The organism is Brucella grignonensis (assembly GCF_002252505.1).
Lineage (GTDB): Bacteria > Pseudomonadota > Alphaproteobacteria > Rhizobiales > Rhizobiaceae > Brucella > Brucella grignonensis.
This window is the reverse complement of sequence record NZ_NNRL01000147.1, coordinates 1-56,984: the sequence shown is the minus strand read 5'-3', so window position 1 is coordinate 56,984 and position 56,984 is coordinate 1. Positions and strand designations below refer to the sequence as shown.

The following is a 56,984-nucleotide window of genomic DNA, read 5'->3' as shown; positions in this document are numbered from 1 at the left end:
CCACATGGGGCGGCACTTGTGCGCAACCATGGCACAGGACGCCAGCGCCTTGCCGCCATTCCCGGCGTGGTGCCGGACCCGCTGGCGCGTCCGTCCTATTGCACCTTCGCCGATCGCTGTGCCTTCGTGCAGGACGATTGCCGAAAGGCGATACCTGGGCTGGATTTCATCGCCGAGAATGACGGCATCGCGCACCGTGCCGCCTGTATTCACCCGCGAGATGGCGAGGTGGTGTTATGAGCAACATGATTTTGCAGGTGCGCGATGTGGTGCGCGAATATCAATTGCCGCGCGCATCATTCTTTTCACGAACGAGCGCGTTGCGCGTTCTGCACGGTGTGAATGTCGAGATTGAAGCAGGTCAAAGTCTTGGCATTGTTGGCGAAAGCGGTTCCGGGAAGTCCACGCTGGCCCGCGCCGTGATGGGGCTGGAACGCCCGCAATCGGGGCAGATTCTCATCAACGGTCAGGATATTTATGCGCTGGATCGCTCGGGCTTGCGTGAAGCGCGCAAAGGCTTTCAGGCGATCTTTCAGGACCCTTACGGTTCGCTCGATCCGCGCCATACGGTCAAGCGCATCATTTCCGAACCGATCGTGTCGCTGGAAAGCGGCACCAGTTCCAAAGACCGCGACGACCGCGTTGCGGAAGTGCTGGAAGCGGTTGGGCTGCCCAAGGCTTCGGCGGAAAAATATCCGCATGAGTTTTCCGGTGGGCAGCGCCAGCGCATTGCCATTGCGCGCGCCCTGATCACCAAACCGGCGCTGATTGTCGCCGACGAGCCGGTCTCCGCGCTCGACGTTTCCATTCAGGCGCAGGTGTTGAACTTGATGATGGATTTGCAGGAAAAGTTTGGCCTGTCTTATCTTTTCATCAGCCACGATTTAGGCGTCGTGCGCGCCATCACCGACCGCGTGGCTGTCATCTATCGCGGGAATATCGTTGAGCAGGGGCCAACGAATGAGGTCTTCGACAATCCGCGGCATGATTATACGCGCGCGCTGGTTGATGCCGTGCCAAAGCCTTTCTCCGGTCGCCGCAAGCGCGTGCGACGCCCAAGCTCCACACTGAAATTGCCTGAGTGATTTGAGGAAATATCCAATGTCGAATCTAGCCGATTTGTCAGCTGTTGAACTCGTGTCTGCCTATAAGGCGAAGTCGCTTTCGCCGGTCGAGGTCACGGAAGCCGTCATCACCCGTATCGAAGCCTATGAGCCGAAGCTCAATGCACTCTGGGCTTACGATCCGGATGCGGCGCGGGTTTCGGCAAAGGCTTCCGAAGCACGCTGGGGGAAGGGTGAACCTGCCGGTCCCATCGATGGTGTGCCGCTGACGATCAAGGAAAATATCGCGACTGAAGGCACAGCTGTTCCGCTTGGTTGCGCGGCGCTGCCGCTGAAGCCTGCCGTCGCTGACGCACCGCCAGCGGCGCGCACCCGCGAGGCTGGCGGCGTGCTGCTCGCCAAGACGACCATGCCCGATCTCGGCATGTTGTCTTCAGGCCTGTCGAGCTTCCACAAGCTCGCGCGCAATCCGTGGGATTTGAACACCAATCCGGGTGGATCGAGCGCCGGTGCGGGCAGCGCCGGTGCGGCCGGTTACGGGCCGTTGCATATCGGTACGGATATTGGTGGCTCCATTCGCCTGCCTGCGGGCTGGTGCGGTCTCGTCGGTCTGAAGCCGTCCTTCGGGCGTATCCCGATCGATCCGGCGTTTCTCGGTCGCGTTGCCGGGCCGATGACCCGCACAGTTGCCGATAGCGCGCTTTATATGTCGGTTCTGTCGAGACCGGATCGCCGCGACGGCATGAGCCTGCCCCCGCAGGATATCGACTGGATGAACCTCGATATCGACGTCAAGAGTTTGAAGATCGGCCTTTGGTTGGACGCCGGTTTTGGCGAAGAAGTTGGCGAAGAAACGAAAGCTGCCGTGGAAGCCGCTGCGAAACTTTTCGCCGATGCTGGTGCGATCATCGAGCCGGTTGCACCGTTCCTCAATCGCACCATGATCGACGGTCTGGATCGTTTCTGGCGTGCACGGTCATGGTCGGACATCAAAAAGATGACGCCGGAAAACCGTGCGAAAATCCTGCCTTATATCTATCAGTGGACCGAAACCGCCGAAGGCCTGTCAGGCGAAGAAGTTTATATGGGTTTCGCCCAGATTGATGCCATGCGCAATGCAGCACTTGCAGCTTCCAAGGGCTTCGACTTCATCATTTCGCCTACCTCGCCAATGGCGACCTATCCGGCGGAATGGGCATCGCCGGTCAACGATCCCCAGCGTCCGTTCGAGCATATCGCTTTCACCGTGGCAATGAATATGTCCGAGCAACCTGCGATTTCAATCAATTGCGGTTATACGTCGACAGGACTGCCCATCGGCCTGCAGATTTTCGGCCAGCGTTTTGATGATCTGGGTGTGTTGCGCCTCGCCAAGGCATATGAAGAGATGCGGCCAGCGCAGCGCTCCTGGCCAGTTCTCTAGATTCCGCCTCTGGCTACCTGCAAATGGCCTCGCTCTACGCTTCCGGTGCTCATGTACGTTAAGTACACTCCGCTCCAGTTCTCGAGTGCCACCATTTTCGGCTACCCATAGACGGAATCACTCGCGTTGCGAGAAAAAGGCGATTTCAAACCGCCTTTTTATTTCTTCGGGCGAAGCGGCGCACGTTCCTTGTAACGGTCCATGGCGGTGAGCTTCTGGATCAGCGGATCGGCGTCGCGCCATCCATAAATCTCGGTGCGCAGATATTCGAGCTCGGCTTCGAGTTCCTCTTCGCCGATTTCCGTCCACCATGATTTCGGACGTCCATCCGTGCCATCCGACCAGCGATAGCCGCGCGCCTTCAGGTGGTCTTTCATTTCGAACGGGCTGTTCTCTGCATAGATGCGCATACGCGCGCGCTGACTTGCTTTCAGCAATTCGGCAAAGGGCGTGGTGTCGCCAGACTGTTCTTTCAGTACCGCGAGCAGGGCCTGACAGTCATCTTCGGCCCGGTGGCCATTATGGAAATAGCCGCTTTGGCCGATCAGGTAGCCAAGCTTGGTGCCTTCAAAACCGCGTGCGGTCCAGTCGATCTCCTTGACCGAACAGGCCCAAGGCTTGTTGGCGAAAGCGATTGAGAAACGCTCGAGAAATGGGCGGTCAAAACCGGCATTATGCGCGATAATGATGTCGGCTTCGGCGATGAGCGCATCCAGCTTCTCGCGCGGGATCGTCTGGCCCTTCACCATGTCGTCGGTAATGCCGGTGATGCGGGTAATGTCAGCGGGTATTGGCTTGGATGGCTGCTGCAGCGCACCGAACGTGGCGCAGACATCACCAATGGAGCCGTCATCCGCATAGCGGAAAGCAACCGCACCGATCTCGATGATTTCTTCCTGCGCGGGATTGAGGCCGGTCGTTTCCGTGTCGACGACGACACCCAGTCGCGGAAAGGCGATCCGGTCGGCATCCGGTACTGTCGGTGGTGGATCAAGCCGCTGCAGGATGCGGTAACGTCCGCTGTCTTTTAGGCGCTGCACCATTTCCGCTTCATCGATGCCGGTCGTCTTGCCGGGCTTGGCGCGGGCAGGGCGCAGTTCTGCCCGTTTATCTCCGTCCACTGCTGGAGGAGCAAAAAGGTCGAACTGATGGCGCATATGTCTTCTCCGCTGGGGCTGTGCGTAGTGATAAAATGGCACTTCAGAACCTCGCCACCAAGCCCTCAATAAATTTAGTAACAGGTAATGTAGGCATTTTTGGCTTTCATCACCTTGTACTGGTGATTTTGTGAAATCAGTATCTGGGGATAAATATCGGTCTTTAAAATTCAAACGGTTCTATCGCCGCTGCGATCTTGTTGATTGTAGAGAATTATTAGTAAATCATTATTTTATAATAATGTAATTATATAAAAATCCCAGCTATTAATACTGTAAGTCCACTTGATTTAAATTATTTATTGTCGTTTTAAGGGTGCTCAATTTCGATTTTGATGAATTTTTAATTTAACGGTATCATCTGTTGTGAAATTTGTTCCGCCTCTCTTGATTATGTTGTTTGCGACGACGATGACGGGCGTATGGGTGCTCGACACAAAACGCAGACATATACTGTTATTCGGACTGGGTTTCGCAACCTTTGCGGCTGGTTTGTTGATTCAGGTTTTGCACCCTTTTCCGAGCCTGAACGGGGCGGTATTTGCTGCAACTGCCCTCTATCTTCTGGCCGGACTTTTTTTCTGTGAAGCTGTCATGACTCGTCTTGGCCAGCCGTTTTTCCCGTTTGCCGGGGCGTCGATCAGCGTGCTGACATTGGCGATAATTGCTTATCTCGCGCAAGCTGGCATTGCTTACAAATATATGGCGATTGCTTCAAACTTCGGGCTTGGAACAATGATTGCTGTTCTCTGTATAAAGTCCGGGAAACTAGCTGACGGCAATTGGATCGAACGGACATTGCACAGTGTTCTTGTGATATTTGCGATGCATTTTTATCTCCGAAGCGTACTGACCTTCAATATGCTTGACGGTGTCAAAAGCAGCGAACAACTGATCAATTCCCAATATTGGGTCCTTGTTACGATTTCTGTCTCTTTTATCGGGGTCTTGCTCGGTCTCATGATCCTGGTCGTTGCGACTGCTGACGTGATCAACGAATTGCAGGGGGAACGGGACTCAGATCCACTGACAGGTGTCCTTAATCGCCGTGGATTGGAACGGACAGCTAGACGGAAATTCACTGCCTCGGATACGAGCAGACGCGCTGTCATCATCGCAGATATCGATCATTTCAAAGCGATCAACGACGAATTTGGACACTCTATCGGTGATCAGGTGTTGGTAGAGTTCTCGTCTATCCTTCGTTCAATGGCCGAAGATGGCGCAATTGTTGGCCGCGTTGGCGGAGAGGAGTTCATCCTGATTGTGGAAGGCAGCGCGCAACAATGTGAAGTCTTTGCCAACCGTCTATGCAATCATGTGGCACGCTATAGTTTCTCAATGCTGCCGAATGGGCGCAAACTTACCAGTAGTTTTGGCGTGGCGCTCATGCGCGAGCATGAGAGCATTTGGGATGCTGCAGAACGCGCAGATATTGCCCTTCTCGGAGTGAAACGTCGCGGACGTAACCGCGTGGCGGTCGAGGGTTTCGAGTTTCAAAACACCACCCATGTCGATTATTTGCTCACGGCATAGAGAGCCGGTCTGAGAGTGGCAGCCATACTTTCTTTGCTACCGCCGAGCGATTGTAAAGAATTTAGTTACCATAATTCTCCATGCTTGGTGTGACTTTCAAGTTAGCACTTTCGCCATGATTGCTTCGCTTTTCCGCCGAACTTTCATGCAAAGCGACAGCGAGAAAACCAATTATTATTCAGGACGAGTAGTATGGCGTTCGTCACAGAAACGTATGATTTCGCTTTGCCGCGTGGGATTAAAATCCCCAACCCTTTTGTATTTAAAGGTATTTTGCGTGTTGCAGGTCTTTTGGGCGCGGGCCTTCTGGCGGGAAGCTGCCTTATGACTGCCTTGGGTACTGTGGAAGCCGTGCTGCCAGCCTTTGTGCCTTTAGCGCCTGTCATGCGCCGTCTTCCGACGGTGACACCACATCAATTGGCCGTTGTGGATCAAAAAATCGGCATGGGTCACGTTATCCGCCAACGCTTCATCGAAGCCTATACTGCCGACGCGCCATATTCCAATCTTGACTGGCGGCGCAACAAGGCACTTGCGGATGCACCTATCATTGCAGATGTTGGTCCTGAATCGGTTATAGAAGATCAGCCCATGGCAACGGCCGAGGTGGTTGAACCGCGCGACGAGCGCGTGGCACAGCCTGCACCCACCCAGGATGTCGTTTCACCCGCCATATTCGCCTCGGCCTCTGTTGCGGCGCAGACCGCAGCACAGGATTATAGCGCCCGTTTACAGGTTGGGCTGCCAACCAACGATGCGGTTCCCGTTCCGATGGCTGCACCGGATACCCAAATAGCTCGCGCGCCAATTGAAAACGATACAGACAGTTTCCTGCCTGATGACGTGCCGTTTCCTGGCCAGAAGCCCATCATCGATAAGCCAACAATTGCAAAGCCTGAAAAACAGGAAAAAACACAGCTGGCTTATGCGCCCCCAAGCGGCCAAACCGAAAATATTCAACGCGGGCTTTTTGGTCGGCTCTTTGGTCAGGCAGCCCGCAACAAGACGGCGATTTATGATATTTCCGCAGCAACAGTTTATCTGCCGAGCGGTGAAAAACTGGAAGCGCATTCGGGCATGGGCCACATGCGTGACAACCCGCGCTATGTTGATCAGAAGATGCGGGGTGCGACACCACCCAGCACCTATAAACTTCGTATGCGCGAAAGTCTTTTCCATGGCGTCGAAGCTGTGCGCTTACTCCCCGCCGATGGACGTAATCCGTATAATCGGGATGGGCTGCTGGCCCACACCTATATGCTACGCCGCGCCGGCGATTCAAATGGCTGCGTCGTCTTCAAGGACTATAAGCGGTTCTTAAACGCATTCAAACGCGGCGAATTTGATAAGATGGTCGTTGTGACCAGTATGTCGTCATCAGCAAAGCCTGCCCGCATTGCTTCCATCTTCTGACTATCATAAAAAAGAGCACCAGAGCTGAATCCTGTTCAATTCTGGTGCTCCAATCTGCATTAAATACCAATGCTTTCATAAAGCGGTGCGGTGATTTCAAGGATCAATTCAAGCGCACGGTCAGCTGCCTGCTTGTCTTCAGGCAATTCAAATTCTGCAAGTTCGATTGCCGCAATTTGAGAGGCCGGAATTGCGGCCAGTGCATCACGCAGTTGTGGTGCGAGCAATCCGTCTTCGATTGCGTAGGCCGCAGGAATTAGCCCAGGCTCCATAACATCCCAGTCAATGTGAACCCAGACCGGACTTGTGCCGATTGCCGCCAAAAGCGACTGTGCGTTGGCTATCTCGGGCCTGATTACCGTGACATTCTTGCGCTCAAGCGTTTCCATTTCTTCCGGATCAATGTCGCGCGCTCCAAAAATCACGACCTTTTCCGGCGCTACATTGCCGCCATGTCCGCTGTCCCAAAGTCCGCAAATGCCAGCAAGCGCCATTCCGCCCATGTAACCAGACTCTGTTGTGTCAGGCGTATTGAAATCACCATGTGCATCGACCCAAAGAACAGTCAGTCCATCTATCTGGCTTGCTGCTTGTGGGATCGTCGCAAGGCTCGCCGAACAGGTGTTGGTGGCAAGGAGAGGTCGGCGTCCAGCAGTCAATTCTTCTGAAACGGCCGCAGCGAGACCTTTGAGCGTTGCACGAGCTTGCGGCAGTGCTTCGCTCCAGTCATCGGAGACAGCAGATGCAGGTGTGCCAACAGTTTGGATCGAAAGATCGTAGCGCGCTGCCAGAGCTTTTGCGACGGCCAGAGCTCCCGGAATGGCGCCGGGAGTACGATCTGCGACACGGCCCTGAGAAGTGATGATGCGCGATTTCATGCGAGTCGTCCTTGATACTTGAAACAGGCAGAAGCTCTTTAACGAGTTCTCAAAATTATCGCTATCTGTTTGTTTTTGCGAAGCTTGGAGCAACTAAATATCAAACTGATCGAGTTTGCTTTGATCAGGATGGCTGGTTCAAGGTTTGTGTCGCCGACGAAAATGTATTCTCGTAATCTAGAACAATTTGATATAAGCCTGCGCGACATCGTTCCTCGTTCCCGTTACTGAAATTGCTGGAATCGATAGATATTCTTGCTCACGGTTAGAAATAGGAACCGATGATGTTCAACGGTTTTCGGCTTTTTATGCCCATATTGGCTGGTGCCAATTTGCGTGACCGGCTGATCGGCAGTCTGGGCGCATTGATCGGCATATGCCTGACGGGTCTGATAACCGCTCTCATTGTGGGCAGGGGGATCGAACTTCCTTTGATCGTGGCACCAATCGGCGCTTCTGCTGTGCTGATATTTGCAGTTCCCGCAAGTCCACTGGCGCAACCTTGGTCGGTCATTGGTGGAAATGTGATCTCAGCGCTTGTAGGCATCACAGTGGCCCGTTTTATAGGTAATCCGTTGATTGCCATCGGGGTTGGCGTTGCTCTCGCTATCGCAATCATGTCGCTTTCGCGTTGCCTGCATCCGCCCGGTGGAGCGGCCGCTTTGACAGCTGTTATTGGCGGTTCAAGCGTGACCGACCTGGGTTATCACTTTGCCTTCATACCTGTCGGGCTCAACTCTGTACTGCTGGTCGTCCTTGGTGTCGCCTTTCACAAACTGGCTGGGCGAAAATATCCGCATGTGCCGGTTGCAGCTCCGGCCAATACCCACAAGACCAACGATCTTCCCGCACCTTTGCGGGTAGGCTTTACGTCCGATGATATCGCCTCGGCGCTGAAGGAAGTTGATGAGACGTTTGATATTGATCCGGGCGATCTGGATCGACTGTTGAGGCAGGTGGAGTTGCAGGCGCTTATCCGCACCCATGGCACAGTGACGGCCAAAGATATCATGTCGCGCGATGTTATCAGCATTGCGGAGCACGACAGCGCAGACGAAGCGCGACGTTTGTTACTTGAGCACAATATTCGCACCTTACCCGTGATTGGCGAGCAAGGAAAACTGCTTGGTACTGTGGGGTTGCGCGAGTTGAGCCAATCTACGGCAAAGGTCAGTTCGCTGATGATTGAGGCTATAACAGCTCAGAAAGACGAACCGGTTGTGAAACTGGTGCCGCTGCTGACAGATGGCCGTTCCCATGCGGTTATTGTTACGGATCTGGACAACGTCGTTCAGGGGCTAATTTCGCAGACGGACTTGTTGAGTTCGTTGGCCCGTTCGCTACGGTTTCAGGAACCAGAGCCACCAAAGAAGCGCAAATCGCGGCTCAATCTGCTTCGGGGCGCAGGGATATAACCTCGTAAATGCCACGCCAACTCGTCCGATGGAACCGCTGTAAAAATGCGGTATCGCCGTTGCTTGCCTGCGTTTCGTCGGCGCTTATACGATAAAGCCACCGATCCGCCGGTCCAGCCCGCAGTTAATTGCTCCTAAGCTGCGCCAACACGATTCCAAAGGAGTAAAGAATGCGCGGCGCAGATATTTTGGTCCAAATGTTGATTGGCTATGGCGTGGAGACAATCTTCGGGGTGCCGGGCGATACCAACGTGCCTCTCTATGAAGCCCTGCAGCAGCGCGAAGGCGAAATCCGCCATATCATGGCGCGTGATGAACGCTCTGCCGGTTATATGGCGGATGCCTATGGCCGTTTTTCCAATAAGCCTGGTGTTTTCGAGTGTCCGTCAGGTGCGGGTGCTATGTATTCGCTGCCACCTGTCGCTGAATCCAATGGATCATCGATACCTGTCATTCTTCTGACCATTGATATTCCTTTGCCGGGAGAAGGGCGCGGTGTTCTCACCGAGCTTGATTGCGCCAAATTGTTCGAGCCTGTAACAAAGCTATCCGTTCAGGTAAAATCTGCCGAGAAACTGCCAGAAATCATCCGTCGCGCGTTTCGCGTCGCTTGTTCCGGTAAACCGGGTGCGGTGCATCTCCAGATCCCCGAGGATATGCTTCTCGCTGAGGTTGATCCCGCACGCATTTCACTGCACATCGAAGAAGAATGCAAAACCTTCCCGGCTTTTCCGACATTGCCGCCAAAACAGAAGCTGCATGAACTGCTTGAACTGATTGCAAAGGCGGAACGACCTTTGATTGTTGCTGGTGGCGGTGTCAATCGTGCCAGAGCGGGGGATCAGATTTCGAGCTTGGCCGAGAAATACAACATTCCCATGTGCACAACGATGACGGGGCAGGGCGCGATTGATGATGATCATCGTCTGGCCATCGGGGTGATCGGCGACAATGGTTATCATCCCCATGCCAATTGGGCATTGGAACATTCTGATTTTACCCTTTTTGTCGGATCACGCATCGGCTCTGTCGTGACGATTGGCTGGACCTTTCCCAAGATCACACTCAATCGGCGCCTTGCACAGATCGATATTTCGCCCGAGATCATGGCCAACAACTATGAGAATTTGCTCTCCATTCAGGGCGATGCATTGCTTGTTCTTGAAGAATTACTGCAGATCGAGCTGACGATTGAACCGAAAAAGCATGATAGCTGGATCGAGGAATTGAATGCTCGCAGGCGCATATTCTGGGAACATGCTGAGGAAGCTTTGAATGATGAGCGTGTGCCTTTGCGTCCTGAACGGGTTGTGCGTTCCTTCAATGATGCATTGAGTCAATCGGGACAGCCAGCCCTGATTTATTCTGATGCAGGTACACCGACGCCCTATATGACACGCTTTCTCAAGATCAACGATCAGGAAACACGGTTTGCCATTCCGCGTGCTTTTGGTGGTCTTGGATCAGCACTTCCAGCTACGGTGGGTGCATGGCGTGCCGATCCAGACAAGCGTCCCATCGGACTGTTCGGTGATGGTTCTTTCGGCATGACGGTGGGCGAGCTTGAAACGCTGGTGCGCTTGCAGGTGCCGGCGATCCTTATCCTGTTCAACAATGCGACATTTGGCTGGATCAAAGGTTTGCACAGATTGAAGGGGCACAATCAATGTTTTGGCGTCGATTTTCTTGCGCCAAAGGGGCAAGCCATTGCCGAAGCTTATGGCCTGAAAGCATGGACGGCAAAAACCGCCGATGAGGTTGATATAGCCTTGGCGGAAGCTTTCGCGTGGAAGGATGGCCCTTGCTTTGTCGATATTCATGTTGAATCGATCGCTGACCGTGTACCGCCGGTCTATTCATGGCTTTTAAAGCGCGGTGAAGACCCGCTTAATCTGAAACCGGTTGAACGCTCATACGTCTGAGCCGTTTTTGACTGCCATTATTTACGACGCCACCGGCAGAGAATGTCTGTGGCGTTTTGCTTCAGTGATAAACCAATCGCGGAACAAGCGGACATTTTTTGAACCCTGCCGCGCCTGCGCTGAGCAAAGAAAATAGCTCTCGCCAGATGTCTGCACGCGCTCAAGTGCCAGTTTGAGTTTTCCTGACCGCAATTCTTCCTGCACAAAAATTCTGGGCGCGATGGCGAGCCCCATACCTGCAACAGCACATTCGATAATAACGTCATGCGTTGGCAGACGCGGACCAAAGATACGCTTGTTGTAATGGATACCCGCGCCGCGCAGCCAATGCAGCCACAGGCTGGGCCTGTTTGAGTTCTGGATCAGTGGGAAATCGAGCAATTCGACATCTCCGGACAGTCCGTTTTCGGGCACGATGTCAGGCGATCCGATCACGACAAGCTCTTCAGGGAACAGTAGATGGCTACGCACATTGGCCCAGTTGCCGATGCCGCGCAGTACGGCAAGATCGAGATCGGATTTCCCCCAGTCAAGATCATGTGAGCAGGGAAACACCTCAAACCAAATCTGCGGATGAGATCTCGCAAAGGTGCTGATAATACCCGGCGCCCATTTCCGCATCAGTGTCGGCGGCAAGCCGACTTTGAGCAGGCTTTGCGTTTTATACCCGCGCACTGCATCCATCGACACTTCTTCAAGCTTTGCCAGAATGCGCGAAACTTCCTCATAATAGTTCTGCCCTTCTTCGGTCAGAACCAGTCGCGGTCCAGCGCGTTCAAACAGTTTAAGCCCGAGAAAAGATTCAAGATTTTGTATCTGGCGGCTCACTCCGCTTTGGGTCATCCCAAGATTTTCCGATGCGCGCGTGAAGCTCAGATAGCGTACCGAAGCATCGAAAGCGTGCAGAGCCGAAAGGGATGGAAGAAAGCGGCGCATTGGGTAACCTCAGAATTTCATCATGAGTTTAAGTCATGCATAATCCAATTTTCAATGCTTTTATTTGATGAGAAAGCGCCGCATTCTCATTAAAAATAAACATAAGGGAACACGATGGACTACGGTGATAGTATCGACCGAAATCTGGTCAGTATCCTGGAAGAAAATGCGCGTCTCCCGGCGAGTGAGTTGGCGCGGCGCGTGGGTCTTGCCCGATCAAGTGTTCAGGAGCGGATAGGCCGTCTGGAGCGTCGCGGCGTCATATTGGGATATCGGGCTATCGTCCGCAGGGGGAAGGATGACAACAGCATTTCGGCCTATTTGTTCATCACGGCCTCGCAACGTATTGTGCAGCGCCTGTTTGCAGCCTTGCGCGCTTATCCGGAAATCCTGACCGCTGATGCCATCAGTGGCCCAGCCAATATATTGTGTCGGGTTCATGTCGGATTTCTCGAAGATCTGGAAGCACTCATCGAGGAGCTGGCACAAATCGAAGGGATCGAGAACGTCAGTTACTCGGTGGTACTTTCCAATAAGTTTAATAGAGAAAGCAGCCTGGCGCATTCAAGTGCCCAATAATGCTCAATGGAATGCTCGATTCAAAAAGAGGGAAACAACAATGAATAGACGTAAGTTTATCCAGACAACGCTTTTGGGTGGCGCGGCGGTCGTGCTTGCCCCCGGCTTTTCGTGGGCTGTCGAGGAAGGTGCGACACTGAAATCCATCAAGGACCGGGGCGCTCTACGCATAGGTGTATTCAACGGCACCGCTCCCTACTATCAGAAAAATCTCGCCACTGGCGAATGGGATGGTTTCTGTGTTTCCATGGGTAAGGATCTTGCAGAGTATATTGGTGTGCCGCTGGAAATGGTCGAAACAACCTGGGGTAATTCCGTCATGGACCTTCAGGGTGGCAAAATCGACATCATGTTTGCCCTCAGCAACAATCCTGAGCGCGCGAAATCCGTCGATTTCACCGAAGCCATGATGGATAACGTCTTCACCGTCATCACCAACAAAGACCGCGAGGTCAAAAATTGGGAAGAATTGAACAAGCCGGAAATCCGCGTCACGGTTGATCTCGGATCAACACAGGATCTCTTCGCCCGCAAGACATTGCCTAATTGTACGCTCGTTGCGCTCAAAGGTGCGGATGAAACAGTTATCGCACTACAGTCTGGCCGGGCCGATGCGATTGTGCAGGTTGCGCTGATGTCTGTGGTAACGGCGCACAAGCTTGGCAGCAAATTTAAGGTTTTTGTTCCGGAGCCGCTGGATAGCCAGCCAACGACGATTGGTGTGCGCAAAGACGAAAAGGGCGAATTCCGCGACTACGTTGATGTTTGGCTTAAAAAGCGTCGCGAGGAGGGCAAGGTCAACGAATGGATCGTCAGCAGCCTTTCGCTTGTCGGCGTCCAGCCATCTGACCTGCCGCCGACTCTGAAGTTCTGACGCGTCCACCATCATGCAGCATCAGCAAAGGTCACTCGGTGTCATCATGCTTGACACCGGCTTTCCGCGTCCGCCTGGAGATGTCGGTAATCCGGCATCCTGGGAGACGCCAGTGCGTTTCAAAAAGGTAACAGGAGCATCGCCTGATAAGATCATTCGTCAGGGTGGCGCCGGGTTGATCGAAGACTTCGTCATTGCGGGTGAAGCCTTGATCGCTGAAGGCTGTAGCGCGTTGGTGACGTCTTGCGGTTTCATGGCCCGTCACCAAAGCGCGCTGAGTGCAAAGCTTTCGGTGCCGATTGCCACTTCCAGCCTGCTTCAGTTGTCGATGGTAAGCACACTGATCGGACCGCAACGCAAAGTGGGTGTGATCACCTATGATGAAGCGAGCCTCGATGATGCGATCTTTGCTGCTTGTGGTGCCGACGTCAGGACGCCACGGATTGGCATGCCAGACGGTGGGGCCTTTCGTGAACTGATTGAAGGCGGTGGAACTTATGACCACGCTGCGCTTGAAGCGGAAATCACACATGCGGCGCAAGAACTGAAGTCGCGCGAACCTGATCTCGGTGCCGTTGTTCTTGAGTGCACGAACATGCCGCCATTCGCTCAAGCCGTTGCAAAAACATGCGGCTTGCCTGTGTTCGATGTTCTGTCGCTTGGACATTGGCTGTTCAGCTCAACGTCTTCCCGCGCCTTTACCGGGATGTCAGAAAGAGTGAATTAATGGACTATCAATGGGACTTTTCCGGCCTCTGGCAGTATCGGGGTTTATTCCTTCAGGGCCTGGCCTACACCGTCGGTTTCACGATTATAACCGTACTCTCGGGCATATTCGTTGGAACGGTTTTTGCTCTCGGCAGGCTTTCAGGCAACAAGATCATAACCGTCCCCATCATGACGGTCGTTGAGATATTTCGCTGTACGCCGGTGCTGGTACAGCTGGTCTGGTGCTACTACGCACTCCCGATGCTGATCGGATTTGAAATTTCGCCAGCCATGGCGGCTTTCATTACGCTTACCTTCTATGGTGCGGCCTTTTATGCAGAAATCATCCGTGGTGGCATCGTTTCCATTGATGCGGGGCAGTGGGATGCAGGACGTGCAATCGGTATGCGCCGCGGCCAGCTTATGGGCAAGATCATATTGCCGCAAGCACTGCGCCGCATGGTGCCGCCATTGGTCAACCAGTCCGTGCTTCAGCTGAAAAACACATCGCTTTTATCGGTTCTTGCTGTGCCTGACCTTCTTTATCAGGGCCAGCTTGTCACCTCGGCAACCTATCGCCCGCTTGAAACCTACACCCTGATTGCAGTGCTTTATCTCGTCGTTCTCTTCCCTCTGACGCGGCTCGCCCATGGGCTGGAGGGCAGGCTGAAATGATGAACCGTATTGAGCGAACCGTCATTGTGGAGATAAGCCATGAGTGCTGAACCGATGATTGAAGTGCGTGGGCTGAAAAAGTCTTTCGGCGACATCGAGGTGCTGCGCAATATCAGCCTCACTGTCGAGCGCGGACAGGTGGTAGCGCTTATCGGGCCAAGCGGCTCCGGCAAATCAACGCTGTTGCGCAGTCTCAATCTGCTTTCGCTGCCCGATGGGGGGTACATCGCAATTGGTGAGCAGAAGATAGATTTCTCGTCCGGGAACGTGTCGCTTAAAGACAAATATCTCGCGGCATTCCGCGCCAATACCGGGATGGTGTTCCAGAACTTCAACCTGTTTCCGCATATGAGTGTCCTCGATAACGTGATGATCGGGCCGGTCACTGTTCTCAAGCAGGACAAAAGGGCAGCGCGTCAACTGGCTATGGAACTGCTGGAGAAGGTTGGGCTTGCAGCTCGTGCCGATGCCAGACCTGAGCAGCTTTCCGGCGGTCAGAAACAGCGTGTGGCGATTGCGAGAGCACTCGCAATGCGTCCTGACGTGATGTTGTTTGATGAAGCGACATCGGCACTCGATCCGGCGCTGGTCGGCGAAGTTCTGGCGGTCATTCGGCAATTGGCCGAGCAGGGCATGACGATGATCCTTGTGACCCATGAAATGGCTTTCGCGCGCGATGTCGCTGACAAAGTCATCTTTATGCAGGACGGTTACGTCGTTGAAACCGGCGATGCTCGTCAGGTGATCAATGAGCCGCGCGAAGCTGCAACCCGAGAGTTTCTGAGTCATTTCCATGGCGGTCTCGCATAAATGCGCGCGCAGAACGGATAAATGTCATGACAGGCAATGTTATTGTCGTCGGGGCTGGCATTATCGGCTCCACCACCGCTTTGCGGCTCGCAGAGGCTGGTCTGAAAGTAACGCTGTGCGACGGCGCAGAACCGGGCGGCGAGCAAAGTGCAAGCTACGGGAATGGTGGCTGGATCAGCCCAGCTTCGATCATTCCAATGAGTATGCCGGGACTATGGCGGCAGGTGCCGGGCTTTCTGCTTGATCGCAATGGGCCGCTGACCCTTGATTGGAAATCGGTTCCAAGACTGACGCCATGGTTGATGCGGTTTTTGCTTGCGGGTGCAACCAAATCGCGCGTGACGAAAACTGCGGCCAAGCTCAACTGGTTGCTTCATGATGGACCGAAACGCCACCTTGAGCTGGCCAGCAAGACCGGGCAGGAACATCTCATCGTGCAGAAAGGCCTGCTTTACGCTTATCCTGATCGTGCAGCCTTTGAAGCTGAAGCGCTTAGCTGGCAGCTGCGTCGTGATAACGGCATTCTGTTCGACGAATGGCAGGAGACGGAGCTGCGCGAACGTATTCCTGCTCTTGGGAGTAACTATCGTTTTGCCATTCATGTGACGGAAGGTGCGCATTGCCTTGATACCGGAGGTTATGTTGCGGGTATCGCAGCGCAAGCTGAAAAAGCCGGTGTTCGCTTCATCCGAAGAAATGTCGTGAGAGTTCTCACCGGTGTTTCACCGCGTGTTGTGCTCGATAATGATGAGAGTATTGCCGCCGACCATATTGTGCTGGCAGCAGGCATCCATTCCGGGCGTATCATGCAGGATCTCGGCATGCATGTGCCCATGCAAAGCGAGCGCGGCTATCATGTAACCTTGCCGATGAATGAGCTTCCTTTCGATATCCCGATCATGCCGAGCACCGGGCGAATGGGAAATACGCCGACCAATATGGGTTTGCGTCTATCCGGCCAGGTTGAATTGGCAACTGTGGAGAAAGCCCCGGATTGGCGACGTTCAGAAGTGCTGCTGAAACACGCGCTGGCGAGCTATCCCGACCTGGCAAAGCAGGATCTGCAGAATCTCAAACTCTGGATGGGGCACCGGCCATCGCCTGCAGATGGCGTTCCGGTGATAGGCAAACTCACGCACCATCAGGGGATCGTTGCCGCCTTCGGTCACGGTCATATCGGGATCGCTGCAGCCCCCAAAACCGCCGATATGGTGCTCGATGAAATCAACAACTTACCTTCCGAAAGCGCTCGCGTCTTCTCGCCAGCGCGCTTCGGCTGTTAGAGCGGTTCCAGTTAATATTGAACAGTTGGAACTGCTCTATCTTTTTGTTTTTACGCATTATCCTTACGCAAAACCGCTTCGCACTTTTGCTGGAAATGCTTTGATTATCCCGAACTCGAAGGACTGAAACTATGATGCTCAAAGGTGGCTACACCAATTATGGCCAGCAGATCGGCGTACTGATGCTGGATACGATTTTTCCTCGTCCGGCTGGCGATATTGGCAATGCCCTGTCCTATGATTTTCCTGTGCGTTACAAGACGGTGAAAGGTGCTCATGCCACACGCATTATGGGCAATAATCCTGATCCCAAGCTGATTGAGCCTTTTATCGAAGCCGCGCGCGAGCTGGAAGCGGAAGGCGTTCGCGCCATTACCACGAGTTGCGGCTTTCTTGGGCCGTTTCAAAAGGATATCGCGGCAGCGGTCAACATTCCGGTCTTTACTTCATCCTTGATGCAGGCACCGATCATTCATGCAATGCTGGCTCCTGGCAAAGTCATCGGCGTTTTTACCGAGCGCGCGCATCATATGAATGATGCACATTTCAAAGGCGTTGGCTGGTCATCTGAGGTCATTCCCGTGCAGGTGCAGGGGATGAAGCAGAATGCTGAATTTCCGCAGACCTATATTGAAGGCCGCGATTATCTTGACACGGAAGTGCTGAAGGAAGAGATGCTGGAAATGACGCGGGAGTTCATGGCAAGCTGTGAAAATCCGGGCGCTATTCTGTTTGAATGCACAAATATGTGCCCGTTTTCGTCCTATGTGGCTGCTGAATCCGGTTTACCGGTGTTCGACATCAACACGCTGATCAATACTTTCTATCTGGCAGCCAACCCACGCCGTTATCTCTGAAATCGACACGAGAATGGATCGCAGCGGCAGTTCATTTTAGCCGCTGCGAGAATCTATCTATCATTTTTTATCAAGACTGGTGGAGGAGCAGTCACCAAGCTGCCCATTTCAACATATTCCGCCCACACAGAATAAATTTGCCTCAACACTGCATATTTCAGTCGCCTGATCTTTGAGATTTTGTTGCGAAGCCGAGAAACTATGTTCGGCTGATCCGTGCTCGTGCGCGCTGCACAGAAGGCTCCGCCTCGAAATTCTGATGCTCAGCGAAAGTGGATGTGCCAATGCCCTATCAGTTAAGTCTTCTCGACAAGAGCCCTGTGGCGCAAACAGGGGGCGCGGAAACCGCTCTTGCCAATACCGTGTCTTATGCTCAGGCTGCCGAACAGGCGGGCTACAAGCGGTTCTGGGTCGCGGAACATCATCACGCGGATGAACTGGCCGGGCCTTCGCCTGAGGTGCTTGTTTCTTATCTTCTGGCATCGACAAAGCGGATCAGAATTGGTTCTGGCGGCGTGATGCTTCAGCATTACAGCCCTTACAAAGTTGCCGAAAACTTCAACCTTCTGGCGGCCCTTGGGCGCGGGCGCGTTGATCTCGGTGTCGGCAAGGCTCCGGGCGGGCTTCCATTATCAACCAAGGCCTTGCAGCAGGAAACAAGCAGCGAAAAGCGGCTCGATTTCAACAGCAAGCTTGAACAGCTCAGCGCATTTCTTGGCGGTGACAAGATCGCATCGGGTCCGTTTGAAGGACTGGCCGCAACCCCGAAACCACAGGTGTCTGCGGAAAAATTTGTGCTTGGCGCAAGCCCGGAGAGCGCGTTGCTCGCCGCACATTCCGGCTGGGATTTTGTCTATGCCGGTCATTTGAATGGCGATACTGCCAATCTGCAGAAGACCTTCGACGCCTATCGCAATGTGACTGGAAAAGTGCCCGTTCTGGCGCTTGGTGCGGTCGTTGCCGAGAGCCAAGACGCGGTTGATGCCGCGGTCTCGAAAATCAAAATCTTCAAGGTTCATCTCGCCTCCGGACAATCAGTTTCGGTTGGCACACAGGAGGCCGCGGCCGAGTTTGCGCGGCAGGCTGGAGAGACTGATTACCGGGTTGAAGAAAAGCATCCAAATGTGCTCGTAGGCTCGGCCAAGCAGGTGAAGCAGAAGCTCGATGAGCTGCACGAGCAATATGGGGTGACAGAGTTTGTGCTCGAGTTCCCCGCAGTTTCACATGAGCAAAGATTAGCTGCCATCGAAAGCCTCGCAGGCGAACGTCTGGCTATTGCCGCCTGATCCAAAGCCATTGGCTATAGGGAGTACCTCAAATGAGTTCCAAGCAGATTAGATTCGGTGTGATGCTGCAGGGTGCAGGCGGGCATATGAATGCCTGGAAACATCCATCCGGGCCGGCAGATGCCAGCGTGAACCTCCAGTTTTTCATTGATGCGGCACGCAAGTCTGAAGAGGCTGGTATCAGCTTCGCCTTCATCGCAGACGGGCTTTATATCAACGAGATTTCCATTCCGCATTTTCTCAATCGCTTTGAGCCTTTGACCGTGCTTTCGGCGCTCGCGGCGAACACGAAACGCATTGGTCTCGCAGGCACGGTTTCGACGTCCTATAGTGATCCGTTCACCGTTGCACGACAGTTCGCATCGCTTGATCTCATTTCCGGCGGGCGTGCGGGCTGGAACGTGGTGACATCACCACTCGAGGGCTCAGGCCGCAATTATGGCAAGCCACATCCCGAGCACGCTCTGCGTTATGAAATCGCCGATGAATATCTTGAAGTGACCAAAGGTCTTTGGGATTCATGGGATGAAGATGCCTTCGTTCGTGATCGTGAGAACGGGCAGTTTTACAAGCCTGAAGGTTTCCATCGGCTCGACCACAAAGGACGCTTCTTCTCGGTTGAAGGGCCGCTCAATATCCAGCGTTCACCTCAGGGCCAGCCTGTCATCTTTCAGGCCGGTGCTTCCGAAGCGGGTGTCGGACTTGCGGGCAAACACGCGGACGCCGTCTTCACCAATGCGGGCACCATCGAGGACAGCCAGACATTTTATGCGCAGATCAAAGCAAGTGCTGTTGCCCATGGGCGTTCGCAGGACGATATCGGCATTTATCCCGGCATCGGTCCCATCGTTGGACGAACCGATGCAGAAGCCGAAGAGAAATATCAGGCGATCCGCAATCTCGTAAGCATCAACGAAGCGCTGTCCTATCTCGGACGTTTCTTCGACCACCATGATTTCACCGCCTATGATCTCGATGCGCCTTTCCCTGATCTTGGTGACGTCGGCAAGAACAGCTTTCGTTCGACAACGGATCGCATCAAGCGCGACGCGGCCGCAAACAAGCTCAGTTTGCGTGAAGTGGCGCTGAATGTGGCGACACCGCGCACGTCCTTCATCGGCACGGCAGAAAAGATTGCCGACGAAATCATTCTCTGGAAAGAGCAGAAGGCTGCTGACGGTTTTATCCTTGGCTTCCCGGTGATTGCCGAAGGGCTGGATGATTTCATTGCCCATGTTCTGCCAATTCTGGAAGAGCGCGGATATCATGAAGGCAGCCTGAAACACGATACGCTGCGCGGTAATCTTGGGTTGGAGCATCCGCGGAGCCGTTATGCGAAGCCCGTTGAAAACAATGATGCCGGAAGTCACCGAAAGGGTGCGGCATGAATATTCAACGGTCGCCAGACGTAAACCGTAAACTGGAAATCGAGGCAGGTCTTGCCTCGTTTATCGACGAGTTTATCGCTTTGCGTCGCGACATTCATACCCATCCGGAACTGGCGTTCAAGGAAACCCGGACGTCTGCTCTGGTGGCAGATTATCTGAAGCAATGGGGCTATGACGTTACAACCGGCGTTGGCGGTTCTGGCGTGGTTGGCACATTGAAGCGTGGCAACTCCGGCAAGAGCATTGGCATCAGGGCGGACATGGATGCTCTGCCGATCATCGAAGAAACTGGTCTTGATTACGCAAGCAGCAATTCCGGTGTGATGCACGCCTGTGGCCATGACGGACATACGACCATTCTGCTGGCAGCGGCTCGTTATCTCGCCCAGTTCAGTCGCTTTTCTGGCACGGTGCATCTGATTTTCCAGCCCGCTGAGGAAATCGGGGCAGGTGCCCGACGCATGATCGAAGAGGGCCTCTTTGAGCGCTTTCCGTGCGATGCCGTCTATGGGCTGCATAACTGGCCGGGCGTGCCCGCAGGAAAGTTTGGCTTTGTCACCGGACCGGCAATGGCATCGGTAGACCGGGCAAGAATTCGCGTGAATGGACGTGGGGGGCATGGTGCTGAACCACACAAATCGGTCGATCCGGTTGTGGTTGCCTCATCCATTGTTCTGGCCCTGCAAACGGTGGTCGCGCGCAATCTCGATCCGCTTGACATGGGTGTGGTGACGGTGGCGTCCATTCATGGCGGCGATGCGCTGAATGTCATTCCGGCGCATGTCGACCTAGGCATTACCATCCGCTCGTTCTCGCAAACTGTGCGCGAGGAATTGCGGCGGCGGATTGAAGCTGTCGCGCGTTCTCAGGCAGAAAGCTTTGGTGCTGTTGCTGATGTCAATTATCAGTGGGGCTTTCCTGCCCTGATCAACGCAAAAGCCGAGACGGAATTTGCGCGACAGGTTGCACTCAACACTTTCGCCAAAGACACCGTTATTGAAGATTTCCGTCCGCGCACAGCAAGCGAGGACTTTGCCTTCATGCTCGAACAGAAGCCGGGGACGTATTTCTTCGTCGGCAATGGCGACAGTGCAGGCCTGCACAGCCCAAACTACAATTTCAACGATGAAATCCTGCTTCCAGCCGCGCTGTTCTGGGTTCGGCTGACAGAAGCCTCGCTGATCTGAGATTGCACGATTTCTTCAACATGGATGGCCCATCATGGCGGATGAATTTCTCTACACTTCAACGACCGATATTCGTGCGGTGCCGCTGATCGAGGCGCTGACAATCGAGTATGACACGCGCTACGGCACCTATTTCAATGAAGAGGGTGCAGCAGCCGAAATGAACAAATATCCGCCGGAAGCCTTTGCGCTTCCGCACGGCAATTTCCTGCTGCTGCTGCGTGATGGCCAGACAATCGGTGGCGGTGCATTCATGCGCTATGACGATGTGACGGCCGAGTTCAAGCGCATCTGGACACATAGCGATCTGCGGCGACAGGGGCTGGCGCGCAAAGTGCTCAAGGAACTTGAAGCACAGGCCCATCGTCAGGGCTATAAGCGAGTTTATCTCACTACCGGGTTCAGACAACCGGAGGCGAAGGAGCTGTATCTCAGAAACGGATATACGGCGCTCTTTGATGTGTCCGCCGATCCGGAAATTTATGGAACGCTTCCTTTTGAGAAGAACCTTCATAATATTCATGAGGTCGATTTTCAAACTGTCAACAATGAGTTGAAGCAGGTGGCTTTAGGTTAAGTTAATGCGTGGACGATGGCCGTGAATAATGGAAAAAACATCCATTCAACAGTGTTTAAATAGACTTATTTGTTTTGAAACTTGTCCTATATTCTCCGAATATCGAGTTCAGTAACTTCCATTGCAGGCATGTATGCATTGGATCGTAAGTTGAATTATATTTCGGAGCAAAATTGATCATGGCAATTGCTACAGATTTTGTAGGGACAGATAGGGAAGATACTTCCCGCGTAAGTCCGGGCGACTTCAAGCACTACAAGATCGTTCCGGCGCGTTATCCGGCGCGCGTGATTGGAACAATCTTTGCAGCAGGCCTGATTATCGCAGTTATCCAGTCCGTTTTAACGAATCCGAAATGGGGTTGGCCGGTCTTTGCTGAATGGTTTTTCTCCGAGCCCGTTCTTGTCGGTTTGATGCGAACGCTGTGGCTGACGGCGCTTGCAACAGTGCTTGGATTTGCGCTGGGAACCGCGCTGGCGCTTGCTCGCGTTTCACGCTCTCCGCTGCTATCGAGTCTTTCCTGGGCCTATATCTGGTTGCTGAGATCCATTCCGCTGATCGTCTTACTTCTCGTTCTGAACAATCTCGGCTATCTATATGAAACTGTTAGGCTTGGTGTGCCTTATACGGATATCACCTTTGCCGAATATCCAACCGTTCAGATCCTAAGTCCGTTCGCTGCTGCTCTTCTGGGATTGAGTCTCAATCAGGCTGCGTTCTCATCCGAAATTATCCGTGGCGGCATTCTGTCGGTCGATCAGGGGCAGCTCGAAGCTGCCGCCGCTCTCGGCTTGCCACGACGCAGACAAGCCTTCCGTATCGTGCTTCCGCAAGCCATGCGCACGATCCTTCCAACGGGCTTCAACGAGATCATCGGTCTCGCCAAAGGCACATCGATGGTCTACGTGCTTGCGCTGCCGGAACTCTTCTACACGGTGCAGGTCATCTACCGCCGCAACCTCGAAGTCATTCCCCTACTGATGGTCGCAACCGTCTGGTATCTGATCATCATGACGGTGCTGTCGATCGCGCAATATTACATCGAACGCCATTTCTCGCGCGGTGCATTGCGCAACCCGCCGCCAGCCATTCTGACGCGCCTTTTCGCTCGTTTCGTTCCAGCAAAAAGTCCCGTATCGAGCAAAGCGGAGAATGTTGCAGCGAGCGAACAGGATGCGCGGATTACCGAAACACTTGCTGTCAGCGGGTTCACAGGCACGCGACGCGGTGCGGTGGATATTCACGGGGTATCGAAGAGCTTCGGCAACAATCTCGTTCTCGACAATGTCAGCCTGCACATCAAGCCCGGTAGTGTGACTGCAATCCTCGGCCCATCGGGTTCGGGCAAGTCGACATTGCTGCGATCCATCAATCATCTGGAACGTGTGGATGACGGCTTTATCTCGATTGATGACGAACTGCTGGGCTATCGCCAGAGCGGCAACACCCTCTACGAGCTGAAAGAAAAAGACATTCTGAAAAAGCGCGTCGATGTCGGCATGGTGTTTCAGAACTTCAATCTCTTCCCGCATCTGACCGTGCTGGAAAACATCATCGAAGCACCGATGATTGTCCGTGGGTTGAGCCGCGATGCCGCGACCGTGATTGCAAAACGCCTGCTTGCCCGCGTTGGTCTCAGCGAAAAAGTCAATGCCTATCCGCGTCAGCTTTCCGGCGGTCAGCAACAGCGTGTCGCCATCGCCCGTACATTGGCACTCAATCCAAAAGTCATCCTGTTCGACGAGCCAACCTCAGCGCTCGACCCGGAACTGGTTGGTGAAGTGCTGGATGTCATCAAGGAGCTTGCGCGCTCTGGCACCACGCTTGTCATCGTAACCCATGAGATCGGCTTTGCCCGTGAAGTGGCGGACACGGTGGTCTTCATGGAAGAGGGCCGTATTCTCGAAACCGGCAGGCCAGAGCAGCTTTTCAATGCGGCAACGCATCCACGAACCCGGGAGTTTCTCGCAAAAGTCCTCTGACGCCAGAACGCCCGTTGTTTTTAAGCGCATCCCGAAAACCGGTTTCCACTTTTCGGGATGCGCTCAGGATCCAAACCACAGCTCCCGACAATCACGATTGCCTGATCAGGGCAATCGACGGGAATTGTTTGTCCAAAATTCAGATTATTCTCAGGAGTCATTCAATGAAAACAGGCAACTACAAGAACGCAATATTGGGCAGCTTTCTGGCAGCCGCAACGCTGTTCAGCGCACCAGCCTTTTCCGCAGAACTCGATTTGAGCCCGGAGCAGCCAAACCGTCTGCGCGCGGAAAAGAGCGAAGCCGTCGTCAATGCTGTCCCCAAGGATTTCAAGTTCGTGCAGGACGGCAAGTTCGTCGTCGGCATTAATCCTTGGGTGCCTCCGATCAGCACTTATGCAACGGATGCAAAGACTGTCGTTGCCTTCGATCCCGATCTCATTCAGCTGGTTTCCGATACATTGGGCCGTGAGCTTGTGCTGGTGCCAATCGCCTGGGCTGACTGGCCGCTTTCGCTTGAATCCGGCAAGTTCGATGCTGTGATTTCCAATGTGACCGTGACCGAAGAGCGCAAGGAAAAGTTTGATTTTTCAACATATCGCAAGGATGAGCTTGGATTTTACGTCAAGGCGGACAGTCCGATCACGTCGCTGAAAGAGCCAAAGGACATTGCGGGTCTCAAAATCATCACCGATCCAGGCACCAATCAGGAAAACATCCTTCTGCAGTGGGACAAGCAGAATGTTGCCGCCGGTCTGAAGCCCGTCGAGGTGCAGTATTATGACGACGATGCGGTCAAGAGCCTCGCGCTTGAATCCGGTCGTGCGGATGCGGTTTTCAGCGTCAATGCAGTGCAGGCCTATGCTGCATCGCAGCACGGCAAAACCAAGCTCGTCGGAACGGTAAGCGGCGGCTGGCCACAGACCGCTGAAGTGGCAATCACCACGCGCAAGGGCAGCGGTCTGGCTGATGCACTGACGCGGTCGCTCAATGAACTCATCAGGAACGGCAAATATCATCAGGTGCTTGAGCGTTGGAGCCTGAGTTCAGAAGCCGTTGACGAGGCCAAAACCAACCCTGCCGGATTGCCGAAAAGCGGATCGTAAGATCCGCTCGTAACGGGGCGAAATGTAAAGAAATCAGTTCATTACACAGAGTTTTACACTCAAGGAGATGGGAATATGACTTATATCAGAAAAGCGGGATACGTCACTGCAGGCCTGATTTCAGGGGCTTTGCTGATGACGAATGCTGCATGGAGTGAGGGCAAATTTGATCTCAGCCCCGAACAGCCAAACCGTTTGCGGGTTGAAAAACTCGATAAGCGTATCGATGAGGTCAAGGATTTCAAATTCGTCAAAGACGGTGTTCTGACCATCGGGATCAGCACCAGCGGGCATCTGCCGCTGCATGACTATGCGTCAGATTCCAAGACCGTCATCGGCTACGATGTTGATCTGGCGCAGATCATTGCCGACAGTCTCGGACGTGATCTGGAACTGGTTTCGGTTGCATGGGCCGATTGGCCTCTTGGGCTTGCTTCCGGTAAATTCGATGCGGTGATTTCCAATGTCACAGTGACGGAAGAGCGGAAGGAGAAGTTCGATTTCTCTACCTATCGCAAGGATGAGCTTGGCTTTTACGTCAAGGCTGACAGCGCGATCAAGGAGCTGAAACAGCCCAGGGATATTGAAGGCCTCAAGATCATCACCGATGCAGGCACCAATCAGGAAAAGGTGCTGCTGGAATGGGATCGCCAGAATGTTGCAGCCGGTCTGAAACCGATTGAGGTGCAATATTACGACGATGACGCGGTCAAAGATCTCGCCATTCAAAGTGGCCGTGCCGATGCGGTGTTCAGCGTGAACGCAACACAGGCCTATTCCGCTGGCATCAATGGCAAGACCAAGCTGGTTGGCACGGTCAGTGGCGGCTGGCCGATCACCGCCGAGATTGCGGTCACAACGCGTAAGGGCAGCGGACTTGCAGCGCCGCTGACCAATGTTCTCAACGATCTGATCGCAAGCGGTGCCTATAACAAGGTTCTCGATACGTGGAACCTCGGACCGGAGGCCATCAGTGAGGCCAAGACCAATCCACAGGGCCTGCCGAAGAGCGGTTCGTGAGGGGCAGGGCCGGCATAAGAGGGGACGTTTGTACCGGCCCGCCGTACTTTACATAAATGGAGAATGGTTCATGAGAGCAGGTGTTCTGTTAATAGCTACATGGGCATTGGTAAGTGCTTTATCTCTGCCAGCCTTTTCGGAAGATGATTTTGATTTGTCGCCCGAACAGACCGGCCGCATTCATGTGCAGAAAGATGCCGCAGCAATCGCTGCCATTCCTGCTGATTTCAAGTTCGTCACGCCGGGCAAACTGACTGTTGCTGTTGCACCGGGCGGTCCGCCGCTTGCAGCCTATGCGACGGATGCCAAGACCGTTGTGGGTGCGGATGCAGACTATGCGTCGGCCATTGCGGAAAGCCTTGGGGTCGAACTCGAAAGCGTTCCGGTTGCATGGATCGATTGGCCGCTAGGTCTCGCATCGGGCAAATATGATGCCGTGATATCCAATGTTGGAGTAACCGAAGAGCGTAAGGAAAAGTTCGACTTTTCGACCTATCGGCAGGGCCTGCATGGCTTCTTCGTGAAAGCCGACAGTGGCGTTATCTCCATCAAGGAACCAAAGGATGCTGCAGGTCTCCGCATCATCGTGGGTGCCGGGACCAATCAGGAGCGTATCCTCGTCAAGTGGAGCGAGGAAAACGAAAAGGCCGGGCTGAAGCCGCTTGAGCTGCAATATTACGATGATGAGGCTGCCAGCCTTCTGGCTCTGCAATCAGGCCGGGCTGATGTGATCGTGCAGCCCCACGCGCAGCTCGTGTTCATCGCCTCCCGCGATAAGAATATCAAACGTGTCGGCACGCTGAGTGCAGGCTGGCCGGATCGCTCGGACGTGGCAATTACAACGCGCAAAGGCAGCGGACTTGCCAATGCTTTGACCATCGCGACCAATGGTTTGATCAAGAATGGAGACTATACGCGCATTCTTGATCGCTGGCATCTCCAAGAGGAAGCACTGGAGCAATCGGAAACCAATCCGCCTGGATTGCCGAAGTTTAAATAATTTCTTGAGTGAAGCTTATAGCGAAGGACAGAACGTGCCAAAAACTATCGATTATTTCTTTTCCATCGGCTCGCCCTGGTCATATCTCGGGCTTGATACGCTTGAGGAACTGGCAGAGCGGCATGTGGTTGAAATCAAGCCTTATCTTGCTACCGTCATCGAGGAAAATGGCGGCATCTTTTCGCGCAACCGGCCGGAAGCCCGTCGCGCTTATGGCACGCAGGATCTCAAGCGTTGGGCAAAGTTTCGTGGCAAGCCGCTTTTCATTGATGATCGCCCAACTTTAAGCGATCCGACACCTGCTTCTTTTACGGTGATTGCCGCCTATCTTGAGGATCAGAATTGGTTGCAACTGACCCGTGCGCTCCAGCAAGCCTTCTGGGTGGACGCAAAGGATATTGGCCAGTCCGAAGTTCGACGAGCCGTTGCGGATGAAGCTGGCTTCAACGGTCAGTATCTGGTTGGGCGTGAGAATGATCACGACGTTCAGGCCAAGTGGAAGTCAGATCGTGAAAGCGCTGTCGACAAGGGCGTTTTTGGCTTTCCGACCTATATCTACGATACTGAAACCTATTGGGGGCAGGATAATCTCGGCTTTCTTGCGAGCCATCTGCGCGGAGAAACCTTTTAACTTCAAGTGGCTGCATTATAAACCTCAGATAATGCAGTCACTTACTATATCATTCTTCAACGAAGTGCGTATCCGCCGTCCGGATAAAGGTTAGATCCGGTCACAAACCTGTTTCCCATCAGGTAAAGTACGGTATCGGCAATCTCGGATTCAGTGCCTGGTCTGCCGACAAGCGAATTTTGGCGATAGTGTTCAAAGGCCATTTCGCGAATGTCCTGCGGACGATTTTGCCAAAGATGACCATCAATTGTACCGGGTGATATCGTATTTACCCGGATGGGAGCGAGGTCGATCGCCAGCCCACGTCCAAGCCCCTCAATCGCGCTGTTACATGCAGCATAAACTGCACTGCCCTTGATTGGTCTCGCACTGGCCGCACCGGCCATCAGAGTAATGGAGCCATCTTTTGCCAGATAGGGAACAGCGAGCTTCACAGCCCAGTATTGGCCCCAGAACTTTGAGCGGAACGGGCTTTCGATAGCCTTTATGTCATCGCAGTCGAGGCCAACCACTGTGTAGGTCGCGGCTGGAATGAAAAGGTGATCGAAAGCACCGATTGTTCCGAAGAATGTGGCGAGAGAACTGGTGTCGGAGGTATCGACTTCCAGTGCGGTTGATCTTTCCCCTAACGCTGCAGAAGCTTGTGCAAGCTTTGCGGCATCGCGTGCGCCTATCACAACCTTAGCGTCTGCTTCTATAGCCTTCTGTGCAACGGCAAACCCGATGCCGGTACTACCGCCGATTACGACAACGGTCTTATCTTGCAGTGCTTCTGACATTGCTCATCTTTCACAGCTCAGGACTTTTCGTGAAGGGCAACTTATCATGGAGTTGAAATCGCATTTCGGGCATTAATTATCTTCAATCATGACAAAAAAGATCGAATGATGATTTCCACCGAGCGGTTCAACGGTATCAGAGCTTTTGTGCAGGCAGAACAGTCGGGCAGTTTTGCTGCGGCCTCAGCATTGTTGGGGCTATCACAATCTGCGGTCAGCAAGTCAATTGCGCGCCTTGAAGAGCGTCTTGGGGTGCGGTTGTTTCATCGCACCACGCGCAGTTTGCGCCTTACTGATGAAGGACGCGTCTACCTCGAGAGCTGCCGCCGTGCGCTCGAAGAGTTGGGGGCTGCGGAAATTGCACTTTCCGCGAGAAGGGAAATTCCGGCCGGACGGCTGCGAATTAATCTGCCGGATTTATATGGACGCAGATGTGTAGCGCCGGTCTTGTTGCAACTGGCTGCTGAATATCATGAGCTCCATTTTGAAGTTTCCTTTGAAAACCGCATCGTGAATCTGATCGACGAAGGCTATGACCTTGCTGTCAGGATTGGCCAACTCCCTGATAGCGCAGACCTTATCTCCAAATATATTGGTCAGCAGGAGGTGATTATATGTGCGTCGCCTTCGTATATTGCGGTTCATGGTGCCCCCACAATGCTGGACGATCTTGAGCGACATCGCTGTGTCACACAGTTTCGTGGTGGTCAGCGTGAACCTTGGATTGTTTTAAATGAGCGGGGAGAAGAGGTCCGACGCAATATTCCGTCGAACCATAGTTTTGCCGCGGTGGACATGATTGTGGACGCGCGGCTCGCGGGTTGGGGCTGGCACAGGTGCCGCACTGGCTCGTTGAGAACCAGCTTAGCTCTGGAGCACTGATCCCCGTGCTGTCAAACGTCAGAATGCCCACATTGCCTATTCATATCATATGGCCGGGAGGACGTGCTTTAACATCCCGCGTTCGGGTGACGATTGATGCAATCGCAAAAGCATTGCGTTGAGCTGCGTCGCGCGGAATCCGCACGACGTAATAAAAAACACGATTGGAAACAAAACTACTGGCTTGAGAGGCTGTTTCCTTCGGGTGGCAAAAGCTCAAAAAGCTGGGCACCATCTTCATGTCCCGCTTCCTGATAGCCGATGATCTTGAACCATCGCACAACGTCAGGACGATCAAGCCAGCTTCTGGAATGTATCGGACGATCACCCGATAATGCTTGAATCTGCTTTATGTGTTTTCTGCAGAACCGAACGGATCGTGCATTGAAGAAATCTTCTTTTGCCGCAAACAGTGTATCCGTTGCTTCGTCCGCTTCCTGCCACGCAATGATCGCAACGACCTTGTCGTTTTCGATCAACGCATGCGCGCGTCCTTCACGCAGGTTCATGGTAAGATTGTCGTAGGCAGACCTCACGTCTTTACCGGCCGCAATATATTCTGTGGCCATTCGCTCTGAAAGGTCGTGAAAAACGCTTTCAAGATCACCAACACTCGCTGTTCGTGCTTTCATCTCTCTGACCTCCCTTCAATCCACTCTATATTTCCAGTGAAACGTCTCCGTCCTCCGGTACGCGTTGGATCGTCATCTTCAACGTCAAAAGGTCGATGCTCGTTCCACTTTGAAATATGCCATGTCGAGTTTGTCGATAAAACCCAATAAAGCAAACGAAAGATATTGGGATAAAGTTTAACATTGCTCTGTGACGGGTGCTTAGCACGATGATCCATGAATCACGGAAATATGAAGCGCAAATTCCTTGAGTGGCGCGGGCTGCGCAATCATATTTCTTAGCTCAGTGAGTAGACAGTCGTAAAATCACTGGTCTGACCAACGCTCATCGAGAAGCGCCCACCTCATTTCGCAATAGCCTCAGGAACAATCAATTGAACAAGTCTCTTCATCTTACGGCGTTTATGCGCCCTGTAAGCCTGCATACTGGTGCTTGGCGATATCCCGGTGCCTATGCGGACGCCAATTTCAATTTCAAGCATCTGAAGACCTTTGCCCAGAAACTTGAAGCGGCAAAATTCGACGCATTCTTCATGGCGGATCACCTCGCAGTCCTCAACATGCCGGTCGAGGCGCTGAAGCGCAGCCATACGGTTACTTCCTTTGAGCCCTTCACGCTGCTGTCGGCTTTGGCTGCTGTGACTGACAAGATCGGGTTGGCGGCAACCGCATCCACCACATTTGATGAGCCCTATCATATTGCCAGACGTTTTGCCTCACTTGACCATATCAGCCAGGGGCGTGCAGCGTGGAATATCGTCACGACATCCAACCCGGACTCAGCACTTAACTTCGGCAGGCAAGAGCATGTCGAGCATGGCGAACGATATAAGCGTGCGCGCGAGTTCTATGATGTAGTAACAGGTCTTTGGGACAGCTTTGCGGATGATGCATTCATCCGGGATCAGGAAAGCGGCATCTTCTTTGATCCATCCAAGATGCATGTTCTGGATCATCATGGCGATGATTTTAATGTGCGTGGGCCACTCAATATCGCGCGTCCCGTACAAGGATGGCCGGTGATTGTTCAGGCTGGCCAATCAGAACCGGGTCGCCAACTGGCAGCGGAAACTGCGGAAGTGGTATTTTGCGCGCCGCGAGACATCGTTGAATCAAAAAAGCTTTATGCTGATTTGAAATCTCGGTTGGCTGCCGCCGGTCGCGCGCCATCATCGTTGAAGATATTGCCTGCAGCCTTTATCGTCCTTGGCGATAGCCTTGAGGAAGCCAAGCAGAAACGTGCGAAGCTCGATAGTCTTGTTCACTATGATAGCGGTATCGCATCGCTGTCGATTGCTCTGGGCCATGATGTATCAGGCTTTGATCCAGACGACTATTTGCCTCAAATTCCCGAAACAAATGCAAGTAAGTCGGGTAGGGCGCAGGTTCTTAAACTGGCCGAAGAGGAAAAGCTGACTGTCCGTCAGCTTGCCCAGCGTTACGGCGGTTATTCAGGTCTTGCTTTCGTCGGAACCGTTGAAAGCGTTGCCGATGAAATGCAGAAGTGGCTGGAAGAGGATGCCAGCGACGGCTTCACGGTTGTATTTCCCTTCCTGCCGGCAGGTCTTGACGATGTGGCGGAAAGACTGGTGCCGGAACTGCAGCGCCGTGGTATCTTCCGCACTGATTACGAGGGCGGCACGCTGCGTGAACACCTGGGCCTTCCACGCCCTTCAAACCGCTTTTTTGATGGCAGTTAAGGTGTCTGAACTCTGAACCCAAGTTGCAGGATGTGTCGGTATCTTCAAGCCGGGATTGTCCCGCAATGTCGGACCATCATAATCGCTGCGGGCAAGCCCGCGGCGAGGCAATTCCGGCAGAATTAGCTCGGCAAAGTCTTCCAGGCCCGATGGAAACATCTGAGGCATTACGCCGTCCGAACCGATCCAGATATGATAGGTGTAAGCCAGCAAAAAGCCGATCAGCACTTCCGGTGACGAACTGGCGGGCACGGTGAGTTGTGGTACTCTTCAACCCAAAAGTAGTGAAAGCCCGCAACTTCTGCCTTCTGCGCAAGTTTTACCATGCGGTTCAGCGCCGTTTGGGCCGCTTCGCCGTCTTGAATTGGACTTTTATTGAGAAAACTGAGTGCGTTGGGCATCTGATCCTTGCCAGCAATTTTAATGACGAGATAATCTATGTTTTCTATAGAATATTAATTGAGCAACGATCTTCCAATATTTGCACGCTCATTAAACGTTCATGCCGTGCAAACGTGCGAGCAAAGAGGCACCGTTAAAGAGAGATACTGTTCGATGGCGGCTTCTTGCTTCCACTCATTGCAAATCGGACAGGATTTGTTTTTGCGGAGGCCTTCTATGGTTGATACTATTATCCAGTCTTCTCCTTTGGACCCGGCAGCGCAGCCCCTCATCGATGGGTTGGTACAAGAATATGGCGACCGGTACGGCAATCTTGATCGTCCCGGTGGTGCGCGAGCAGAAATCCTACGCTATCCGATAGAGGCATTTTCGGCGCCGCTGGGCAGTTTTCTGCTTCTTCAGCGTGATGGAGAAACAATCGCTGGTGGCGCTTACATGAGCCATGATGACGAAACCGTGGAGCTGAAGCGTATCTGGACCGCATCGCATTTGCGCAGGCAGGGACTGGCGCGCCGCATTGTGCTGGCACTGGAAGAAAGTGCAGGCGACTTAGGCTATACACGCGCTTATCTTTCTACGGGCTTCCGTCAACCAGAAGCAACAGCGCTTTATATTTCGCTCGGCTATCGGCCGCTGTTCGACACATCGGTTGATGTACAGCAATACCGTTCACTGCCCTTTGAAAAGCATATTGGTGCGAAACTGGGCCAGCAGATCTCCTCGCCGCTTTATCCTTCATCGCCTTCTTTTGAAGAGGCAACACAGCGTGTGCAGGAGCGCAAGGCGGTGCAGGAAGCAAAAATTCTGGCGCGGCTTCAAAGCTATCGCGACACTGCTGCGTGAGAAGGGAAACAAACCATGCCTCTTTCGCACATTGAACATTTCGCCTTCCTCATTCCCGGTAGTCATCGCGAGAATAATCCTGCACAGGGGTTGGAAGATACGCTTCAGCTCTTCGAGCATGGAGAGCGACTGAGTTACGACAGCGCATGGGTACGGCAGCGTCATCTTGAGCGCGGTATTTCATCCGCCTCTACCTTCCTCGCTGCCGCTTCGCAGCGGACGAAACACATCGGTCTCGGCACTGCCGTTATCCAGCTTGGCTATGAAAATCCATTCCGGCTGGCTGAGGATCTGGCAACCGTCGACTTGCTTTCGCATGGCAGGCTCAATGTCGGTGTTTCAGTAGGAGCGCCGCCCTTTGCGCATCTGATTGCTGATTTTGTTGATGCAGCTCCAATCGCCGATTACAGCCATACGCGCGCAGAAAAACTGGCACAGGCCCTGAGGTCAGAACCACTTTCGGGCGAGACCGAAGCAGGCAATGTTGCTGGCGCGCAAATTCCGCGTTTAAGGCCCTTTGCCGAAGGGCTGACCGACCGCTTGTGGTATGGTGGCGGATCACAGAATTCTGCGCGCTGGGCGGGTCAGGCGGGGTTTAACCTTCTGACGGGTAACATCGTCAGCGGTGAGAATACGGATGACTTTCTGACAACACAGAAAGCGCTGATTGAACGTTTCCGTCAGGAATGGGTGCATGAACGTGCGCCGCGTGTCGCACTTGGTCGGGTGATTTTGCCAACCGATAGCGCAAGTCCAGACGCTCGCCGTCGCTATGCGGAATTTGCCGCCGAGCGCGACAAGCGAACGGGTCTCGCCCATGGTCCACGCCGCACGCTGTTCCTGCCCGATATTGTGAGCACGACCGAAGAAATTCTGGAAACGCTCGCAGCCGATCCTGTTCTGCCGCTTGTCTCTGAATTTCGGCTGGAGCTGCCTTACGAGTTTTACGCGGAGGATTATGCGCAGATCCTCACGGATTTTGCACGACTTCTTCCGGCTGCAGGCACAAGGAAGCCAGAGCTCAGTGTTGTTCGGGCAGGTTAGTCAACCAATCCACTCATTTGCGATCGGAACCCAATTATGACGCAGTCCAAAGCTCTGCTCTTGGGTGGCGATGGGCTGGATGCCATATTGCTGGCAAACTGGTTGGCGCCATGTCTCACCAACATTGGTATCATTGCCGGTGCGCGGGTTAACTTTCTGGAGCCTTTTCATATTTCAACCGCGATTGCGACGCTTGATTATGTCAACGAAGGGCGTGGCGGTAACTGCTCGGCAGCAATTTGTCTGTACAGCACAGACAATTGCGGATGAAATAAACACCTATGTTCAGGCCGATGCAGCGGACGGCTTTGTCTTCGCACTGCATCTTACTCCCGGAGGGTTTGACGAGTTTGTCGAAAAAATGTCCCGCTTCTTCAGGACAAAGGCGTGTTTCGAGACGACTATACTGGGCAGACACTGAAAGATAATCTCGGACTATCTCAGTGATATTGTCCGCAACGTTTGCAGCGGCGCATGACTGCGCCGTTCCTTATCTACGACCCTTTTGGATGTAGATTTTAATTTTCTACAAATTCAGTCGAATATAGAAACTGCATTCTCGGCCTGTTTGCCGAGGGCTGTTACCGTGTAGCTGAAAGAAAATGTGGAGTGATAAACTGACATGGGATCAACAGTAACATATCTCCGCGAGAGTATTCCGCAATATGTTGAAGAACCCGCAGATATTGAGGTTTCTCCAGGTGAACTCAAAGCCGCAATGCGACAGCTTGCGGGCGGCGTTAGCGTTGTAACTGCGGGTTTTGATGAGGGACGTACCGGCGCGACCGTGACCTCTGCTACAGCACTTTCGGTGGATCCGCCAACGATTATCGTCAACATCAATCGCGGTTCCTCTGTCTGGCCGGTGATCAGCCGTCACAACCATTTCTGCGTCAATATTCTGTCTGCTGGTCAGCAGGCTATTGCGGACCGTTTTGCAGGAAAAGATGGCGTAAAGGGCGCTGCCCGATATGAGGGCGCTGCGTGGTATGCTCTGGAAAGCGGCGCGCTTGCACTTCGTGGCGCATTGGCTTCAGTAGATTGTGCTGTCGAAGATGTTATTGAGCGGCATACGCATGCGATCATAATTGGACGTGCATTAAAGATCGTCACCGGTGGTGGCGAACCGCTTCTTTATCATGGTGGTGGCTATCGATTGCTTGGACTATGACCTTGGTTAACGTCAATAATATCAAAAGGCCGAAGTATATATCTTCGGATTTTTCTGTTTTTTTAAGTATATAAAAATTTAAAAAGAAATAATTTTCAACCGCCTATATAATTTTGAATATAAATTTCTGACATTATTTTAATTATATAAATAAGTTAAATCATCTTTCTTTGTAAACAGGGTGATTGCATGACTTCCGAAAATAAGAAATCTTATCTATCTCGGCGTGCTTTTCTGGGGGCATCCGCAGTTGGTCTTGGTGCGGCAGCATTTGGTAGTTCCGATGGTTTGGTGTGCAAGGCGTTTGCACAGAGCACGTCATCTTCTCCGAGAGTGATCAAGCTGGCCTGGGGGCAGACGGCTGTGTGTCAGTCGCCAATTTCTGTCGCGCTCAAGCAAGGATTGTTCGAGAAATATGGTCTAACTGTCGAGCCGGTTAATTTCTCCGGTCCCACTGACCAGTTGCTTCAAGCAATCGCCACAGGCAAGGCAGATGGCGGCATCGGCATGGCGCTGCGCTGGTTGAAGCCGCTGGAGCAGGGATTCGACGTATCGCTGACCGTCGGAACGCATGGCGGCTGCATGCGTCTTCTGGCAGCACCCGATTCAGGCATCAATTCCATCGCTGATCTGAAAGGCAAGAAAGTTGCCGTCAGCGATCAGGCAAGCCCGATCCGCAACTTCTTCGCCATTCAGGCGGCAAAACAGGGTATCAATCCCGATACGGAAATCGAATGGCTGCAATATCCCGCCGACCTCTTTGCGGAAGCCTTGAAGAAGGGTGAGGTGCAGGCCGTGGCTGGTGACGATCCGCACGCTTTCCTCCAGCGCGAGCGTGACGGTCTGAAAGAAGTCGCGACCAATCTTGATGGACAATATGTCAATTCCGCCTGCTGTGTGCTGGGTCTGCGCGGTAGTCTGGTTCGTGATGAGCCGGAAGTTGCCGGAGCACTTTCGCGCGCAATCGTAGAAGCGCAGGCATGGACTGCGGCGCATCCGGATGAAAGCGCTGAAATCTTCGCGCCATTCGTTCCGGGTAATGTTTCTGCGACAGATGTGGCGCGCATCCTGCGCAGTCACACGCATGACCACCATTCAACGGGTGATGCCTTGCGCAAGGATGTCGCCTTGTTCGTGGATGAACTCAAGATCATCAATGTCATCCGGCCAAACACCAATACGGATGCATTTGCCGAAAAGATCGTCGCCAATGTCATCACCTGATGCTGTCTATATCTCGTCAAAGGACGATGCGCGGGAGGCTCTGCCCTCCGCGCTTCGCCGGTCGCTATGGCCTTTCGTGGCGGTGATCGCCTGGGCCGTCGTGAGTGCTATTTCCGTCTTCTTGCCCAATGTGGTGGTTGGGTTTGCCGAGCCGCTTTATGTTCGTGAAACCAATGGCTTGTTCATTGGCTGGACGATCCTTCTGGCAATCGGTGCGGCTTTGGTTGCAGTCTATCCGGCATTTGGCAAACGGCTGGTTTACTGGTCGCCATGGCTGACGGCTCTGGCGATATTCTTTGGTGTTTGGGAATTGCTGACGGCAAAATTCGCAGTGCTTCCTGTGCCATTTTTCCAGCCGCCATCGTCTCTGCTGGAAGTCTATCTGGATGACTGGCCGCGTCTGCTCGACAGCCTGTATAACTCGTTCAAGCTGCTGGCTTCGGGTTTTGTGCTTGGTGCAATTGCAGGTTTTCTGACCGGTGTTTCCATCGGCTGGGTACAGGCAATCGGCTATTGGGTTCATCCGGTGTTGCGGTTTCTGGGGCCAATTCCATCGACTGCACTGTTGCCAATGGCGTTCTATTTCTTTCCATCGGGCTTTTCAGCTGCGGTCTTTTTGATTGCGCTGGCAACATGGTTCCCGCTTACGGTTCTGACATGGTCGGGCGTGGCGAGTGTCGATGAAGCCTATTACGATGTTGCCCGCACTTTGGGCGCCAGTCAGTTGTTTCTGATCCTGCGCGTCGCAATTCCCGCCGCATTGCCGCATGTTTTTGTCGGTCTTTTCATGGGGTTGGGAGCATCTTTCTCGGTGCTGGTCGCCGCCGAAATGATGGGCGTCAAGTCCGGTCTCGGCTGGTATCTGCAATGGGCGCAAGGCTGGGCGGCCTATAATAATCTCTATGGCGCGCTCATCATCATGGCGATTGTGTTTTCCGGGCTGATTACGCTGCTCTTTACGGTGCGTGATCGCGTTTTGACTTGGCAGAAGGGGGACGTGAAATGGTGAATGCTGCCCTCAAACAAACGCCTGCCGCTTCCGCTGATGAAAGCCGTGGTTTCCATATTCAGGTTGAGAATGTAAGCCATCGCTTTGGTCTTGAAGGCAAGTCATTGCCGGTTCTCAACCATATCGAGCTTGATGTGAAACCCGGTGAGTTTGTCGCCATTCTGGGTCCTTCGGGTTGCGGCAAGAGCACGCTTTTGCGGCTTGCTGCCGGACTTGAGCCGCCAAGCGAAGGGAGGATTCTTGCCGATGGCGAGGAAATCCTCGGTCCTAATCCGTCGCGCGTGGTGGTCTTCCAAGACCCCACACTTTATCCGTGGCGCACGGTGCGGGACAATGTGGCTTTGGGGCTTCAGGCGCGCGGCGTGCTGAAAACCCACGGACACCGCATCGATGAAGCGATTGAGTTGGTGGGATTGTCGGCTTTTGCCAATGCCTATCCGCGCCAGCTTTCGGGTGGTATGGCGCAGCGCGCAGCCTTGGCGCGTGCGCTTGTCAATGATCCAAAGTTGCTCATTCTGGATGAGCCGTTGGGGAAGCTCGACTCCTTGACGCGGCTTGCCATGCAGGCTGAACTTCTGGATCTGTGGCAGCGCAATGGCTTTACCACACTGCTCGTCACGCATGATGTCGAGGAAGCGATTTTCCTTGCGCAGCGAGTCATCATCTTTGGTAACCGTCCGGCAAGCATCGAAGCCGAACTTAAAGTGGATCTCAGCTATCCACGCCATCGCGGCGATCCGCGACTGGCGGAACTGCGCAGGCAGGCGCTTGGGCATCTCGGGCTGGACGCTGACTGGTAAAATCAGGAAAGAAAAATGTTCAGGAAAACAGTTCTCACAACGGCCCTCTTGTTAGGGTCGATGACACAACTTTACGCGCATGCGCATCTCGCACAATCCGAGCCAGCGGAAGACGCCGTGCTCAATAAAGCACCGGCGGTTGTTTCCATCGAATATACCGAGCCGCTGGAGCTTGGTCTAAGCAAGCTTGTTGTGAAAGATGAAAACGGGACCGCTATCGAGACCGGCAAGCTGGAGCATATCGACGGAAACACAAAGACGCTTTCGGTCACACCGCCAGCCTTGAAGCCGGGGACTTACACGGTCGAGTGGGGCGCTGCGTCGGTCGATACGCATCGCACCGAAGGCTCATTCAAGTTCAAGATTGTAAAGTAAGGTTGCCGGGCGCAATGACTGGAATTGATATCGTCATTGCGCTTGTGCGATGCCTCAATTTTGCTGGCCTTGCACTGCTCGCTGGCGCTCTGTTTTTTCGCATTTTGCTTGTTCCAAGCGCAATAAGCGAAGGCAAACTTGCGGCTTTTGTGAGAATCTGGCGCCAGTTTTGTGGCTATTCCGTGGCAATCAGCGCTTTTGGACTGGTCCTGTGGGTGCCATTTCAATTCTCACTGCTGTCTGGTGCGAATAGCTTTTCTGATGCATTCGCGTTTCTCCCACGCGGGCTTTTTGGAACTGCCTTCGGCATTGCATCTTGCCTGCGCGCCTTGGCTATCGTGATTGCGGTTTTGCTTCTGCCTTATGCGGAAAAATCTCAAACCATCCGTATCCTGTTGTTCTTGATAGCTGTTCTTGCATTAGGTCTCCAGATACGCATGGGACACGCCGCAGCAGCTCATACTATCTGGCTACCCCTGGCAGTTTCTGCGCATGTGATTGCAGGCGCGCTATGGTTTGGTTCGCTGCCTCCGCTCTATCTTCTCTTACGTGTTTCGCGGGATGACGGCTTGCAAGCCGCGCGTCGATTTTCGCTATATGGCATTGTTTTTGTTATAATTCTTGTTGTTGGCGCCACAATTGCAGGATGGCTTTTGACAGGTGGTTTGCCGGGATTGGTTGGCACAACTTACGGCAGGATCATGATCGTGAAGATCGTACTCCTGGCTGCCATGCTGACAATTGCAGCATTCAACCGTTTCTGGCTGAGCCATGAAGGCCGCAGCGGGCAGGGGCTTCGCTATGCGCTGATTGTTGAGACAATAATCGGCTTGGCGGTGTTTCTCACAGCGTCTCTTCTCGCAACCCAGCCGCCCGGCGTGCATGAGGACATTATCTGGCCTTTTGCCTATCGTTTGCGCGATAATATTCTCAGTGATGCATTTCTCGTCGATGCTGCATGGCGCAGTTTCAGGCCGCTTCTGCTGGCGTTTCTGATCGGTGTCGGCTGTCTATCTCTGCCGAAATGGCGTTGGCCAGCGATCATTGTCGTTGCTGTTACAGGCTTTGCATTGTTTCAGCCACCACGCATCGGATTGTTTGTTCAGGATGCCAATGAAGCAAGTTTTCTGCGTTCACCCACATCCTACACATCTATCGCAATTTCGCGCGGCGCAGCGGCTTTCGGAGGCAATTGTGCCTCCTGTCATGGCAATGACGGGCGGGGGCGTGGGGAGAAGGCCACTGGCGATCCGGTATGGCCACCCGATCTGACCGCGTCCTTGTTTGCTGACCGTAGTGATGGCGAAATATTCTGGACGATCATGCATGGCAAAGAGCTTGAAGACGGTCGGCAATCCATGCCCGGTTTTGAAACGGCGCTGGATGCGAAAACCGCATGGTCACTCGTGGACTATATCCGCACGATAGCTTCCGCCCGGATGATCGGTCTGCCTGCGCCTGACGGCGAAGTTTATCCGGCTGCAAGTCCACGGATCACGGTCTATTGCAATGGTAAGCGGTATGAACTCGGCCGGCAATCCGACAATTTCTGGTTGCTTCATCTTCAGAACGAACATCTCGAAGTCTTTTCCGTTGGCAGCAATGGCTCAACCCAATGCGATGTTTCCGATCAGACTGCGGCTGTGGCTGTGCAGCTTCTGGCACCAACCGCCGATGGGGTAAGTTTTCTCGCGGATGAAAATGGCTGGATACGGTTTCGATGGTCAGAGCATGAAAAGCCGTCGGCTTCCATCATTGAGATCGCAATCAGGAAGGTTCGTGCGAATCCGATCAGTCTATCGAATAAGGGACATCATTCATGATGATCCGAATGGCACCGGTACGCGAATATAAATGCTAAGTGATCGCCCACAGTGGATTGAAAATCTATGAGCGGAATGAACTAAGTGAATAATTTTCTTAATAAAATTCAATGCCTGATGAAAATTAAGCGCTGAATATTGATGCTGTCAGTAAGGGGAGTAGATCGTGGGTAAAATATATAATGGCTTTTCGGATCTTGTCGGTAATACGCCTCTGGTTTCGTTCTCGCGCTTACAGAAGCTAAATGGTTCCTCTGTGCGCATTCTCGCAAAGATCGAGTATCTCAATCCTGCTGGAAGCATCAAAGACCGCACGGCATGGGGGATTATTCGTGATGCCGAACGCGGAGGTCAAATCAAGCCGGGCGATCTTCTGGTTGACCTGACAAGCGGAAACACCGGTATCGGTATTGCGGCTGTTGCCGCTGCAAAAGGCTATCGAACAAAGTTTTATCTGCGTGACACGATCAGCGAAGATAAAATCAATATTCTTCGCCAGTTCGGATCAGAGATTATACTGATTGACAATGATGAGCTTTTGGAGCCTGGAGCGCTGCAAAAGGTGCTGGATCGTATTCGCAACGAAAATCCTGACGCCTACTATACCGGTCAACGGTCCAATCCTGCCAATCCAGCAATCCATTTTGAGACGACTGGCCCGGAAATCTGGCGGGATACGGATGGCAACGTGGATATTCTGGTGAGCACAGTGGGTACGGGAGGCACCATTTCCGGCGTGGGTAAATATCTCAAGGAAAAGAAGCCTTCTCTTCGTGTCCTTCTGGTGGAGCCGACGGCGGATTCCGTGCCTTCAATCGATAATCCGCGAGCAGAGACTATTGAAGGCGTTCATAAAGTCACCGAAGTTGATGAGACAATTTTACCAGAGAATTACGACAAGGCTATTGTCGATGAAATCGTTGCCGTGACGACAGAGCAAGCGCGCCGTGCTGCATTATCAGTTGCGCGCGAAGAGGGCTTTCTGGTCGGCACGTCTTCCGGGGCGGCCATTGCTGCGGCCCTTCAAATCGCGAAGCGCCCGGAGAATGCGGGAAAGACCATCGTTGCCGTTCTGCCCGATAGCGGAGAGCGCTATTTGTCGCTGTTTCAAGAACCAGTCATAGCAGATTAGCGGCTGGTTCGAATATAATTGAATTCAAAAGAAAATAATGGGCAAGTAATCAATATTATATAATTTATATTGGTTCTTTTGGTCAAATCCATAGAATACAATTTTGTTGAGTTATGTAATTATATCAATTTTGAATGTTATTATATAAAATATTATTTGTCATATATTTTATAATAATTAGATATAATTACCTTAATCGAATTATCCCTCTGAAATAGAACAATTTTGTTTATTGTTAGTGGGGATAATTATGATTCTGAAAAACACTGTACTCGGTTCGGCATTTGCTGTTCTCGGGGTGACGAATGCAAATGCCGCCGATGCAATCGTCGCGCCGGAACCAGAAGCTGTAGAATATGTCCGCGTCTGCGATGCGTATGGAGCGGGATATTTCTACATTCCGGGCACTGAAACTTGCCTACGTATCCATGGTTATGTTCGTTATGACCTGAGGGGTGGTGATAACGTCTACTACCGCGGTGCAGGTATCAGTCGTGCTCCAGACGGAAGTGCCTATAATCTGAGCCCGCGCGGCAAATCTTATGATACCTGGACCAACAACACACGTTTCACATTACGCACATCGACGGCTTCGGAAACCGAACTCGGCACGCTTTCGACCTTTACCGAAACGCGCTTTAACTTCGGCAATGGCGTGGATGCCGGCACCACCCTCAACCGCGCTTATATTCAACTGGGCGGTCTTCGCGTTGGTCTGGATGACACCGCATTTTATACCTTCACCGGATATTTCGGTGATGTGCTGAATGACGACGTTATCAGCGCCGGTGGCTATCGCACCAACCAGATCAGCTACACTTTCAAGGGTGAAAACGGCTTTTCGGCCATCATCGCGCTTGAGCAAGGCAATAATGTTGATGTCGACTGGAATGGCGTGATTGATGATTACACACCACATGTGGTCGGTGGTTTGAAATATGCACAGAGCTGGGGGTCGATTGCCGGTGTTGCCGCCTATGATGCCGTCAACGAAGAGTGGGCCGGGAAGGTTCGTCTCGATGTCAATGTAACCGAGCAGTTCTCTCTCTGGCTGCTCGGCGCATATAAGTCGAATGATGATCACTATGTCCACTACGATGCTGGAGGTACTGTCGTCCATGACGGTGGTAGCAGCACCTATCGCGGTGTGCGTGTCATCGACAGTTTCTATGGAACATGGGGCGGCGACTGGGCAGTCTGGGGTGGTGCCAAGTTCAAGGCCACCAACAAGGCGGTCTTTAACGTTCAGCTGGCCTATGAAGATGCCAAGACCTTCGCAGCCAGTGCAAATGTTGCCTATCAGCTGGTTCCAGGTTTCACCATCACACCACAGGTTTCCTACACCAAATGGGATGACAAGAACTCGATCCTTAAGGGTCAGGACGCCTGGCAGGGTGTGGTCCGCTTCCAGCGTTCGTTCTGATCTGGCAGTGAAATCAGTTTTCACACTGTGAGTAATGAAGTGGCGGTTCTGGTCGCCACTTCTCGTATGGGACTTTTTTCCATTGATCTTGGCCTATCAAAGGCTGAAATTCCAGATTTCCGCGCACGAATAGCTTGAAGTGCCTCGTTTCTCCCGCACGTTAGAGACTACAATCGATGTCAGCCCTTAAATCGTAAATGTCATTGATAGGAGATGTGATTATGATGCAAGCGCAGTCAGACTATCAGCATTCTTCATCACCGAGCTACGCCGATAGCGGGAAAGCGCGAGGGACGATTGCGTCACTATTGGCTGCAGTTGAAACCGCCAAGCAGGCAGCAAATGAGAGCTTGCGTCGTGCTCAGTCCGCTCCACTGCCGCATATCGCTGATAATACGGTTTTCATTGCTCTGTTTGAGCGCCATTTATCTGATCGTGAAGTTTTATTCTCAAAAATCCGGCAGCTCGACGACGCAAAAGCATCTTTGCGGGCTTGAGCATGACGGCATATTCATTTCATAATGACCGAGTTGCATGGCCCGGCTCGAAGTGAGTTTGAACAGGAAGAAGTGCATTGACTGATTTTGCATCCAGAATGACGCTGACTGAAGAATTGGTTTCGCTAAGCATTCGGGCGGAAGTAGATCGGGGGCCGGAGCCGAACAAAGTTCCGATAACTGATCTTGACGTGCAACAACTTTCAGAAAAACTATATCTTGAAAGCGGTGAAGATCCATTGTGGGTGTTCGCTTATGGCTCTCTGATCTGGAAACCTGATTTCAATGCCGTCGACTGGCGTTATGGTGGATTGAAAGGCTGGCACAGGTCGTTTTGCTTGCGGCTGACACGCTGGCGCGGCACTCAGAGCCAGCCGGGTCTTATGCTTGCTCTAAGGCGCGGCGGCAGTTGCAATGGTATTGCCTTTCGGCTCTCTGACGAAGACAGGTTGGGCCAGATTCAACGCATGATCCGCCGCGAGATCAGCTCAATTAGCGATGCATCGAGCATTCGCTGGGTATCTCTTGAAACGCCTGAGGGGCCTGTAAGGGCGCTTACATTCTGGGCGGGTCCACGCGGAGAGCGGGTGCTGAACGGCTTGCCGCTCGAGATAGTGGCCCGAACTCTGGCGCGTGCCTGTGGGCACATTGGTTCCTGCGCGGAATACCTCTATCTTACAGTCAAGCATCTGGAAGAAAAGGGCATCCGCGACCGCAATCTATGGAAGCTCCAGGAGCTCGTTGCGACGGAAATCGCCGAGCTTTATGAGCTGAACAAGCCAGCATCCGCCAAGTTGCATTCGGGTGACCTGTGCGCCTCTCACTGAACTGATATGCCTAGAGCATTTCCTGTTTTGATTGCATCATCGGAAATGCGCTACGCATTGATTTTTACGCGCATCGTCTTCCGAAAACCGCTTCGCACTTTTCGGGATGCACTCTAGATAAAATCCAGCCACTGACCGAATGTGGCATTTGGCCTGTGGCAATAGGCTATTAATCCGCTCGATTTAGTGCAAAAGCACCGTGTATCAAATCGGCGGAGGTTCCATGCTCACGAAAAAGGGGAAATACGGCCTCAAGGCGTTGGCACACCTCGCTTTGCTTTCTCCAGGTGAGAGCGCATTTGTTGCGGAAATTGCCGCCAGGAACAATATTTCGAAGAAATTTCTGGACGCGATCCTGTTGGAGTTGCGCAACGACGGTATTCTGCGTTCAAAGAAGGGGCCGGGTGGTGGTTATAGTTTGGCAAAGCCAGCCAGCGAAATCACGATCGGTCAGGCCATCCGCGTTCTGGATGGACCGCTAGCACCTATCCGTTGTGCCAGTCGCACCGCTTATGAACCTTGTGAAGATTGCGAGGATCACAAGGCTTGTCAGGTTCGCCGTTCGATGTTGCTTGTCCGCGAGGCAATCGTTGGTGTTCTCGACGCCATGACTTTGGATCACTTTGCTCTCAATGGTGGGCTTGAAGATGATGGCACAGCGCCTGAATGGGCCAAGCTCACTGCATAGCGACCGATTACTTGCGATACACGATTTTGTAAGTCAGGCTACCTTCCAAGACTTCTTCAATCTCAATAACAATATTGCGTATTTCGATGTTCTTTTGATCTTGCGGGAAGGATAAAGTCTGCCCTGTCGCCGGAGAGTTCAAATCTGCGATTGAGTAGCCGCGGATCTCAAACTGCATTTCGCGATTTTCGATCCCGAGAAAAGCAATATCATAGATCGTTCCGCTTTCATCCGGGCTGTAATCATTTGTATCAGGAAGCTGCAATCCCTTGCCATAATCGCGGGGCGGGATGATCGGATTGCCAGACAAGATGAATTGCGAGCGTCCGAAAGTGTCTGTTTCGGGTGCTGGTTGCTCTTGTATTTCCGCCTGCGCGACCGCCGCCTCGGCTCCTGCAGCAGCCCCCGCCTTTCCAATGCCAACGAAGGAGATTGCGAGAGCTGTATTGATGGTCGCTATCATGACAAGCGCGCGCAGTGTTCTGTTCATTTCAGATGCTTTCGTAATCATGGTCTAATGCCTGCACTATTGGTAAGCATTGATGACGGCTCACAATAGATAATTGGAACTTCCGCATCTTTAGTCGGCACGAAAGCAATCATTCGCTGTCGCATTACAAACATTTACAGATGAGTCAATTGTCTGCTCTGTGGACAATACTGAATTGACCTTTCTCCAATCTTCCGTCTAGTGTTCGCTAATGTAAGGCAATTCGTGCCGATCCGATTCAATCAGATCGAAACGGGCTACAAGAAAGATGTCTGATGAACTCAGTATGGACCAAGTGGCTTGTTAGCATCGTGTTTGGCGTTTTGTTGGCACGTTTTGGCTTTGGCCTCCTGGCACCGTTAGCGATGGCTTTTTTCCCGACACAGATGGACACGATAACCACTGCAACAGCCAATTCAGACGGTCTTGATAGTGCAATTATCATCACCGTGCTTGTCCAGCTTTTGGTGGTGGTTGTGGGTGCTATTTGGTCGTCGCGATTTGCAACCCGCAAACTTCAAATTGGTTGGGGCTGCTTCGTGCTGGGAGCTGTTATCCTCCTAGGCTTGCTCGCTACGGTATTTGTATCCGGTTCAGACATGCAGGAGGGCGCGAATCTTGGAGCGTCAGGCCGGAACGATGCGGCTACCGCATTTTTGTTCTGGTTGTTCATCCTTGTATTGCCAATGGCAATCGCTGGCGGAATATTGACGGTCATCGGTTGGGTGATGATTTCAAAAGGTCGGCGTGAATTGCAACACAGATAGCCCAGGTCTCCAGATCGTAGATTAAGGACCAGTTTATTGGGCGGTAATCCACTATCTGCTTAAGTGAATGAGCAATTACTGATTGACATCAATCTGTTGAATCATATTGCAATAAACGAATTGAATGGCAGATCAGGGTTTTGGGCGGCCGGATACCTTGCTATCCGGGATAAGTGCCGCGCCATATTGATGACCTTAGCGGAATGGGGACTTTCGAATGCGTCTTTTGGGTGCGGTTTTTTTCGCGAGTTTTATCGCGTCCAATCTTCCTGCCCATGCCGAATTTGAGAGGGAACTTGGCCCTCTTGCGTCAGCTGTATCCACGCAGATTGTTCAGGGGTGGACCGGTTCCGCCAATGACGGATGGTTCGTTCTCAACAACCAGCAGGCCAGCGGCTCTGAGCAGACACTGGTTGTCAATGCCGGACCTGCGCCTGAGGCCGGACGCGCGACGAAGGTAACGATTGCAGTTAACTCGTCCAAGCCAGGTGCTTCGCTGGGCCTGATTGCATCGAATCCGGCCAATAAAGCGATCTGTTTGATGGAGGTCGTCGCAGATAAGAGCGTTAAGCTTTTCTGCATGGAAAATGGCCAGCAGCGCAATATTGCAACTATACCAAATGCAGCCAAGCTCGACGGTACCGACGTTATCGAAATGGTCGATGTTCCCGGCGTGACGCGTTTTCTTTTGAATGGAAGAATGATCGGCGACGTTCAGGGCTCACCGGCGCTCGGCGCGCAAATCGGCGTAATGGCGTACGATATTGGAATGTTCGGGATCGCTAATTTCAGCATCACGTCTGATGGCGAGAACCTCCCGACGCAACCAATTGTTGGAAACGTGCAGGGGGGCGGTGCAGCACCGCAAACGGCAGATACCGGTTCCCAACCCGCACCGCAAACTACCGATAATGGTTCTCAACCTGCGTCAGGTGCCGGAGGGATTTCTGGTCCTCTGCCCGACTTTGGCGGTGATGGGGGGCGTATCGCGTCAGTTTATTACGGACTGGTGCGCAGCATCTTTGCGCATGAATTTGGACATGCGTTGATTGGGGAATTGCAGCTTCCATCGACCGGTCCTGAAGAGGATGCTGTCGATATCTATTCCGCTTTGCAAATTGTCGAACCGACAATGTATCCGTCCGGTGATAAAGAAATCGACGACATGGCAATCGGCAGCGCGAGCTATGCGGCGTTGCAGTGGTATTACAGCGGCAAAATCAGCGAGATGAAGGGCAGCTCGCCTTCTCCATGGCAGGATGAGCATACAGCCGATCTCAAGCGCTTTCGTAATATGCTTTGCATTATGTATGGCGGCAATCCGAAGGTTTTCAGCTCTATTGCCGATGGGGTCAAGCTGGATGAGCGCACGCGTTTTCGTTGTTCAGATGAATTCAACAAGCAAAATCGCGCTTGGCGCAAAATCCTTGCCCCTCACACGCGTTCTGGCGAATGGCACCCGGAAGGCGAGCAACCGGCAAATGCTCCGGGCGCAACAATCAAGACGGTCTTTCAGCCTTCTTCGCGCAGAGTGGGCGATTTCTACGCTACAAAGCTCTCGACTGCTTTGACAGGTTATTTCGATGGCTTGTCCCAGACCTATGTGCTGCCACGACCTATAACAGTCACGTTCCGCGACTGTGATCAGCTGAACGCATGGTACGACCCGAAAGAGGGTTCGATTGCGATGTGTTATGACCTGTTCGAACATTTGGCAGTCATGATTTCCGATGTTGAAATGGGAAGTGGTCAGGGAGCTTCTACCGGCCAGCCAACCAATGCATCGGCGCCAGCTTCAGCTGGCGCGACAGGTGCTGCTCTTGATGAACTGCGTGATGACGGTGTGGCTGCAAGCATGGTGCTGTTCCAGTCGCCATATACCGGGCCAACACCAAACAAACATGCCAAAGCAACGATCATCACGACCGTTGAAGTTGTGAAGATCGTCGCGAATGGACGTAAAACTCTTTTCGTTGATACCAGCGGTCTGCAGGAAACCATGCAGAACGCCTATTCTCTCGTAGATGCCGGGCGCGATGGCAGCGTTGCAGATAGTCTGCAGCAAGCACTGGACGAATGGCTTAACGAGAAGGCTGGTGGTGACAGAAGTGTTGGCGTGGTGTTTTTCGGCAAGGGCATGAATGACCGTTCATCCTATAATGCCGCACTGCGTTCAGCCATGCTCGGCTGGACGACTTTCTGGTATCGCGGCGGTCTCGAAGCATGGACCGGAAATGGTTTGCCGGTGAGCAAGTAACTGCGGCCGGTTGATTGTTAATCGCCACGGATGCAATGGTCGCAAGTATATTGTATCAGTGGAAATGAACGAATGAACGAGCTTAAAGCCCTCAAGACGTTTCTGCTGGCTGCTGAGAAGCGTAATTTTGCGCAGGTTTCGCGAGAGCTGGACATGACGCCAGCGTCTGTCACACGGACAATTGCTGCACTCGAAGAAGAGCTGGGCGTCCAGCTTTTCGTGCGTACGACGCGGCAGGTTTCTCTGACAACGGATGGTGCTGTGTTTGCGGCACGTATCGAGCCAGCGGTTACAGCGCTGGAGGCGGCTCGGCTGGAGCTGATGAATGTTCATAAGGCCGATCAGGGGCGTTTGCGGATCAATGCGCCCATGTCGCTTGGTCAACAGGTTTTACCACAGATACTCTCTGCATTTCGTGAGCTCTATCCTAGGATTGAAATAGAATTGTCATTGACCGATCAGATGCTGGATATGGTCGAGCAGGATTTTGATCTCGCGATCCGCATTTCAGGCGCACCGTCGGATAAATTTACAATCTGGCGCAAGATTAGTGCAATCAAGCGCATTCTGGTTGCGGCACCCGGTACAGCTTTCGTCGATGTGAAGCACCCGACCGAGCTCACTATTGATGGTTGCCTAGGCTATAGTTTTGAAAGCCGCCGTGAAAACTGGGCTTTGTCTGATGGAGGTTCGACGGTCAATGTTTCCGCCGGACGTATGATCAGCGCGAATAATGGTGAAGTGCTGGCCAATATGGCGGCCGATGGGGCAGGGGTCGCAATGTTGCCTGTCTTCATTGTGGCTGAACATTTGCGCACGGGACGGCTCGTGCAGATTTTACCGGAGTGGTCTCCGCCGCAGCTCTGGCTTACACTTTATTATCCGCCATTCCAGATATTGCCGCCGCGTATCGCTGCATTTTCGGACTTTTTTGAACGGGAAGTAAAAGCAATCATAATGCGGATGGAATAATTGGCGCTTCCCACGAACAACAAAAGGCGGAGCCTGAAGAGGCTTCGCCTTTTTGTATTTTACGTGCTGATGCCGATATTAGTTCTGGAAGCTCGATGGCGATGCATCACCGAAACGATGAGCCGAACCATCCTGGAACGACGACTGGCCAATGGAAGCGGTTGCGGTGTTATCAACCTGCTGGGTTGCAACTGGTTTACGGTCATTTGCATAAAGATCGGCAGGTAGCAAATAAAGTCACTTCTTGATGGTCGTCACGAGTTCTTTAGTCGTAATTGTTATTGTATTTTTGCTTAACTTAACTTTTGCTTTATCTGTTTTTATCTCAGACTTTCCATCTTTAATAACGACATTGCCGGACAGCTCTGATATCTCAGGAGATATTTGCTTCAAATGATCAGAACTATACGGGCAATTGCTATTCTATCTCATCAGAAAGCTCTATGAGCAGACATCAATCATTGTCACAACAAACCTGTCTTTTGGCGAATGGCCGACGACATGTTCGTACTGTCGGGCGAGAAAGCCTATACGCGCTATCGCGCCAATCTTGGTCGCGGCATTGCACTCGGCCTGATCGTTCTGATCAGAACCTTCCTCAGCTTTTCTCTGGAAGCGGAAAACGACGGCGAATGGCCATGGAAACGTCGCCACCGCGGCAGGGCCATCACAAGCGGTGATTAAATCTCGTTCATAGGATATTTCTATCCGATGGACATCAATTCGCGTGAAAGCCTGTTCATGCTTTCCGCACCGCTTTCTGTGATCAGAAATTGTTCTTCAATCATCAGAGCACCTAGCCCGTTAGCATAGAACGGGGTTTCCAGCGCCAGCACCATGTTCGGTTCGATCAGCATTTCGTTGCTGCTTGAGATAAACGGCCATTCTTCAATGCCAACGGCAGCGCCTACCGAATGACCAAAATGGCCGCGATAATATTCGCTGAAACCGCTCTGCCGCATGGTGCCAAGCATCGCAGCATGAACATCGCAGAACCGCGTTCCAGGCTTTAACAGGGCTTCGCCCACGGCAAAGCTCTCCTGCAACACCTTGTAGATCTCACTCGCAAGCGGATCAGGCTTGCCGCAGACATAAGTGCGCGCACCATCCGACGAATAGCCGTTGATGAGGGTGCCGACATCAGCTTTCACAAGGTCACCTTCTTTGAGCTCGGTCTTTATGTCCTGAAGATCAGGGCCAGTCGAGATATAAGCCCAATGCCCGGAAAGAGCTTGACCATTCCGGCTGGCTTCCCGCGTAGCACCATCAAGCCAGGCTGCTGAAAGCGCACTCAAGCTTGAACCGCGTTGGGCAATTTTCAGCATATTTTCCAGCCCGCTTTCTGTATAACGGGCTGCATTGCGCAGATACTCGATTTCGCGGGCATTCTTGATAAGGCGCAGGCGCTTGACGAGAATTGAAGCATCCTGCCAGTCAGCTAATGGAAGCGTTTTTTTGAGAGCCGCGAAATCAGCCGCTGGCATGAACTCGAGATCAACACCGATCTTTGCTTTGGAAAGCCCGCGCTCTGCCAGCAGATCGCCCAAAAGCCTGAAAGCTGCATCCTGATCGAAAGTTTCAGCACGCGGACCGACATTGTTTGCCTGCCTGTAGGCTGCATTGATATCTTCAATTGTTCTGGCATTTTCGACTGTCACCATGTCGATCCAGATGCGGTGCGTGCGGAAATCAATTTGATCCGCAAGATGCTTTGCCGCAGCAAATGCATGATCGCTGATGACGGCACCGAGTTTTGCCTTTTCATCGGCTGGCACCAGCGCAATTGCCGAACCCGCACGCCCCCACATCGTCGCGACTCCAGCTGCTACACCGGTTGCATAGCGGAAGTTTTCAGGTTGAAACAGTACAAGTGCATCAAGTCCTTCCGCTTCGAGAAGTGTCTGGGTTCTATCGCGATTGATCTGGCTCATTATGTTCTCTCAATGCCACCGGGCCGTGATGGGGGCTTCGCGAAGCCTTTGGTTTGTCGTCGTTTATATAAGACCGGTCCGCTTGGTAACTCAATTTTTGAAGTTGGGTGGATATCAGTCTATCGTGAAGGATAAATCATCTACCAATTTTATTTATTATAGAATAATCTTCCAAAGAATCCCCGTATAGCACAGCTGTGCCGCTTATCGATGCTCAGACGGTCGCTGTATAACCTGTATCAACTGAGGGCCTTATGGCGACCTCGAAGCAGGAGAGTAAAATGAGCGGTTTGACCATTCGCAATCGCAAAATGAAGTTGAGCAACTGGGGGCTGACAACGGCGCTGACCGTTGCGCTCGCATTCGGTTCGTTCGCTCAGGCGAACGCACAAGAAAGCGATCCAGAAGCTACGATTAACATTGGATCGCTCTACGAACCGCAGAACCTCGACAACACTGCAGGCGCAGGGCAGGGCATCAACGAGGCCTTCAATGGCAATGTTTATGAAGCATTGTTCCGTCTGGATGACGATGGCAAGGTTGAGCCAGTTCTTTCGAAGGAATACACCGTCAGCGACGATGGTCTGACCTATACGTTCAAGCTTCAGCCGGGCGTCAAATTCCATTCAGGCGCGCCACTGACCTCGAAGGATGTCAAGTTCTCTATCGAGCGTGTTGCAGCGCCTGAATCCAAAAGCTCGCGCAAAAGCAGCCTCAAGACCATTGTTGGCGTCGAAACACCGGATGATGAAACAGTCGTCGTCAAGCTTTCGTCCCGCTCGATCTCGCTGCCATACAATCTCAGCTATGTCTGGGTTGCCAATGATGAAGCAACTGATTTCCAGTCGAAGGAAGACGGCACTGGACCTTATGCGCTGGAAGACTGGCGCCGCGGTTCATCGCTCGCCATCAAGCGCTTTGACGGTTACTGGGGTACTAAGCCGAAAAACGAAGAGGTTGTCTTCCAGTATTTCACCGATGCAAGCGCGCTCAACAATGCGCTTCTGACTGGCTCGGTTGACATCATCACCTCGGTTCAGAGCCCGGATTCGCTGGCTCAGTTCAAAGATAATCCTGATTTCACCGTCAGTGAAGGTAAGTCCACGACCAAGCTGCTTCTCGCTTATAACGACCGTGTTGCGCCTTTCGACAATGTGAAGGTTCGTAAGGCACTGGCACGTGCCATCGACGACAAGAAGCTGCTGAATGCCGTTTGGGGCGACTATGGCACGCTGATCGGCTCGTTCGTTCCGCCGACAGATCCGTGGTATGTCGATTTAACCGGGGTGGATGCCTATAATCCTGAAAGCGCCAAAAAGCTCTTGAAGGAAGCTGGCTATCCGGATGGCTTTACTTTCACCATCGATACACCGAACTATGACCCGCACCCGATTGCAGCGCAGTTCATCCAGAGCGAACTGGCGAAGATCGGCGTGAAGGTGAACATCAACATCATTACGGCCAATGAGTGGTACACAAAGGTCTATAAGGCGCATGATTTCCAGGCGACTTTGCAGGAGCATGTAAACCACCGTGATATCGTGTTCTATGGCAATCCGGATTTCTACTGGGGCTATAACAACCCGAAGGTCGTTGATCTCATCAAGGAAGCCGAAGCCAGCTCCACCACCGATGAACAGACGGCCAAGCTGACCGAAGCCAACAAGATCATTGCAGAAGATGCAGCCAGCAACTGGTTCTATCTCTATCCGCAGATCGTGGTCTCAAAAAAGTCAGTCAGCGGCTATCCGGTTAATGGTCTGAACTCGCAGTTCTTTGCCTATGATATTACGAAAGCAGCCGAATAATCTGGTGTCCATAATCATGGACTGATACTCGACAGAGATCGCCGCCTGAATTATTTTCCGGCGGCGTTATCGCATTCTGAGTGGCCAAAAACTGCTCCCTCATGCCCGAGAGGTATTCGCCATTCTTGCCTATATTCTGCGCCGTTCGGCCATTCTGATCCTATCGGTATTTATTGCAGCTATCGTTTTGTTTTTGCTGCTGCGCCTTTTGCCGGGCGATCCGGCTAATGCACTGGTTTCGGTTGGTGCGGACGCTGCACAGATTGAAGCTGCACGCAAGCAGGTCGGGTCCGATCTCCCGCTTTATCAGCAATTCTCACAGTTTATCGGCTCACTTGTGCGCTTCGATCTCGGCAATTCCTTTGTCAGCGGCGCACCTGTTTTGACCGAAATCGGCAAACGCCTGATCGTGACACTGCCGCTGACACTGATGGCTTTTGTGCTGGCAATCATCATTGCGGTGCCGCTCGGCATCCTGTCGGTCGTGCGTCAGAAAACCTGGTATGGCTCGATCATTTCAGTGATCTCACAGCTTGGTATTGCGGTGCCGGTTTTCTGGATTGGCATTCTTCTGGTCTGGGTGTTCGCGGTGAAACTGCGCATGTTTCCATCGGGCGGTTTTCCATCGCGTGGATGGCAATCCGCGCCTGCTGCATTTCAATCGCTGACATTGCCGGTCATCACCATTGCCATCGTCATGTCGGCATCGCTCATCCGCTATGTTCGTTCAGCAACGCAGGATGTATTGGGCAGCGATTATCTGCGCACGGCGCGCGCGCTGGGCTCCACATTCTCGCAAGCGCTTATCCGCCACGGCATCCGCAATGGCGCGGTGCCGGTGATTTCAATCCTTGGTATCGAACTCGCATCAACGCTTCTGGGTGCTGTGGTGGTGGAACGCGTTTTCTCGCTCCCCGGACTCGGCTCCATGCTGCTGTTGGGTATTGAGCAGCGTGATTATCCCAATGTGCAAGGCGTCTTGTTTGTCTCGACCCTTCTGGTTCTTCTGGTGGGCTTCGCTGCTGATCTGGTGCAACGTTTGATCGATCCGCGATTGCGCAGCCGGTCTGCGGGAGCCCGCGCATGAGCAGCATCACCACAACTTCGCAACGTTTCCGATTGCCTTGGCCACTCGTGGTCGGCGGTATTCTTGTTGGCATTCATGTCATCGTCGCGCTAGTCACCCTGTTCTGGACGCCCTATGGGGTTGGCGACATGGTTGGCGGACGACTGGCAGGGCCATCATGGGAGCACTGGGCGGGCACGGATCGCCTCGGTCGCGATCTCATGACGCAGATTATGGTCGGCTCGCGTATCGCGCTTTTTGTCGGGCTTGGAGCCGTCATCATCAGCGCTGTGATTGGCGTCACCTTTGGCATTCTGGCTGCCTTTGCAACACAGACGCTCGACGATATGCTGGCCGCGACGCTCGATATTCTGATTGCTTTCCCGACATTGCTGCTCGCTATGCTGATTGTCGCTTCAAGCGATGGTGCAAGCCTTTCGACCGCCATTCTAGCCATTGGCATTGCTGCATCAGCCATCGTCGCTCGGCTGACGCGTATTCTCGCCAAACGTGTTCTGGCGATGGACTATGTCACTGCGTCGCGCATTTCCGGCACTTCATGGCTCGGCGTCGTCCGCATTCATGTGTTGCCGAATATCTGGCCGACACTGATTGTCAATTTCGCGCTGCAGTTCGGACTGGCTGTTATTGCTGAAGCCTCACTTTCCTATCTTGGCCTTGGTGCTCCGCCACCAAACGCTTCGTGGGGACGGCTTTTGCAGGAAGCGCAGGCTTCCGTTTACACGGCACCTTTTGGTGCGATTGCGCCGGGACTGGCACTGGTTTCGCTCGTCATCGGGCTTAACCTTTTTGCAGATGGCTTGCGCGATGTAGCCGACCCAACGCGGAGGAGGCAACGATGAGCCCATTGTTGAACGTCGAAAATCTAGCGATCGAAACAGCAGGCCGCGTTCTCGTTTCTGACGTGTCTTTTTCGGTTGAGCAGGGCGAACGCGTTGGGCTGATCGGTGAATCAGGCTCCGGCAAATCACTGACCGCATTGGCCGTCATGGGACTGCTTGCGGAAGGGATGAAATCAACCGGCTCGATCACGCTTGATGGCCATCAGATTATCGGTGCGCGTGACCGTGAGCTTGTTCCGCTGCGTGGACGAAGTGTCGCCGCCGTCTTTCAGGAACCGATGACCGCGCTTGATCCGCTGATGCGCATTGGCAAACAGGTAGCCGAAGTGGTGCAGCGCCGTGCGTCGCGCGATGGCGGCAAGCTTGGCAAAGCAGAACTCGAACGCGAAGTTATTGGGCTTCTGGAACGCGTTTCCCTGCCGGAACCGACCCGCATTGCCCGCTCATGGCCGCATGAAATTTCAGGAGGCCAGCGTCAGCGTGCAGCCATTGCCATGGCGCTTGCGTGTCGGCCAAAACTGCTGATCGCTGACGAGCCGACAACTGCGCTCGATGTGACAACGCAGGCCGAAATCCTCAAGCTTCTGGAGCAGTTGGTTCGCGATGAAGGCATGGGGCTTTTGTTCATCAGCCATGATCTGCCGGTTGTCGCAAGCATTGCCGAACGGGCACTCGTGCTCAGACATGGCAACTTGATAGAGCAGGGGCCAGTGACCGAACTTTTTGCAAAGCCGGTAGAAGACTATACCAAAGGGCTGGTTGCAGCCGCGCGGGCTTTCGACGCTGCATTGGAGGTGGCGCGATGAGCCTCATTGATCTTTCCAAAGTATCTTTTGCCTATAGCAGCGGCAAAACCGTGCTGCATGACATCGATCTCACGCTTGAGAGCAGCAGCAATCTTGGCATTGTGGGTGAATCGGGCTCCGGCAAGACAACCATGCTTAAACTGCTGCTGGGATTGCAGGTTGCAACGTCCGGCGATGTGAATTTTCGCGGCCAGAAGCTCAACATCAAAGACCGCAGTTTTATGCGTGGCTTTCGTCGCTCGGTACAGGCGGTTTTTCAGGACCCTTATTCATCGCTCGATCCCCGCCAGCGCGTGTTCAACATCATCGCCGAACCGCTGCGCTCACTGAAAATCGAGACAGACATTGCGCAGGCTGTTGCCCAGGCGCTGGCTGCGGTAGATCTGCCAGAAGATGCAGCGACACGTTATCCGCATGAGTTTTCCGGCGGTCAGCGTCAGCGTATCGCGATTGCACGGGCGATTGTTTCCAATCCAGAGCTGATTATTGCCGATGAAGTGGTGAGCGCGCTCGATCTTACCACGCGTGCCCGCATTATTGAACTGATGCAAACCTTGTCAAAGCGCACGACTTTTGTGGTCGTTTCACACGATATTGCGCTTGTGGCTTTACTTTGCGAGCGACTGATCGTTCTGGAACAGGGCAGGATCGTTGAACAGGGCAATACGCGAGATATTCTTGCTAATCCGCAACACGCCTATACGCGAAAACTACTGGCCAGTTTGCCCCGGATGCCGAGAGAAACGTGACCGAAATCGGGTCTCGGAAGAGGCGTTAGATCAGGCAGCCGCGCTGCTGCCCGCACCACGGTAAGATGGTTGTCTCTGATCTTCAGCCGGTTGAGTTCTTTCTGCGACATCGTGATCAAACAAGACATGACGACTCCCATCCGCTGCTTGCATCTGAAAACCCAGTCTTCCTCTCTTGGTTTGGTTTGAACAGGGCACGCGCTGCAAAACCTGTCGCATCTCTCATTTGCCCATGTGTGCGTCTGTATATTGCTGTGGAAAAGCTACCCCAACTGCATCATGCCGGTGGTGAGAGTATCTGATTATGCCGCTTCCTG

The 56,984-nt window shown here is 53.0% G+C and carries 56 protein-coding genes and 3 pseudogenes (1 of these 59 running past the window's edge); 49 read left to right on the top strand and 10 right to left on the bottom strand.

Annotated features, from left to right (window positions below):
- The 3 genes in view from CEV33_RS02570 to CEV33_RS02560 are tightly spaced (at most 16 nt apart) and all read left to right on the top strand, a layout consistent with a single transcriptional unit that may run on beyond the window.
- A protein-coding gene (locus tag CEV33_RS02570; protein ID WP_094538900.1) for an ABC transporter ATP-binding protein crosses the window boundary here: on the top strand, positions 1–240 show its final stretch. 774 nt of this gene lie to the left of the window's left edge; only the last 240 of its 1,014 coding nucleotides appear in the window; the start codon falls outside the window, past its left edge; it ends in the stop codon at positions 238–240.
- The gene (locus tag CEV33_RS02565) at positions 237–1,085 is read left to right on the top strand and encodes an ATP-binding cassette domain-containing protein (protein ID WP_094538899.1); all 849 of its coding nucleotides are present in this window, start codon (positions 237–239) and stop codon (positions 1,083–1,085) included. Before CEV33_RS02570 ends, CEV33_RS02565 begins: the two co-directional genes overlap by 4 nt.
- Positions 1,086–1,101: 16 nt before the next feature.
- Positions 1,102–2,487 carry an amidase gene (locus CEV33_RS02560; RefSeq protein WP_094538898.1) on the top strand — a complete coding sequence of 462 codons (1,386 nt, stop codon included), beginning with the start codon at positions 1,102–1,104 and terminating at the stop codon, positions 2,485–2,487.
- Positions 2,488–2,645: 158 nt separating this feature from the next.
- Here the strand turns inward: CEV33_RS02560 and CEV33_RS02555 are convergent, their stop codons facing one another.
- The gene (locus tag CEV33_RS02555) at positions 2,646–3,644 is read right to left on the bottom strand and encodes a 3'-5' exonuclease (RefSeq protein ID WP_094538897.1); all 999 of its coding nucleotides are present in this window, start codon (positions 3,642–3,644) and stop codon (positions 2,646–2,648) included.
- A 366-nt stretch (positions 3,645–4,010) separates the two neighbouring features.
- Here CEV33_RS02555 and CEV33_RS02550 point away from each other — a divergent pair, with 366 nt between their 5' ends.
- Positions 4,011–5,180 (top strand): GGDEF domain-containing protein, encoded by a 1,170-nt coding sequence (locus CEV33_RS02550; protein WP_094538896.1) that lies wholly within the window; start codon positions 4,011–4,013, stop codon positions 5,178–5,180.
- 192 nt (positions 5,181–5,372) lie between these two features.
- Positions 5,373–6,593 (top strand): DUF2778 domain-containing protein, encoded by a 1,221-nt coding sequence (locus CEV33_RS02545; protein ID WP_094538895.1) that lies wholly within the window; start codon positions 5,373–5,375, stop codon positions 6,591–6,593.
- A 59-nt stretch (positions 6,594–6,652) separates the two neighbouring features.
- Here the strand turns inward: CEV33_RS02545 and CEV33_RS02540 are convergent, their stop codons facing one another.
- Entirely contained in the window at positions 6,653–7,471 is an 819-nt protein-coding gene (locus CEV33_RS02540; RefSeq protein ID WP_094538894.1) for an arginase family protein, read from the bottom strand.
- Between the two features lie 281 nt (positions 7,472–7,752).
- Between CEV33_RS02540 and CEV33_RS02535 the strand changes: the two genes are divergently transcribed.
- Positions 7,753–8,886, top strand: coding sequence for an HPP family protein (locus CEV33_RS02535; protein WP_094538893.1), 1,134 nt, complete (start codon positions 7,753–7,755; stop codon positions 8,884–8,886).
- Between the two features lie 170 nt (positions 8,887–9,056).
- The gene (locus CEV33_RS02530; protein WP_094538892.1) at positions 9,057–10,808 is read left to right on the top strand and encodes a thiamine pyrophosphate-binding protein; all 1,752 of its coding nucleotides are present in this window, start codon (positions 9,057–9,059) and stop codon (positions 10,806–10,808) included.
- Between the two features lie 21 nt (positions 10,809–10,829).
- Here the strand turns inward: CEV33_RS02530 and CEV33_RS02525 are convergent, their stop codons facing one another.
- Entirely contained in the window at positions 10,830–11,744 is a 915-nt protein-coding gene (locus CEV33_RS02525; protein ID WP_094538891.1) for a LysR substrate-binding domain-containing protein, read from the bottom strand.
- Positions 11,745–11,858: 114 nt separating this feature from the next.
- On the opposite strand from CEV33_RS02525, the gene CEV33_RS02520 reads away from it, so the two are divergent.
- From CEV33_RS02520 to CEV33_RS02445, 16 genes are all read left to right on the top strand, one after another.
- A complete protein-coding gene (locus CEV33_RS02520; RefSeq protein WP_094538890.1) occupies positions 11,859–12,323 on the top strand; it encodes an Lrp/AsnC family transcriptional regulator in 465 nt (154 codons plus the stop codon).
- A 40-nt stretch (positions 12,324–12,363) separates the two neighbouring features.
- A complete protein-coding gene (locus CEV33_RS02515; protein WP_094538889.1) occupies positions 12,364–13,197 on the top strand; it encodes a transporter substrate-binding domain-containing protein in 834 nt (277 codons plus the stop codon).
- A gap of 13 nt (positions 13,198–13,210) precedes the next feature.
- Positions 13,211–13,924, top strand: a complete 714-nt coding sequence (locus tag CEV33_RS02510; RefSeq protein ID WP_094538888.1) for an aspartate/glutamate racemase family protein — start codon at positions 13,211–13,213, stop codon at positions 13,922–13,924.
- Positions 13,924–14,580 (top strand): amino acid ABC transporter permease, encoded by a 657-nt coding sequence (locus tag CEV33_RS02505; RefSeq protein WP_094538887.1) that lies wholly within the window; start codon positions 13,924–13,926, stop codon positions 14,578–14,580. Before CEV33_RS02510 ends, CEV33_RS02505 begins: the two co-directional genes overlap by 1 nt.
- A gap of 39 nt (positions 14,581–14,619) precedes the next feature.
- A complete protein-coding gene (locus tag CEV33_RS02500; protein ID WP_094538886.1) occupies positions 14,620–15,390 on the top strand; it encodes an amino acid ABC transporter ATP-binding protein in 771 nt (256 codons plus the stop codon).
- 26 nt (positions 15,391–15,416) lie between these two features.
- Entirely contained in the window at positions 15,417–16,673 is a 1,257-nt protein-coding gene (locus CEV33_RS02495) for an NAD(P)/FAD-dependent oxidoreductase (protein ID WP_094538885.1), read from the top strand.
- Positions 16,674–16,804: 131 nt separating this feature from the next.
- Positions 16,805–17,530: an aspartate/glutamate racemase family protein gene (locus CEV33_RS02490; protein ID WP_094538884.1), complete on the top strand. Its 726-nt coding sequence runs from the start codon at positions 16,805–16,807 to the stop codon at positions 17,528–17,530.
- Positions 17,531–17,814: 284 nt separating this feature from the next.
- Positions 17,815–18,816: an MsnO8 family LLM class oxidoreductase gene (locus CEV33_RS02485; protein ID WP_094538883.1), complete on the top strand. Its 1,002-nt coding sequence runs from the start codon at positions 17,815–17,817 to the stop codon at positions 18,814–18,816.
- A gap of 32 nt (positions 18,817–18,848) precedes the next feature.
- Positions 18,849–20,204: an LLM class flavin-dependent oxidoreductase gene (locus tag CEV33_RS02480; protein WP_094538882.1), complete on the top strand. Its 1,356-nt coding sequence runs from the start codon at positions 18,849–18,851 to the stop codon at positions 20,202–20,204.
- Positions 20,201–21,391, top strand: coding sequence for a M20 aminoacylase family protein (locus CEV33_RS02475; protein ID WP_094538881.1), 1,191 nt, complete (start codon positions 20,201–20,203; stop codon positions 21,389–21,391). Before CEV33_RS02480 ends, CEV33_RS02475 begins: the two co-directional genes overlap by 4 nt.
- Positions 21,392–21,425: 34 nt before the next feature.
- A complete protein-coding gene (locus CEV33_RS02470) occupies positions 21,426–21,968 on the top strand; it encodes a GNAT family N-acetyltransferase (RefSeq protein WP_094538880.1) in 543 nt (180 codons plus the stop codon).
- 179 nt (positions 21,969–22,147) lie between these two features.
- Complete coding sequence (locus CEV33_RS24670; RefSeq protein WP_094538879.1) at positions 22,148–23,950, top strand: amino acid ABC transporter permease/ATP-binding protein; 1,803 nt, start codon at positions 22,148–22,150, stop codon at positions 23,948–23,950.
- A gap of 164 nt (positions 23,951–24,114) precedes the next feature.
- Positions 24,115–25,056 carry an ABC transporter substrate-binding protein gene (locus CEV33_RS02460; RefSeq protein ID WP_094538878.1) on the top strand — a complete coding sequence of 314 codons (942 nt, stop codon included), beginning with the start codon at positions 24,115–24,117 and terminating at the stop codon, positions 25,054–25,056.
- 135 nt (positions 25,057–25,191) lie between these two features.
- Positions 25,192–26,076 (top strand): ABC transporter substrate-binding protein, encoded by an 885-nt coding sequence (locus CEV33_RS02455; protein WP_374818135.1) that lies wholly within the window; start codon positions 25,192–25,194, stop codon positions 26,074–26,076.
- Between the two features lie 70 nt (positions 26,077–26,146).
- Positions 26,147–27,076, top strand: coding sequence for an ABC transporter substrate-binding protein (locus CEV33_RS02450; RefSeq protein ID WP_094538876.1), 930 nt, complete (start codon positions 26,147–26,149; stop codon positions 27,074–27,076).
- 34 nt (positions 27,077–27,110) lie between these two features.
- Positions 27,111–27,707, top strand: a complete 597-nt coding sequence (locus CEV33_RS02445; RefSeq protein ID WP_094538992.1) for a 2-hydroxychromene-2-carboxylate isomerase — start codon at positions 27,111–27,113, stop codon at positions 27,705–27,707.
- Between the two features lie 56 nt (positions 27,708–27,763).
- Here CEV33_RS02445 and CEV33_RS02440 read toward each other — a convergent pair whose 3' ends face one another.
- A complete protein-coding gene (locus tag CEV33_RS02440) occupies positions 27,764–28,486 on the bottom strand; it encodes an SDR family oxidoreductase (RefSeq protein WP_094538875.1) in 723 nt (240 codons plus the stop codon).
- 105 nt (positions 28,487–28,591) lie between these two features.
- Here CEV33_RS02440 and CEV33_RS02435 point away from each other — a divergent pair.
- Positions 28,592–29,490, top strand: a pseudogene (locus CEV33_RS02435) (LysR family transcriptional regulator).
- Positions 29,491–29,544: 54 nt separating this feature from the next.
- On the opposite strand, the gene CEV33_RS02425 reads toward CEV33_RS02435, so the two are convergent.
- A complete protein-coding gene (locus CEV33_RS02425) occupies positions 29,545–30,000 on the bottom strand; it encodes a hypothetical protein (protein ID WP_094538872.1) in 456 nt (151 codons plus the stop codon).
- Between the two features lie 404 nt (positions 30,001–30,404).
- On the opposite strand from CEV33_RS02425, the gene CEV33_RS02420 reads away from it, so the two are divergent.
- Positions 30,405–31,700: an LLM class flavin-dependent oxidoreductase gene (locus tag CEV33_RS02420; protein ID WP_094538871.1), complete on the top strand. Its 1,296-nt coding sequence runs from the start codon at positions 30,405–30,407 to the stop codon at positions 31,698–31,700.
- Here the strand turns inward: CEV33_RS02420 and CEV33_RS24390 are convergent.
- Positions 31,674–31,952 carry a hypothetical protein gene (locus tag CEV33_RS24390; protein ID WP_235818347.1) on the bottom strand — a complete coding sequence of 93 codons (279 nt, stop codon included), beginning with the start codon at positions 31,950–31,952 and terminating at the stop codon, positions 31,674–31,676. The genes CEV33_RS02420 and CEV33_RS24390 overlap by 27 nt on opposite strands.
- A gap of 366 nt (positions 31,953–32,318) precedes the next feature.
- Between CEV33_RS24390 and CEV33_RS02410 the strand changes: the two genes are divergently transcribed.
- From CEV33_RS02410 to CEV33_RS02340, 14 genes are all read left to right on the top strand, one after another.
- A complete protein-coding gene (locus tag CEV33_RS02410; RefSeq protein ID WP_094538870.1) occupies positions 32,319–32,945 on the top strand; it encodes a GNAT family N-acetyltransferase in 627 nt (208 codons plus the stop codon).
- A gap of 15 nt (positions 32,946–32,960) precedes the next feature.
- Positions 32,961–33,989, top strand: coding sequence for an LLM class flavin-dependent oxidoreductase (locus CEV33_RS02405; RefSeq protein WP_094538869.1), 1,029 nt, complete (start codon positions 32,961–32,963; stop codon positions 33,987–33,989).
- Positions 33,990–34,025: 36 nt separating this feature from the next.
- Positions 34,026–34,259 carry a hypothetical protein gene (locus CEV33_RS02400; protein WP_235818346.1) on the top strand — a complete coding sequence of 78 codons (234 nt, stop codon included), beginning with the start codon at positions 34,026–34,028 and terminating at the stop codon, positions 34,257–34,259.
- Positions 34,260–34,611: 352 nt separating this feature from the next.
- Positions 34,612–35,160 (top strand): flavin reductase family protein, encoded by a 549-nt coding sequence (locus CEV33_RS02390; protein WP_094538868.1) that lies wholly within the window; start codon positions 34,612–34,614, stop codon positions 35,158–35,160.
- Positions 35,161–35,349: 189 nt separating this feature from the next.
- Positions 35,350–36,384: an ABC transporter substrate-binding protein gene (locus CEV33_RS02385; RefSeq protein ID WP_141211553.1), complete on the top strand. Its 1,035-nt coding sequence runs from the start codon at positions 35,350–35,352 to the stop codon at positions 36,382–36,384.
- Positions 36,371–37,393, top strand: coding sequence for an ABC transporter permease (locus CEV33_RS02380; RefSeq protein ID WP_094538867.1), 1,023 nt, complete (start codon positions 36,371–36,373; stop codon positions 37,391–37,393). Before CEV33_RS02385 ends, CEV33_RS02380 begins: the two co-directional genes overlap by 14 nt.
- Entirely contained in the window at positions 37,387–38,193 is an 807-nt protein-coding gene (locus CEV33_RS02375) for an ABC transporter ATP-binding protein (RefSeq protein ID WP_094538866.1), read from the top strand. Before CEV33_RS02380 ends, CEV33_RS02375 begins: the two co-directional genes overlap by 7 nt.
- Before the next feature lie 15 nt (positions 38,194–38,208).
- Positions 38,209–38,568 (top strand): copper resistance CopC family protein, encoded by a 360-nt coding sequence (locus CEV33_RS02370; protein ID WP_094538865.1) that lies wholly within the window; start codon positions 38,209–38,211, stop codon positions 38,566–38,568.
- Positions 38,569–38,582: 14 nt separating this feature from the next.
- Positions 38,583–40,391, top strand: coding sequence for a CopD family protein (locus tag CEV33_RS02365; protein WP_094538990.1), 1,809 nt, complete (start codon positions 38,583–38,585; stop codon positions 40,389–40,391).
- Positions 40,392–40,557: 166 nt separating this feature from the next.
- Positions 40,558–41,523 (top strand): PLP-dependent cysteine synthase family protein, encoded by a 966-nt coding sequence (locus tag CEV33_RS02360; RefSeq protein ID WP_094538864.1) that lies wholly within the window; start codon positions 40,558–40,560, stop codon positions 41,521–41,523.
- A gap of 250 nt (positions 41,524–41,773) precedes the next feature.
- Positions 41,774–42,946, top strand: a complete 1,173-nt coding sequence (locus CEV33_RS02355; protein ID WP_094538863.1) for a porin — start codon at positions 41,774–41,776, stop codon at positions 42,944–42,946.
- A gap of 221 nt (positions 42,947–43,167) precedes the next feature.
- Positions 43,168–43,443, top strand: a complete 276-nt coding sequence (locus CEV33_RS02350) for a hypothetical protein (protein WP_094538862.1) — start codon at positions 43,168–43,170, stop codon at positions 43,441–43,443.
- Positions 43,444–43,541: 98 nt separating this feature from the next.
- The gene (locus tag CEV33_RS02345; protein ID WP_167388111.1) at positions 43,542–44,270 is read left to right on the top strand and encodes a gamma-glutamylcyclotransferase; all 729 of its coding nucleotides are present in this window, start codon (positions 43,542–43,544) and stop codon (positions 44,268–44,270) included.
- A 223-nt stretch (positions 44,271–44,493) separates the two neighbouring features.
- On the top strand, positions 44,494–44,958 hold the full coding sequence (locus CEV33_RS02340) for an RrF2 family transcriptional regulator (protein ID WP_094538860.1): 465 nt from the start codon (positions 44,494–44,496) through the stop codon (positions 44,956–44,958).
- A gap of 7 nt (positions 44,959–44,965) precedes the next feature.
- On the opposite strand, the gene CEV33_RS02335 is transcribed toward CEV33_RS02340, so the two are convergent.
- Entirely contained in the window at positions 44,966–45,469 is a 504-nt protein-coding gene (locus tag CEV33_RS02335) for a hypothetical protein (RefSeq protein ID WP_235818345.1), read from the bottom strand.
- A gap of 254 nt (positions 45,470–45,723) precedes the next feature.
- Between CEV33_RS02335 and CEV33_RS02330 the strand changes: the two genes are divergently transcribed.
- The 3 genes from CEV33_RS02330 (at position 45,724) to CEV33_RS02320 (ending at position 49,444) form a co-directional block, all read left to right on the top strand.
- Positions 45,724–46,215 carry a hypothetical protein gene (locus CEV33_RS02330; protein WP_094538859.1) on the top strand — a complete coding sequence of 164 codons (492 nt, stop codon included), beginning with the start codon at positions 45,724–45,726 and terminating at the stop codon, positions 46,213–46,215.
- Between the two features lie 217 nt (positions 46,216–46,432).
- The gene (locus CEV33_RS02325; protein ID WP_094538858.1) at positions 46,433–48,472 is read left to right on the top strand and encodes a DUF4344 domain-containing metallopeptidase; all 2,040 of its coding nucleotides are present in this window, start codon (positions 46,433–46,435) and stop codon (positions 48,470–48,472) included.
- Between the two features lie 72 nt (positions 48,473–48,544).
- Positions 48,545–49,444 (top strand): LysR family transcriptional regulator, encoded by a 900-nt coding sequence (locus CEV33_RS02320; RefSeq protein ID WP_094538857.1) that lies wholly within the window; start codon positions 48,545–48,547, stop codon positions 49,442–49,444.
- Positions 49,445–49,522: 78 nt separating this feature from the next.
- Here CEV33_RS02320 and CEV33_RS23620 read toward each other — a convergent pair whose 3' ends face one another.
- Both CEV33_RS23620 and CEV33_RS24770 read right to left on the bottom strand, forming a co-directional pair.
- On the bottom strand, positions 49,523–49,675 hold the full coding sequence (locus tag CEV33_RS23620; RefSeq protein ID WP_235818353.1) for a hypothetical protein: 153 nt from the start codon (positions 49,673–49,675) through the stop codon (positions 49,523–49,525).
- Positions 49,676–49,681: 6 nt separating this feature from the next.
- The gene (locus CEV33_RS24770) at positions 49,682–49,837 is read right to left on the bottom strand and encodes an LptA/OstA family protein (RefSeq protein WP_141211552.1); all 156 of its coding nucleotides are present in this window, start codon (positions 49,835–49,837) and stop codon (positions 49,682–49,684) included.
- 16 nt (positions 49,838–49,853) lie between these two features.
- Here CEV33_RS24770 and CEV33_RS02315 point away from each other — a divergent pair.
- Positions 49,854–49,943 (top strand): annotated as a pseudogene (locus CEV33_RS02315) (ATP-binding protein); the annotation flags it as partial.
- Positions 49,943–50,128: pseudogene (locus tag CEV33_RS02310) on the top strand (DUF1622 domain-containing protein); the annotation flags it as partial. The pseudogenes CEV33_RS02315 and CEV33_RS02310, both read left to right, overlap by 1 nt.
- Positions 50,129–50,148: 20 nt before the next feature.
- Here CEV33_RS02310 and CEV33_RS02305 read toward each other — a convergent pair.
- Positions 50,149–51,375: a M24 family metallopeptidase gene (locus tag CEV33_RS02305; protein WP_094538855.1), complete on the bottom strand. Its 1,227-nt coding sequence runs from the start codon at positions 51,373–51,375 to the stop codon at positions 50,149–50,151.
- A 281-nt stretch (positions 51,376–51,656) separates the two neighbouring features.
- Here CEV33_RS02305 and CEV33_RS02300 point away from each other — a divergent pair, with 281 nt between their 5' ends.
- The 5 genes from CEV33_RS02300 to CEV33_RS02280 all read left to right on the top strand — a co-directional run bounded on the left by CEV33_RS02300 (position 51,657) and on the right by CEV33_RS02280 (position 56,667).
- Positions 51,657–53,183, top strand: coding sequence for an ABC transporter substrate-binding protein (locus tag CEV33_RS02300; RefSeq protein WP_094538854.1), 1,527 nt, complete (start codon positions 51,657–51,659; stop codon positions 53,181–53,183).
- 136 nt (positions 53,184–53,319) lie between these two features.
- Complete coding sequence (locus tag CEV33_RS02295) at positions 53,320–54,270, top strand: ABC transporter permease (protein ID WP_268875794.1); 951 nt, start codon at positions 53,320–53,322, stop codon at positions 54,268–54,270.
- Positions 54,267–55,112 (top strand): ABC transporter permease, encoded by an 846-nt coding sequence (locus tag CEV33_RS02290; protein ID WP_094538852.1) that lies wholly within the window; start codon positions 54,267–54,269, stop codon positions 55,110–55,112. The genes CEV33_RS02295 and CEV33_RS02290 overlap by 4 nt, the downstream gene beginning before the upstream one ends.
- Complete coding sequence (locus CEV33_RS02285; RefSeq protein WP_094538851.1) at positions 55,109–55,918, top strand: ATP-binding cassette domain-containing protein; 810 nt, start codon at positions 55,109–55,111, stop codon at positions 55,916–55,918. The genes CEV33_RS02290 and CEV33_RS02285 overlap by 4 nt, the downstream gene beginning before the upstream one ends.
- Positions 55,915–56,667: an ABC transporter ATP-binding protein gene (locus CEV33_RS02280; RefSeq protein WP_094538850.1), complete on the top strand. Its 753-nt coding sequence runs from the start codon at positions 55,915–55,917 to the stop codon at positions 56,665–56,667. Before CEV33_RS02285 ends, CEV33_RS02280 begins: the two co-directional genes overlap by 4 nt.
- Positions 56,668–56,984 lie beyond the last annotated feature (317 nt).

Excerpts from the sequence above, each read along its gene's own strand:
- CEV33_RS02565 (WP_094538899.1), top strand. The coding sequence starts at position 237 with ATGAGCAACATGATTTTGCAGGTGCGCGATGTGGTGCGCGAATATCAA.
- CEV33_RS02560 (WP_094538898.1), top strand. The coding sequence starts at position 1,102 with ATGTCGAATCTAGCCGATTTGTCAGCTGTTGAACTCGTGTCTGCCTAT.
- CEV33_RS02555 (WP_094538897.1), bottom strand. The coding sequence starts at position 3,644 with ATGCGCCATCAGTTCGACCTTTTTGCTCCTCCAGCAGTGGACGGAGAT.
- CEV33_RS02545 (WP_094538895.1), top strand. The coding sequence starts at position 5,373 with ATGGCGTTCGTCACAGAAACGTATGATTTCGCTTTGCCGCGTGGGATT.
- CEV33_RS02540 (WP_094538894.1), bottom strand. The coding sequence starts at position 7,471 with ATGAAATCGCGCATCATCACTTCTCAGGGCCGTGTCGCAGATCGTACT.
- CEV33_RS02535 (WP_094538893.1), top strand. The coding sequence starts at position 7,753 with ATGATGTTCAACGGTTTTCGGCTTTTTATGCCCATATTGGCTGGTGCC.
- CEV33_RS02530 (WP_094538892.1), top strand. The coding sequence starts at position 9,057 with ATGCGCGGCGCAGATATTTTGGTCCAAATGTTGATTGGCTATGGCGTG.
- CEV33_RS02525 (WP_094538891.1), bottom strand. The coding sequence starts at position 11,744 with ATGCGCCGCTTTCTTCCATCCCTTTCGGCTCTGCACGCTTTCGATGCT.
- CEV33_RS02520 (WP_094538890.1), top strand. The coding sequence starts at position 11,859 with ATGGACTACGGTGATAGTATCGACCGAAATCTGGTCAGTATCCTGGAA.
- CEV33_RS02515 (WP_094538889.1), top strand. The coding sequence starts at position 12,364 with ATGAATAGACGTAAGTTTATCCAGACAACGCTTTTGGGTGGCGCGGCG.
- CEV33_RS02510 (WP_094538888.1), top strand. The coding sequence starts at position 13,211 with ATGCAGCATCAGCAAAGGTCACTCGGTGTCATCATGCTTGACACCGGC.
- CEV33_RS02505 (WP_094538887.1), top strand. The coding sequence starts at position 13,924 with ATGGACTATCAATGGGACTTTTCCGGCCTCTGGCAGTATCGGGGTTTA.
- CEV33_RS02500 (WP_094538886.1), top strand. The coding sequence starts at position 14,620 with ATGAGTGCTGAACCGATGATTGAAGTGCGTGGGCTGAAAAAGTCTTTC.
- CEV33_RS02495 (WP_094538885.1), top strand. The coding sequence starts at position 15,417 with ATGACAGGCAATGTTATTGTCGTCGGGGCTGGCATTATCGGCTCCACC.
- CEV33_RS02490 (WP_094538884.1), top strand. The coding sequence starts at position 16,805 with ATGATGCTCAAAGGTGGCTACACCAATTATGGCCAGCAGATCGGCGTA.
- CEV33_RS02485 (WP_094538883.1), top strand. The coding sequence starts at position 17,815 with ATGCCCTATCAGTTAAGTCTTCTCGACAAGAGCCCTGTGGCGCAAACA.
- CEV33_RS02480 (WP_094538882.1), top strand. The coding sequence starts at position 18,849 with ATGAGTTCCAAGCAGATTAGATTCGGTGTGATGCTGCAGGGTGCAGGC.
- CEV33_RS02475 (WP_094538881.1), top strand. The coding sequence starts at position 20,201 with ATGAATATTCAACGGTCGCCAGACGTAAACCGTAAACTGGAAATCGAG.
- CEV33_RS02470 (WP_094538880.1), top strand. The coding sequence starts at position 21,426 with ATGGCGGATGAATTTCTCTACACTTCAACGACCGATATTCGTGCGGTG.
- CEV33_RS24670 (WP_094538879.1), top strand. The coding sequence starts at position 22,148 with ATGGCAATTGCTACAGATTTTGTAGGGACAGATAGGGAAGATACTTCC.
- CEV33_RS02460 (WP_094538878.1), top strand. The coding sequence starts at position 24,115 with ATGAAAACAGGCAACTACAAGAACGCAATATTGGGCAGCTTTCTGGCA.
- CEV33_RS02455 (WP_374818135.1), top strand. The coding sequence starts at position 25,192 with ATGACGAATGCTGCATGGAGTGAGGGCAAATTTGATCTCAGCCCCGAA.
- CEV33_RS02450 (WP_094538876.1), top strand. The coding sequence starts at position 26,147 with ATGAGAGCAGGTGTTCTGTTAATAGCTACATGGGCATTGGTAAGTGCT.
- CEV33_RS02440 (WP_094538875.1), bottom strand. The coding sequence starts at position 28,486 with ATGTCAGAAGCACTGCAAGATAAGACCGTTGTCGTAATCGGCGGTAGT.
- CEV33_RS02425 (WP_094538872.1), bottom strand. The coding sequence starts at position 30,000 with ATGAAAGCACGAACAGCGAGTGTTGGTGATCTTGAAAGCGTTTTTCAC.
- CEV33_RS02420 (WP_094538871.1), top strand. The coding sequence starts at position 30,405 with ATGCGCCCTGTAAGCCTGCATACTGGTGCTTGGCGATATCCCGGTGCC.
- CEV33_RS02410 (WP_094538870.1), top strand. The coding sequence starts at position 32,319 with ATGGTTGATACTATTATCCAGTCTTCTCCTTTGGACCCGGCAGCGCAG.
- CEV33_RS02405 (WP_094538869.1), top strand. The coding sequence starts at position 32,961 with ATGCCTCTTTCGCACATTGAACATTTCGCCTTCCTCATTCCCGGTAGT.
- CEV33_RS02400 (WP_235818346.1), top strand. The coding sequence starts at position 34,026 with ATGACGCAGTCCAAAGCTCTGCTCTTGGGTGGCGATGGGCTGGATGCC.
- CEV33_RS02390 (WP_094538868.1), top strand. The coding sequence starts at position 34,612 with ATGGGATCAACAGTAACATATCTCCGCGAGAGTATTCCGCAATATGTT.
- CEV33_RS02385 (WP_141211553.1), top strand. The coding sequence starts at position 35,350 with ATGACTTCCGAAAATAAGAAATCTTATCTATCTCGGCGTGCTTTTCTG.
- CEV33_RS02380 (WP_094538867.1), top strand. The coding sequence starts at position 36,371 with ATGTCATCACCTGATGCTGTCTATATCTCGTCAAAGGACGATGCGCGG.
- CEV33_RS02375 (WP_094538866.1), top strand. The coding sequence starts at position 37,387 with ATGGTGAATGCTGCCCTCAAACAAACGCCTGCCGCTTCCGCTGATGAA.
- CEV33_RS02370 (WP_094538865.1), top strand. The coding sequence starts at position 38,209 with ATGTTCAGGAAAACAGTTCTCACAACGGCCCTCTTGTTAGGGTCGATG.
- CEV33_RS02365 (WP_094538990.1), top strand. The coding sequence starts at position 38,583 with ATGACTGGAATTGATATCGTCATTGCGCTTGTGCGATGCCTCAATTTT.
- CEV33_RS02355 (WP_094538863.1), top strand. The coding sequence starts at position 41,774 with ATGATTCTGAAAAACACTGTACTCGGTTCGGCATTTGCTGTTCTCGGG.
- CEV33_RS02350 (WP_094538862.1), top strand. The coding sequence starts at position 43,168 with ATGATGCAAGCGCAGTCAGACTATCAGCATTCTTCATCACCGAGCTAC.
- CEV33_RS02345 (WP_167388111.1), top strand. The coding sequence starts at position 43,542 with ATGACGCTGACTGAAGAATTGGTTTCGCTAAGCATTCGGGCGGAAGTA.
- CEV33_RS02340 (WP_094538860.1), top strand. The coding sequence starts at position 44,494 with ATGCTCACGAAAAAGGGGAAATACGGCCTCAAGGCGTTGGCACACCTC.
- CEV33_RS02335 (WP_235818345.1), bottom strand. The coding sequence starts at position 45,469 with ATGATTACGAAAGCATCTGAAATGAACAGAACACTGCGCGCGCTTGTC.
- CEV33_RS02330 (WP_094538859.1), top strand. The coding sequence starts at position 45,724 with ATGAACTCAGTATGGACCAAGTGGCTTGTTAGCATCGTGTTTGGCGTT.
- CEV33_RS02325 (WP_094538858.1), top strand. The coding sequence starts at position 46,433 with ATGCGTCTTTTGGGTGCGGTTTTTTTCGCGAGTTTTATCGCGTCCAAT.
- CEV33_RS02320 (WP_094538857.1), top strand. The coding sequence starts at position 48,545 with ATGAACGAGCTTAAAGCCCTCAAGACGTTTCTGCTGGCTGCTGAGAAG.
- CEV33_RS02305 (WP_094538855.1), bottom strand. The coding sequence starts at position 51,375 with ATGAGCCAGATCAATCGCGATAGAACCCAGACACTTCTCGAAGCGGAA.
- CEV33_RS02300 (WP_094538854.1), top strand. The coding sequence starts at position 51,657 with ATGAGCGGTTTGACCATTCGCAATCGCAAAATGAAGTTGAGCAACTGG.
- CEV33_RS02290 (WP_094538852.1), top strand. The coding sequence starts at position 54,267 with ATGAGCAGCATCACCACAACTTCGCAACGTTTCCGATTGCCTTGGCCA.
- CEV33_RS02285 (WP_094538851.1), top strand. The coding sequence starts at position 55,109 with ATGAGCCCATTGTTGAACGTCGAAAATCTAGCGATCGAAACAGCAGGC.
- CEV33_RS02280 (WP_094538850.1), top strand. The coding sequence starts at position 55,915 with ATGAGCCTCATTGATCTTTCCAAAGTATCTTTTGCCTATAGCAGCGGC.